This is a genomic window from Kitasatospora sp. NBC_01539, from assembly GCF_045040525.1.
GTDB lineage: Bacteria > Actinomycetota > Actinomycetes > Streptomycetales > Streptomycetaceae > Kitasatospora.
This window is the reverse complement of record NZ_CP109390.1, coordinates 6,746,902-6,803,943: the sequence shown is the minus strand read 5'-3', so window position 1 is coordinate 6,803,943 and position 57,042 is coordinate 6,746,902. Positions and strand designations below refer to the sequence as shown.

At 73.9% G+C, this 57,042-nt stretch carries 48 protein-coding genes and 1 riboswitch (2 of these 49 cut by a window edge); of the genes, 26 read left to right on the top strand and 22 right to left on the bottom strand.

The features are described 5' to 3' along the window. On the bottom strand, window positions 1-1,296 hold the 5' portion of the coding sequence (locus OG335_RS29490; RefSeq protein WP_405014168.1) for a DUF6421 family protein. It extends 102 nt beyond the left edge of the window; the window shows 1,296 of its 1,398 coding nt (coding positions 1-1,296); the start codon lies at window positions 1,294-1,296; its stop codon lies off the left edge, out of view. Window positions 1,297-1,640: 344 nt separating this feature from the next. On the opposite strand from OG335_RS29490, the gene OG335_RS29485 reads away from it, so the two are divergent. Then, on the top strand, window positions 1,641-2,180 hold the full coding sequence (locus tag OG335_RS29485; RefSeq protein ID WP_405014167.1) for a DUF5134 domain-containing protein: 540 nt from the start codon (window positions 1,641-1,643) through the stop codon (window positions 2,178-2,180). A 125-nt stretch (window positions 2,181-2,305) separates the two neighbouring features. Beyond that, window positions 2,306-3,256 (top strand): M56 family metallopeptidase, encoded by a 951-nt coding sequence (locus tag OG335_RS29480; protein ID WP_405014166.1) that lies wholly within the window; start codon window positions 2,306-2,308, stop codon window positions 3,254-3,256. 152 nt (window positions 3,257-3,408) lie between these two features. Here OG335_RS29480 and OG335_RS29475 read toward each other — a convergent pair whose 3' ends face one another. Further along, complete coding sequence (locus OG335_RS29475) at window positions 3,409-3,807, bottom strand: MarR family winged helix-turn-helix transcriptional regulator (RefSeq protein ID WP_405014165.1); 399 nt, start codon at window positions 3,805-3,807, stop codon at window positions 3,409-3,411. An 87-nt stretch (window positions 3,808-3,894) separates the two neighbouring features. Between OG335_RS29475 and OG335_RS29470 the strand changes: the two genes are divergently transcribed. Together OG335_RS29470 and OG335_RS29465 are read left to right on the top strand one after the other, a co-directional pair. Then, the gene (locus tag OG335_RS29470) at window positions 3,895-5,382 is read left to right on the top strand and encodes an MFS transporter (RefSeq protein WP_405014164.1); all 1,488 of its coding nucleotides are present in this window, start codon (window positions 3,895-3,897) and stop codon (window positions 5,380-5,382) included. A gap of 191 nt (window positions 5,383-5,573) precedes the next feature. Then, window positions 5,574-6,179 carry a TetR/AcrR family transcriptional regulator gene (locus tag OG335_RS29465; protein WP_405014163.1) on the top strand — a complete coding sequence of 202 codons (606 nt, stop codon included), beginning with the start codon at window positions 5,574-5,576 and terminating at the stop codon, window positions 6,177-6,179. A gap of 214 nt (window positions 6,180-6,393) precedes the next feature. Here OG335_RS29465 and OG335_RS29460 read toward each other — a convergent pair whose 3' ends face one another. Beyond that, complete coding sequence (locus OG335_RS29460) at window positions 6,394-7,260, bottom strand: helix-turn-helix domain-containing protein (RefSeq protein ID WP_405014162.1); 867 nt, start codon at window positions 7,258-7,260, stop codon at window positions 6,394-6,396. Between the two features lie 419 nt (window positions 7,261-7,679). On the opposite strand from OG335_RS29460, the gene OG335_RS29455 reads away from it, so the two are divergent. Then, window positions 7,680-8,210 (top strand): ATP-binding protein, encoded by a 531-nt coding sequence (locus tag OG335_RS29455; RefSeq protein WP_405014161.1) that lies wholly within the window; start codon window positions 7,680-7,682, stop codon window positions 8,208-8,210. A 445-nt stretch (window positions 8,211-8,655) separates the two neighbouring features. Here OG335_RS29455 and OG335_RS29450 read toward each other — a convergent pair whose 3' ends face one another. Continuing rightward, a complete protein-coding gene (locus OG335_RS29450) occupies window positions 8,656-8,892 on the bottom strand; it encodes a DUF397 domain-containing protein (RefSeq protein ID WP_405014160.1) in 237 nt (78 codons plus the stop codon). A gap of 385 nt (window positions 8,893-9,277) precedes the next feature. Here OG335_RS29450 and OG335_RS29445 point away from each other — a divergent pair, with 385 nt between their 5' ends. Next, window positions 9,278-10,156 carry a hypothetical protein gene (locus OG335_RS29445; RefSeq protein ID WP_405014159.1) on the top strand — a complete coding sequence of 293 codons (879 nt, stop codon included), beginning with the start codon at window positions 9,278-9,280 and terminating at the stop codon, window positions 10,154-10,156. A 308-nt stretch (window positions 10,157-10,464) separates the two neighbouring features. On the opposite strand, the gene OG335_RS29440 is transcribed toward OG335_RS29445, so the two are convergent. After that, window positions 10,465-12,600 carry a hypothetical protein gene (locus OG335_RS29440; RefSeq protein ID WP_405014158.1) on the bottom strand — a complete coding sequence of 712 codons (2,136 nt, stop codon included), beginning with the start codon at window positions 12,598-12,600 and terminating at the stop codon, window positions 10,465-10,467. Between the two features lie 270 nt (window positions 12,601-12,870). Beyond that, window positions 12,871-13,058: riboswitch (cyclic di-AMP (ydaO/yuaA leader) on the top strand. Between OG335_RS29440 and OG335_RS29435 the strand changes: the two genes are divergently transcribed. Together OG335_RS29435 and OG335_RS29430 are read left to right on the top strand one after the other, a co-directional pair. Further along, a complete protein-coding gene (locus OG335_RS29435; RefSeq protein WP_405014157.1) occupies window positions 13,043-14,227 on the top strand; it encodes a transglycosylase family protein in 1,185 nt (394 codons plus the stop codon). Its footprint overlaps the riboswitch before it by 16 nt. Before the next feature lie 494 nt (window positions 14,228-14,721). Next, window positions 14,722-14,922, top strand: coding sequence for a hypothetical protein (locus OG335_RS29430; RefSeq protein ID WP_405014156.1), 201 nt, complete (start codon window positions 14,722-14,724; stop codon window positions 14,920-14,922). A 167-nt stretch (window positions 14,923-15,089) separates the two neighbouring features. Here the strand turns inward: OG335_RS29430 and OG335_RS29425 are convergent, their stop codons facing one another. From OG335_RS29425 to OG335_RS29395, 7 genes are all read right to left on the bottom strand, one after another. Beyond that, on the bottom strand, window positions 15,090-16,133 hold the full coding sequence (locus OG335_RS29425) for a LacI family DNA-binding transcriptional regulator (RefSeq protein WP_405014155.1): 1,044 nt from the start codon (window positions 16,131-16,133) through the stop codon (window positions 15,090-15,092). 1 nt (window position 16,134) lies between these two features. Further along, complete coding sequence (locus OG335_RS29420) at window positions 16,135-17,856, bottom strand: glycoside hydrolase family 13 protein (RefSeq protein ID WP_405014154.1); 1,722 nt, start codon at window positions 17,854-17,856, stop codon at window positions 16,135-16,137. A gap of 80 nt (window positions 17,857-17,936) precedes the next feature. Continuing rightward, entirely contained in the window at window positions 17,937-18,845 is a 909-nt protein-coding gene (locus OG335_RS29415; RefSeq protein WP_405015571.1) for a sugar ABC transporter permease, read from the bottom strand. A 50-nt stretch (window positions 18,846-18,895) separates the two neighbouring features. Beyond that, window positions 18,896-19,900 carry a carbohydrate ABC transporter permease gene (locus OG335_RS29410; RefSeq protein ID WP_405014153.1) on the bottom strand — a complete coding sequence of 335 codons (1,005 nt, stop codon included), beginning with the start codon at window positions 19,898-19,900 and terminating at the stop codon, window positions 18,896-18,898. 108 nt (window positions 19,901-20,008) lie between these two features. After that, window positions 20,009-21,292, bottom strand: a complete 1,284-nt coding sequence (locus OG335_RS29405; protein ID WP_405014152.1) for an extracellular solute-binding protein — start codon at window positions 21,290-21,292, stop codon at window positions 20,009-20,011. A gap of 369 nt (window positions 21,293-21,661) precedes the next feature. After that, window positions 21,662-22,732, bottom strand: a complete 1,071-nt coding sequence (locus OG335_RS29400) for an aldose epimerase family protein (protein ID WP_405014151.1) — start codon at window positions 22,730-22,732, stop codon at window positions 21,662-21,664. Window positions 22,733-22,957: 225 nt separating this feature from the next. Beyond that, complete coding sequence (locus OG335_RS29395; protein WP_405014150.1) at window positions 22,958-25,915, bottom strand: ATP-binding protein; 2,958 nt, start codon at window positions 25,913-25,915, stop codon at window positions 22,958-22,960. A gap of 298 nt (window positions 25,916-26,213) precedes the next feature. Here OG335_RS29395 and OG335_RS29390 point away from each other — a divergent pair, with 298 nt between their 5' ends. Beyond that, on the top strand, window positions 26,214-27,164 hold the full coding sequence (locus OG335_RS29390) for a terpene cyclase (RefSeq protein ID WP_405014149.1): 951 nt from the start codon (window positions 26,214-26,216) through the stop codon (window positions 27,162-27,164). Between the two features lie 259 nt (window positions 27,165-27,423). Here the strand turns inward: OG335_RS29390 and OG335_RS29385 are convergent, their stop codons facing one another. Then, window positions 27,424-27,852 carry a DUF6325 family protein gene (locus tag OG335_RS29385; protein WP_405014148.1) on the bottom strand — a complete coding sequence of 143 codons (429 nt, stop codon included), beginning with the start codon at window positions 27,850-27,852 and terminating at the stop codon, window positions 27,424-27,426. 183 nt (window positions 27,853-28,035) lie between these two features. Here OG335_RS29385 and OG335_RS29380 point away from each other — a divergent pair, with 183 nt between their 5' ends. The 5 genes from OG335_RS29380 (at window position 28,036) to OG335_RS29360 (ending at window position 33,180) form a co-directional block, all read left to right on the top strand. Next, the gene (locus OG335_RS29380) at window positions 28,036-28,359 is read left to right on the top strand and encodes a nuclear transport factor 2 family protein (RefSeq protein ID WP_405014147.1); all 324 of its coding nucleotides are present in this window, start codon (window positions 28,036-28,038) and stop codon (window positions 28,357-28,359) included. A gap of 168 nt (window positions 28,360-28,527) precedes the next feature. Continuing rightward, the gene (locus OG335_RS29375) at window positions 28,528-29,541 is read left to right on the top strand and encodes a LacI family DNA-binding transcriptional regulator (protein WP_405014146.1); all 1,014 of its coding nucleotides are present in this window, start codon (window positions 28,528-28,530) and stop codon (window positions 29,539-29,541) included. Between the two features lie 187 nt (window positions 29,542-29,728). Further along, complete coding sequence (locus OG335_RS29370; protein ID WP_405014145.1) at window positions 29,729-31,750, top strand: TIM-barrel domain-containing protein; 2,022 nt, start codon at window positions 29,729-29,731, stop codon at window positions 31,748-31,750. 37 nt (window positions 31,751-31,787) lie between these two features. Then, window positions 31,788-32,138: a DNA-binding response regulator gene (locus OG335_RS29365; RefSeq protein WP_405014144.1), complete on the top strand. Its 351-nt coding sequence runs from the start codon at window positions 31,788-31,790 to the stop codon at window positions 32,136-32,138. A gap of 64 nt (window positions 32,139-32,202) precedes the next feature. Beyond that, window positions 32,203-33,180 carry an acetylxylan esterase gene (locus OG335_RS29360; protein WP_405014143.1) on the top strand — a complete coding sequence of 326 codons (978 nt, stop codon included), beginning with the start codon at window positions 32,203-32,205 and terminating at the stop codon, window positions 33,178-33,180. A 45-nt stretch (window positions 33,181-33,225) separates the two neighbouring features. On the opposite strand, the gene OG335_RS29355 is transcribed toward OG335_RS29360, so the two are convergent. Beyond that, entirely contained in the window at window positions 33,226-34,449 is a 1,224-nt protein-coding gene (locus OG335_RS29355) for a serine hydrolase domain-containing protein (RefSeq protein ID WP_405014142.1), read from the bottom strand. A 91-nt stretch (window positions 34,450-34,540) separates the two neighbouring features. On the opposite strand from OG335_RS29355, the gene OG335_RS29350 reads away from it, so the two are divergent. Next, window positions 34,541-35,053, top strand: a complete 513-nt coding sequence (locus tag OG335_RS29350; protein WP_405014141.1) for an NUDIX hydrolase — start codon at window positions 34,541-34,543, stop codon at window positions 35,051-35,053. Here OG335_RS29350 and OG335_RS29345 read toward each other — a convergent pair. Beyond that, the gene (locus OG335_RS29345; RefSeq protein ID WP_405014140.1) at window positions 35,026-35,652 is read right to left on the bottom strand and encodes a cytochrome b/b6 domain-containing protein; all 627 of its coding nucleotides are present in this window, start codon (window positions 35,650-35,652) and stop codon (window positions 35,026-35,028) included. The two genes, OG335_RS29350 and OG335_RS29345, sit on opposite strands and share 28 nt — an antisense overlap. Beyond that, on the bottom strand, window positions 35,636-36,289 hold the full coding sequence (locus OG335_RS29340; protein ID WP_405015570.1) for a molybdopterin-dependent oxidoreductase: 654 nt from the start codon (window positions 36,287-36,289) through the stop codon (window positions 35,636-35,638). Before OG335_RS29340 ends, OG335_RS29345 begins: the two co-directional genes overlap by 17 nt. A 285-nt stretch (window positions 36,290-36,574) precedes the next feature. Between OG335_RS29340 and OG335_RS29335 the strand changes: the two genes are divergently transcribed. The 3 genes from OG335_RS29335 (at window position 36,575) to OG335_RS29325 (ending at window position 42,038) form a co-directional block, all read left to right on the top strand. Then, entirely contained in the window at window positions 36,575-37,369 is a 795-nt protein-coding gene (locus tag OG335_RS29335; RefSeq protein ID WP_405014139.1) for a TetR/AcrR family transcriptional regulator, read from the top strand. A 105-nt stretch (window positions 37,370-37,474) separates the two neighbouring features. Continuing rightward, complete coding sequence (locus tag OG335_RS29330; protein WP_405014138.1) at window positions 37,475-39,418, top strand: hypothetical protein; 1,944 nt, start codon at window positions 37,475-37,477, stop codon at window positions 39,416-39,418. A 364-nt stretch (window positions 39,419-39,782) separates the two neighbouring features. Continuing rightward, window positions 39,783-42,038: a glycosyl hydrolase family 18 protein gene (locus OG335_RS29325; protein WP_405014137.1), complete on the top strand. Its 2,256-nt coding sequence runs from the start codon at window positions 39,783-39,785 to the stop codon at window positions 42,036-42,038. Between the two features lie 102 nt (window positions 42,039-42,140). On the opposite strand, the gene OG335_RS29320 is transcribed toward OG335_RS29325, so the two are convergent. From OG335_RS29320 to OG335_RS29305, 4 genes are all read right to left on the bottom strand, one after another. After that, window positions 42,141-42,830, bottom strand: a complete 690-nt coding sequence (locus OG335_RS29320) for a spermidine synthase (RefSeq protein WP_405014136.1) — start codon at window positions 42,828-42,830, stop codon at window positions 42,141-42,143. A 296-nt stretch (window positions 42,831-43,126) separates the two neighbouring features. Beyond that, the gene (locus OG335_RS29315; protein WP_405014135.1) at window positions 43,127-43,399 is read right to left on the bottom strand and encodes a LapA family protein; all 273 of its coding nucleotides are present in this window, start codon (window positions 43,397-43,399) and stop codon (window positions 43,127-43,129) included. A gap of 183 nt (window positions 43,400-43,582) precedes the next feature. Then, the gene (locus OG335_RS29310) at window positions 43,583-45,373 is read right to left on the bottom strand and encodes an ABC transporter ATP-binding protein (RefSeq protein ID WP_405014134.1); all 1,791 of its coding nucleotides are present in this window, start codon (window positions 45,371-45,373) and stop codon (window positions 43,583-43,585) included. After that, window positions 45,352-47,178 carry an ABC transporter transmembrane domain-containing protein gene (locus tag OG335_RS29305; RefSeq protein ID WP_405014133.1) on the bottom strand — a complete coding sequence of 609 codons (1,827 nt, stop codon included), beginning with the start codon at window positions 47,176-47,178 and terminating at the stop codon, window positions 45,352-45,354. The genes OG335_RS29310 and OG335_RS29305 overlap by 22 nt, the downstream gene beginning before the upstream one ends. A 461-nt stretch (window positions 47,179-47,639) precedes the next feature. On the opposite strand from OG335_RS29305, the gene OG335_RS29300 reads away from it, so the two are divergent. Then, window positions 47,640-48,494 (top strand): aldo/keto reductase, encoded by an 855-nt coding sequence (locus OG335_RS29300; RefSeq protein ID WP_405014132.1) that lies wholly within the window; start codon window positions 47,640-47,642, stop codon window positions 48,492-48,494. 103 nt (window positions 48,495-48,597) lie between these two features. On the opposite strand, the gene OG335_RS29295 is transcribed toward OG335_RS29300, so the two are convergent. Beyond that, entirely contained in the window at window positions 48,598-49,476 is an 879-nt protein-coding gene (locus OG335_RS29295) for a MarR family winged helix-turn-helix transcriptional regulator (RefSeq protein WP_405014131.1), read from the bottom strand. Window positions 49,477-49,935: 459 nt separating this feature from the next. On the opposite strand from OG335_RS29295, the gene fabG reads away from it, so the two are divergent. The 4 genes from fabG (at window position 49,936) to OG335_RS29275 (ending at window position 52,376) form a co-directional block, all read left to right on the top strand. After that, window positions 49,936-50,703, top strand: a complete 768-nt coding sequence (gene fabG / locus OG335_RS29290) for a 3-oxoacyl-ACP reductase FabG (protein ID WP_405014130.1) — start codon at window positions 49,936-49,938, stop codon at window positions 50,701-50,703. A gap of 218 nt (window positions 50,704-50,921) precedes the next feature. Further along, a complete protein-coding gene (locus OG335_RS29285; protein WP_030272071.1) occupies window positions 50,922-51,113 on the top strand; it encodes a hypothetical protein in 192 nt (63 codons plus the stop codon). 100 nt (window positions 51,114-51,213) lie between these two features. Further along, entirely contained in the window at window positions 51,214-51,966 is a 753-nt protein-coding gene (locus tag OG335_RS29280; RefSeq protein WP_405014129.1) for a phosphatase PAP2 family protein, read from the top strand. A gap of 143 nt (window positions 51,967-52,109) precedes the next feature. Further along, window positions 52,110-52,376: a DUF6343 family protein gene (locus OG335_RS29275; RefSeq protein WP_405014128.1), complete on the top strand. Its 267-nt coding sequence runs from the start codon at window positions 52,110-52,112 to the stop codon at window positions 52,374-52,376. Between the two features lie 61 nt (window positions 52,377-52,437). Here the strand turns inward: OG335_RS29275 and OG335_RS29270 are convergent, their stop codons facing one another. After that, window positions 52,438-54,036, bottom strand: coding sequence for an aldehyde dehydrogenase (NADP(+)) (locus tag OG335_RS29270; RefSeq protein ID WP_405015569.1), 1,599 nt, complete (start codon window positions 54,034-54,036; stop codon window positions 52,438-52,440). Between the two features lie 84 nt (window positions 54,037-54,120). Here OG335_RS29270 and OG335_RS29265 point away from each other — a divergent pair, with 84 nt between their 5' ends. The 3 genes from OG335_RS29265 to OG335_RS29255 all read left to right on the top strand — a co-directional run. Further along, on the top strand, window positions 54,121-54,903 hold the full coding sequence (locus OG335_RS29265) for an IclR family transcriptional regulator (RefSeq protein ID WP_405015568.1): 783 nt from the start codon (window positions 54,121-54,123) through the stop codon (window positions 54,901-54,903). Window positions 54,904-55,131: 228 nt separating this feature from the next. Continuing rightward, complete coding sequence (locus tag OG335_RS29260; RefSeq protein ID WP_405014127.1) at window positions 55,132-56,253, top strand: pectinesterase family protein; 1,122 nt, start codon at window positions 55,132-55,134, stop codon at window positions 56,251-56,253. Window positions 56,254-56,265: 12 nt separating this feature from the next. Continuing rightward, window positions 56,266-57,042 carry the 5' portion of a rhamnogalacturonan acetylesterase gene (locus tag OG335_RS29255; protein WP_405014126.1) on the top strand. 57 nt of this gene lie beyond the right edge of the window, so the window shows 777 of its 834 coding nt (coding positions 1-777); the start codon lies at window positions 56,266-56,268; its stop codon lies beyond the right edge, outside the window.

The window sequence follows — 57,042 nt, the reverse complement described above, 5'->3', positions numbered from 1 at the left end:
GAACTCGTCCGCCATGACGGCGTCGCACAGCGCCTTGTTGAGGGCCTTGCCGTCGGTGATGCCGAGCGGCAGCGCGTCGGGGCCCTTGGCCCAGGTGGAGGCCGGGTGCGGGGTCAGGTAGCGGGAGACCAGCTCGTACGCGGCGATCCAGTGGGCGGTCTTGGGCCGGTCGATGCCGTCGCGGTAGAGGGTCTCGATCTCGGCGCAGAGCGCGTTGGTGACGTCGGCGACGCGGGCCCAGTCGATGGAGAGCCGGTTGTCGCGCCAGCGCAGGGCGTCGTGCTTGTGGAGGTAGGCGAAGAGGAGCTGGCCGCCCATGCCGTCGTAGTTGCGGACGCGGTCGCCGCTGACCGGGAAGCGGAACAGCCGGTCGAAGAGGATCGCGTACTGGACGTCGCGGCCCTGGGCGTAGCCCTCGGCCTCCAGTTTCACGGCCTCCTTGAAGGCGGTGAGGTCGCAGCGCAGCTCCTCCAGGCCGTACATCCAGAACGGGCTGCGCTGCTTGATCATGAAGGGGTCGAACGGCAGGTCCCCGTGGCTGTGGGTGCGGTCGTGGACGAGGTCCCAGAGGACGAACGTCTGCTGGGCGCGCTCCTGGTCCTCCAGGAGGCCGGTGGCGTCCGCGGGGATCTCCAGGCCCAGGAGGTCGACGGCGGTGGTGGTGACGGCGCGGAAGCGGGCGGCCTCGCGGTCGCAGAAGATGCCGCCCCAGGTGAAACGTTCCGGCGCCTCGCGCACGGCCACGGTCTCGGGGAACAGCACCGCGGAGTTGGTGTCGTAGCCGGCGGTGAAGTCGGTGAAGGTGATCGGCACGAACATGGGGTTGTCGAAGCGCTCGCGCTCCAGTTCGGCCAGCCACTCCGGCCAGACGACCTTCAGCAGCACCGCTTCGAGGTTGCGGTTCGGGTTGCCGTTCTGGGTGTACATCGGGAAGACGACGAGGTGGTCGAGGCCGTCCTCGCGCTGCCCGGCGGGCTGGAAGGCGAGCAGCGAGTCGAGGAAGTCGGGTGCGCGGTAGCCGGTGTCGGCCCACTTGCGCAGGTCTTCGCGGACGGCGGCGAGGTAGGGCTCGTCGTGCGGGAAGAGCGGGGCGAGTTCCTCGACGGCGGTGAGCACGGTGGTCAGCAGCGGGTCGACGGTGTGGCGCTGCACGGCGGCGAGGTCGATCGAGCCGTCCTTGGACTGCAGGGGGCGCAGGGCCTCCACGGCGTCCTTGAGGCGCAGCCAGGCGGGGTGCCCGACCGGAGAGGCGGAAGCATCGCCAGCCACGGCGAGCGTCGGCGAAAGATTCTGCATCTGAGACTCACTTCGACAGGAGGTATTACGACAGATACACCATAGATACGAAAGGTTCTTCTGTTCAAGGGGGGTCTTCCGGACAATCCTGCGGCCGACCGGGCCTCCGGCGCGAAATCCGGTGCGGTGGCGGCCGGTCGGGCACTGCGGCCAGCATCCGGCGCTCCCGGCGGACCCGCCACCGGGGAGCCCCGCCCCGCGCCCGGGGCGCCCGACCCGGACCGCCGACCGGCGTCCACTCCCGTACGCCCCCCTGCGCGCCCTGCTGCCCCAGGCGGCGATCGGTGACCGTGGACGTACTGTCCGTTCCCATCGCCGGGAGGGGTGCCGTGCACGGTCCGGCCGTGGTCACCTGGTTGCTGGCAGGGCTGGCCGCCGGCGCAGCGGGGCTGTGCCTCCTGCGGCTGCGCAGCCCGGACTGCCGCGGCGCCCACCGGCGCGGCGAGGCCGCCGAGGCCGCGATGGCCGCGGGGACAGCCGGCATGGCCGTGCTGCCCGGGGTGGTCTGGGGGTGGGTCTTCACGATGCTGGCGGGCTGGCTCCTGCTGGGCGCGGTCGGCGAACGGTCCGGTCTCGCGCACCGCCTGCACCACGGGGTCGGGTCGCTCGCGATGGCGTACATGGCCCTGGCGATGGCGCCGGGCCACGGGCATCTGCACGCGGGTGCCCCGATGGGCCTGCCGGCGGTGACGGGCGGGCTCCTCCTCTACTTCGGCGGGTACACGCTGTGGGCCGGCAGCCGCCTGCTGGCCGAGCCGGGCACCGCCGCGCACACCACCGCGACGGCGCACGCCGCGATGTGGGGGCGTGCAGGAGGCGGGACGCTCCAGGCGTGCCGGGCGGCGATGGGCATCGCGATGTTCGCCATGCTGCTGACTCTCTGACACCCGCGCTTCGGCGGGGTGTCGTTGGTCACTGGCACCGGCGAGGCGTTCCACCCCGGCCCCCGGGCACATAGGTTGGTGCCGCGCACTGTCGCGCACCGATCCCTCCTCGGGGGAGCACTGCTATGACGGCCCTGCTGAGCCTGCTGCTGCTCGGACTCCTGCTCGCCACCCTCGCTCCCGGCCGGCTGGCCAGGGCCCGCTGGCCCGAGCGTGAACCCGTGCTGGCGCTGCTCGCGTGGCAGTCCCTGGTGATCGCGGTGCTGCTCTGTTGCGTGTTCGGCCTTCTCCTGGCCTGCGCGGCGGCGCTGCCGGCCCTGCGGAACCTGGTGTTCGACGGCGCCCCGACCGGCGTCGAGGAGGCGTACGGACTGGCCGGATCCGAGGGCTGGGGCCGCCTCGTGGCGACCCTCCTGGCACTGGGCGGGGTGCAGACCGCGGTCGCGCTGGCCCGCGAGATACGGGCCGCCCGTGCTCTGCGTGGCGCACGGCACGCCCAACTCGACGACCGTGCACCCCGGTTGCCGTCCGAGCTGACTCCGGACAAGCACTCGGGCGAGCGGCTGGTCGTCCTGGAGAGCATCCGCGCCGAAGCCTGGTCGCTGCCCGGACCGGAGGCCCGGCTCGTGGTCACCACCGGCGCGATCCAGCAGTTGGGCGACCGTGGACTGGCCGCCGTCCTGAGCCACGAGCGCAGCCACGTACGGGCCCGGCACCACTGGCTGGCCCAGTGCGCCGAGGCGCTGGCGACCGGGTTTCCCGGCGTCGGGGTGTTCAGCGCGTTCCGGGACCAGGTCGGGGAACTCGTCGAGCTGGCGGCGGACGACCGCGCGGCCCGGCGCCACGGGCGGGTCACCACGGCGCTCGCCCTCGTCGAGATCAACACCGGGCGCGGGGTCTTCGGCGCCTGCCTGCCGCAGCACGCGGCGCAGGCGCCGCGCCGGGTAGACCGGCTGCTGCTCGGGGAACCCCGGCTGCCGGTGCACCACCGGTTGCGGCTGACACTGGCGGCACTGGCGGCGCCGGGCGCGGCCGTACTGCTGCTGCTCGCCCCCGGGCTGGGCACCCTCGTGTGAGCACCGGCTCCTGACCGGCGCGCGGTCCGCCGTTTCTCGGCGGGACGGCCGGGCGGACTGCCGAACGGACCGGCTGACAGGCCGCGGTGAGGCCGGCTGACAGGCCGCGTCCGCGGTGAGGCCGGCCGCGTGTGCGGCCGGGCCGGCGCAGGTCAGCCGAGTGTGCGGGCGAGGACCTCGCGGTGCACCGGCTGCGCCTCCAGGTAGCGGGCGCGGCCGTCGTCGGTGAGCGCGACGAAGATGCCGCGGCGGTCGAGCTCGCACATCGCGCGGGCGACCAGGCCGTCCTTCTCCAGTCGGCCGATCAGCCTGGAGAGCGCGCTCTGGCTGAGGTGCACGGTCTGGGCGATGTCCTGCACCCGGAGCTTGCCCGGGCCCGCGGCCTTCTCGTCCTCCCAGAGACGCTCCAGCACCTCGAACTCGCTCATGCCCAGCCCGTACCGGTCTCCGAGAGCGCGGTCCAGCGCGCAGGAGACGGCGGCGTGCCGTGCGAGCACGTCACGCCACTCGAAGACGAGCTCGGCGTCAGGGGCGATGTCCGGTTCAGCCACCGCTCCAGGCTAGCACGTGCCGACACATTTAATGCGGCGGCATTAAATTCTCTTGCATTGGATGCATGCGCATGTAGTCTCTTCCCCATGACGCCCGCATCTGACGATCCGTCGACGACCGAGACCTGGAGCCCCCGCCTGTGGGGCACCCTCGTCGTCCTCTGCGCCGCCCTCTTCCTCGACGCCCTCGACGTCTCGATGGTCGGTGTCGCCCTCCCCTCCATCGGCACCGACCTCCACCTCTCCACCTCCGCCCTGCAATGGGTGGTCAGCGGCTACGTCCTCGGGTACGGCGGTCTCCTGCTCCTCGGCGGCCGGGCCGCGGACCTGCTCGGCCGGCGCCGGGTCTTCCTCATAGCGCTCGGCGTCTTCGCCGCCGCCTCCCTCCTCGGCGGGCTCGTCGACGACGGCGGCCTGCTGATCGCCGCCCGGTTCCTGAAGGGGATCAGCGCGGCCTTCACGGCACCGGCCGGCCTGTCGATCATCACGACCACCTTCGCCGAGGGCCCCGCCCGCAACCGGGCCCTGTCCATCTACACCACCTGCGGTGCCAGCGGCTTCTCCCTGGGCCTGGTGCTGAGCGGCCTGCTCACCTCGGCGGGTTGGCGCTGGACCTTCCTCATGCCCGTCCCGGTCGCACTGCTCGCCCTGGTCGCGGCGTTCCGCCTGCTGCCCCGCCAGCCCGTGGCGGCCCGCGACGGCGCGGGGTACGACGTGGCCGGCGCGATCACCGGCACCGGTTCCCTGCTCCTGCTCGTCTTCACCGTGACGGAGGCCCAGAGCGCCGGCTGGGCGAGCGCCCGCACCCTCGGGTCGCTCGCGGCCGTCGCCGTCCTCATGACGCTCTTCCTGGTCGTCGAGTCCCGCACGGCCCACCCGCTGGTCCGGCTCGGCATCTTCCGCAACGGAGGGGTCGCACGGGCCAACATCGCCGCGGTCGCCGTCTTCGGCTCCTACGCGGGCTTCCAGTTCATCGCCACCCTCTACCTGCAGCGCCTGCTCGGCTGGTCCGCACTGGAGATGGCGCTCGCGTTCCTGCCGGCCGGCGCCCTGGTGGCCCTGTCCGCCACGAAGATGGGTGCGGTCGTCGACCGCTTCGGCACCGCCCGGCTGATGCCGCTCGGCGTCCTGGCGCTGACCGGTGGCTACGCGCTCTTCCTCCGGCTCGACGAGCACTCCGGACTGGTCGGCCTGGTCCTGCCCAGCATGGTGCTGCTCGGCATCGGCTTCGCCCTGGCCTTCCCGTCCGTCAACATCGCCGCCACCAACGGCGTCTCCGACGACGAACAGGGCCTGGCCTCGGGCCTCGTGAACACCGCGTTCCAGGTCGGCAGCGCCCTCGTCCTCGCCGCCGCGACCGCGGTGATCACCGCGGGGAGCGGCGGAGGCCAGAGTCCCCAGGCGCAGCTGGACGGCTACCGGCCGGCCCTGCTGCTGGTGACCGGGGTCGCACTGGTGGGGCTGGTGGTCACGGCAGTGGGCTGGGTCCTGGAGACCCGCCGCGACCGCTCCGCCGAACCCGCGGAGGAGGCCGCCGGGACGAACCGGCCGGACAAGGTGCTCGTGGACAGCTGAGCCACGGCACGGAAGGCCGGCTCCACCAAACCCCCGTGTTGGTGGAGCCGGCGTTCTCCGCACGCTGCGGGCGGGACCGAACCTGGCGGGACGGCCTCGTCACGGACGGCCCGGCCAGTATATTGGCCATGAGCCAGTCAACGTACGGAGCAGACACGATGGCACCTCGCGGGGAATCGGTCAATGAGGAGTTGCGCAGGCGATCCCGCCGCCGCATCATGCGCGCCACCGTCGAACTGGTCGACCAGCACGGATACGCCCGCACGACACTGGGCGACATCGCCGAAAGGGCAGGGTTGGCACGCGGTCTGGTGTCGTACTACTTCGACGGCAAACGGCTCCTCATGCAGTCGGCGACACACCGGCTCATGCACCTGGAACTCGCCGCGGCCCTGGATTCACTGCCCGCGGATTCCTCGGCCGAGGCCCGGCTCGCCCGCGCGATCGACGCCGTGCTCGGTGTGGCCCTCGGCCACCCCCGGGTGATGCGCTCGCACCTCGCGCTCATCCTCGACCCGGACGTCGGCGCCTTCGTGCAGGACCCGGAGCAGCAGCAGCTCGGCGCGATCCTGCGCGGGCTGCTGGAGGACTGGGGCGCCCGGGATCCGGTCGCCGAGCACGCGCTCCTGCGGAGCGCACTGATGGGCGGCTGCATCGGTGTCCTGCTGCCGGGCGCGACGACACCGCTCGCGCCGATCCGGGCCGACCTGTTCTCCCGGTACGACCTGGCGTGGGAGCTCGGGGTGCCACCCCAGCCGGAGGCCCCGTCGAGGGCACAGCCCTCCGCCCGCACCTGACGAAGACCACCACCGCCCACCACCGCCCACCACCGCCCACCCCCGGCCGGGCGCACCCGGGCCGACCGCACCCCGGAAGGGCGTGCGGGCGTGCGGCGTCGAAGCACACGGCACCGAAGCACACGACATCCAGGCGCGCGGGGCGTCGGAGCAGGATGCACCGGCGGCGGTCCCGCGCGGGACCGCCGGCCTCCTACCGTGGGCCCGAGCGGGCTCAGCGCTCCTTGAGGAGACCGGCGAGCAGGTCCACGGTCTGATCGGGCGTCAGGCTGTCGACGCAGAGACGCTCCATGACCTGGATGTAGGCGTCGACGTCGTCGCGCTTGTCGAGGTAGAGCGCGCTGGTGAGCTGCTCCAGGTAGACGACGTCGGCGAGGTCCTGCTCGGGGAAGCGCAGGATGGAGAAGGCTCCGCTCTCGCCCGCGTGGGCGCCGAAGCGGAACGGCATGACCTGGACGACGACGTTCGGACGCTGCGCCATGTCGATGAGGTGCTGCACCTGGGAGCGCATCACGGCGGGTCCGCCGACGGGCCGGCGCAGCGCAGCCTCGTCGATGACGGCCCAGAGCCGCGGGCTCTGACCTTCCGTCAGCAGCGTCTGGCGGCGCATCCGCAGGCTGACCCGGCGCTCCAGCTCCTCGGGGCTCACGGCGGGCCGGCTCTGGGCGAAGACGGCGCGCGCGTAGTCCTCCGCCTGCAGCAGGCCCGGGATGAACTGCACCTCGTAGGTGCGGATCAGCGCGGCGGCCTCCTCCAGTCCGACGTACGTCTGGAACCAGTTCGGCAGGACGTCGTTGAAGCTGTGCCACCAGCCGGACTTGTTGGCCTCGCGGACGAGGCCGAGCAGTGCCTCGCGCTCCACCGCGTCGTCGACGCCGTAGAGACTGAGGAGGTCCGCGACGTCACGCTCCTTGAAGGAGACGCGGCCGAGCTCCATGCGGCTGATCTTCGACTCCGAGGCGCGGATCGTGTAGCCCGCGTCCTCGCGCGTGATGCCGCGCCCCTCGCGCAGGCGGCGCAGCTGTGAGCCGAGGAGGATACGGCGCACCATCGAGCCCCCGCCGGGCTGAACTGTGGTCATGCGGTCGGAAACCTCCACCTTGGGTCAAACAGCGCACAGTCTGCCATCAGTTGGGAGCGCTCGGTGCCCGTAGTGACACGACGATCTCCTACTTCTGCATCACATCCTTCATCTTGCACGTGCATCCGGCGCTTGCATATGCCAAACATGCGAGTGCACGTGAATCGACTCTTGCATCTGCAGTGAGCGCAGAGGACCATGGTGCACGTGCACCTGCACGCACCTGACAACTCCGCGGGCTCCGCGTCGACCGAACGCGCGACATCGCACACCCTCCCGGCCGCACCCCCGTGCGGCCGGGAGTTCGTGTGCGGGTCCGGGTTTCCGGACGGGCGGGCGAGCGGCCGAGCGAGTCGGAGGTGACCGGCATGACCCGCGTGGGTCCAGCCGTGTCCGCCCCCTTATGGGAGGAGCTCTTCATGAGCACCGGTACGGCCATAGCCGCCGACCCGTACGTGGTCAGCTGTACCCTCGCCCCCCGGTTCGAGGCCGTGAGATCGGCCCGGGAGTTCGCCCGGACCACGCTCCGCGGCTGGGGACTCGACTCGCTCTTCGACGATGTCGCACTGGTCGCATCGGAGTTGGTGACGAACGCCTTGCGCCATGCGATGGGCGCGACCCCGGACGGCAGGTCGGCCGAGCGCGGCGCACCGAGCCAGGTGCCCACCCAGCCGGGGCGGCTGCAGGCCGCCGACGCGAGAGTCCCGATCAGGATCAGCCTGGTGCACCGGTCACCGCAGGTGGTGTGCGCGGTGAGCGATCCCAGCGCACAGGGCCCGGTCGCCCGGGAGGCCGACTTCGTGGCGGAGTCCGGCCGCGGGCTGCACCTGGTCGACTCCTTCACGAGCTCCTGGGGCTGGCACCCGCTGGCAGGAGCGGGGAAGGTCGTGTGGGCGCTGTTCGACGCGCCGCCGGAGTCGGCCGCGGGCCGGCACCGCCGCTCGCTCTGACCCGCCCGAGCGCGGAACCCCGGAGCGCGGAACAGCCGAGCGCAGGACAGCCAGGCACAGGACAGCCAGGCACTGGACGGCGGAACGGCAGAGCGGCACAGCAGCACAGCAACAGGGCCGTCGGCCCGCGCGGAGCACCTGCACCCGGACGCCGGTCGACCGGCGCGCAGCACCGCGCACCGTACAAAGGACAGCGGAACAGAGGACGACGGGCTCCGGGCACACCCGGCCGGACTCCGCACGGAGCGCGGAACACGGCCGAGGCCGGGGTCGGGGCATGGGAGGCGGGGCGCGGCCCGGCCTCCGGGCGGCCGCCCCACCGCGCGGGGGTGAGGTCGAAGGCGGAACAGCCGCCCGGGCGCCCCACCGGGAGGACCCGGCCAATGGCAGGGCCGTCGCGGCGGCGGCCACGACGGTCCCGGCGGAGCGGTGGATCGACGGCCGGTCAGACCGCCAGGTGGTCGAACTCCCCGTCCTTCGCCCCGAGGAGCAGGGCGGCTATCTCCGCACGGGTGTAGATGAGGGCGGGCCCGTCGGGGTAGCGCGAGTTCCGCATGGCGACATCACCACCCGGGAGGGCGGCGAACTCGACACAGTTGCCCTGCGAGTTGCTGTGCAGGCTCTTCTGCCAGACCACACCGTCGAGGTCCGCAGCCGCCATGCCGTTGTACGTGTCACTCATCGTCTTCTCCCCAGAGCCTGGCGTTCGCCTCACTTGACGTGATGATAGCCCGGCTGCACGTGCATCAGCACGGGACATTGCGCGTGCATCTGACTCATCAGTAGCACCGAACGCCCAACGGGCCCACCAGGCAAAACCGGACGACGGTGCACGAATCACCCGGTAAACGATCACCCTGGGTACGGAGGGGCCAGCGGCCTGTTGATCTTCCGGCCGGCCTCCCGGACTCACGCGCAGTCACATCGGGCCGTGTGAGCCGCATCACGCCGCCGCCTGGCGGCTCCTGACGAGGTTTGACCGTTTTTGTCCACCTTGTGCAATCACCACCAAGCCCTCACGGGAGTCGACTGCAGCCGGAGCGTCGGCATGTCCTACGATCTCCGCCATGAGCACCGCAGCCATCCCGGGCGCGCCACTGCCCGTCCGTACCCCAGGCTCCCGTGCGCGGGGGCGCCACCGTCGTCCCGAGCGCCCCGAGATCCCGACCGGTTCGCCGGCCCTCCTGCTGGCCGTGCCGGCCGTGGCCGGCCCCGAGGCCCGCCCGATCGTCGACGAGCTGCTGTCCATCGTGCGCAGCGAGCAGCCCGGCATCGAGATCGCCGCCGGATACGTCGCCACCGAGGCCGACGACGCCCCGACCGTGGCCGGCCTCCTCGCCATCGCGGCCGGCAACAACGCGCCGCCGCCGGTCATCGTGCCGCTGGTCCCCGGACCGCACGGCTTCCTGACGGAGCTGCACGAGCTGGCCGCCGCCACGGGCGCCTCCGTGACCGATCCGCTCGGCCCGCACCCGCTGCTGGCCGAGGCCGTCCACGTACGCCTCTCCGAGGCCAACCTGGCCCGCGCCGACCGCGCCCGGCTCTTCGCCATCGCCACGGCCGCGGACGGCGTCGTGCTGACCGTCACCGGCGGCGAGGACGCCGCTGCCGCCGCCGGGATCACCGGCGTGCTCCTCGCGGCACGGCTCGCCGTGCCCGTGGTGGCCGCCGCCCTCGACGTGCCGGGCTCGGTGGCCGCCGCGGTCGAGCACCTCCGGGCGACCGGTTCCGAGCGACCGGCGCTGGCCCCGCTCGTGATCGGCCCGGAGGCCGACGCCGAGCTGCTCGCCACCGCGGCCGAGGAGACCGGCTGCCCGAGCGCCGCGCCGCTGGGCGCCTACCCGACCGTCGGTCAGCTGATCGCCTCCACCTACCTCGCCGTGCTGCCCGCCCCGGTGTACGCCGAGGAGCAGGACGAGGCCGAGGAGCCCGCCGCCGAGCACTGAGAGAGCCGCCGGGCGACCGGCGACGCCGACCCCCGGGCCGGCATTCGACGAACGACGAGGGGCCCCGGCCGATGCCGGGGCCCCTCGGGCGTTCCCCGACCGCCCCCGCGTGAACGCCCCGCATGAACACCCCACGAAGACCCCGCCACCGCACCCACGGCACCGCGCCCCGCACGAACGCCCCACAACGGCCGCCGGCCGGGCTCCCCCGCCGGACACCCGCCCGGACACGCCGGACACCGCGGCAGTCGACGCCAGGCCCTTGTCAGGCCCCTGCCAGGCCATCCCCGGCCGCAGCCGGGCCGGGGTCAGGCCGGCAGCCGGGAGGTCGGCGCCGCGACGTCCTTGAGCCGGATCGCAGGCACCGCGACGGCCCGTGGCTGACCGTCGACGTCGACCGGTGCCGTCGCGGCGTTCCACGGCCCTGCGGCGGCGCCCGCGGCCGGCTTGGTCAGCCGGACCGCCTGCCGCTCCCCCGCCCTGCGCAGCACGATCCTGGTGGGCGGCGGCGAGTCCGGGTCGAGCCAGACCTCGGTCCCGCCGGGCTTGCCGTCGAAGCTGCAGTCGAGCACCGCGATGTCGTCCGGCTGTCCGTCCGCGGTGGCGCGGAAGGCGATGCCGACCTTGCGATAGCCCGTCAGCCGGCACCGCCCGATCGTCACCGTCGTACCGGCGAGCTGGTGCTTGGCGGTGACGATCGCGTGGTCGGACTGCCCGGCGGCGTCGACGAGCAGGCCGTCGAAAACGGTGCCGGCGTCGCGTCCGAGTGCGTGCACGGTGACGCCCGCGGCGGCGTTGCCGTACAGCACGCCGGACGTGTAGTCGAAGTCGTTGAGGTAGGCGCCGTGCTCGATGCCCGATCCGCCGTTGTGGTACGCCACGAACTGCGTGACGGTGTGGTGGTGCCGGGCGTTCAGCCAGACGAAGATGCCGTTCTGCAGGTTGTTGTGGGCCAGGCAGCGTTCGAAGGTCCACACGCCTTCGCTGGTCTCCGGCCACTCGAAGCCGGACGCCCCCTCGGCGCCCTGCACGCCGACCGCCACGCAGTCGCGGGCGATGCCGCCCGTGCCGGCGCCCAGGGCGAAGCCGGTCAGCCGGTAGCCGCGCGGGGCGGGTTCGTAGACGGTGCGCGAGGCCACGCAGGACTCGTAGACGATGTCGTCGGACGGTGTCTGCGGGGTGCGGGTGTCCGTCGGCCCGTCCCACCAGTAGGCGTCCTCCCACGTGTCGTGGCTGATGCAGCTGCGGAAGGTGATGCCGTGGCTGGCGTGCGGCACGAAGGCGTGGCTGCCCGTGTCGCGGACGACGACGCCCTCGACGACGGTGCCGCGCGAGGAGTCGGCGAGCATGTGGAAGTGCAGGCCGTAGCGCCCGAGCACGGGCTCGGTGACGGGCGCGCCGTTCCAGCGCTCCTTGCCGGCGCGGCGCGGGCCGAGCCAGCGCAGTGCGGCGTGCCGGATCTCGGCCTGCCGGGAACTCGTGAGGTGGACGTGCGCGCGGCCCTTGGCGGTGCCCTCGATCCGTACGCTGCGCGTCAGGTTGAGCACCTCGGCGCCCGCCGTCACGCCACCGCCCACGGCGACCCGGGGATGGGCGTGCGCCAGCGGTTCCGCGAGGGTGACGGTGCGGCCGTCGACCCGTCGGATCGTGCACAGATCGTACCGGGTGGAGAAGCCGTCCTCGGACGGGGGGCCCGTCGGGGCGACGGCCAGCTCGTCGCCCGCGCGCCATCCGGCGGGCACGGCCGCGAGCTCCAGGGCGGTGTCGCCGGCCTTCAGCGGACGGGCGGCGCGCACCCACGCGGTCTTGGCGGCACCGTCCAGGCGCAGGCGTCCGGCGCCGGTGACCCAGAGGCCGGTGTCCGCGCCGACCACCCCCATCCCGCCCCCGACGAAGGTTCGTTCACCGACCGACGGGAAGCGCAGGGTGTGCACCGCCCCGTCGTCCGGCACCAGGGCGAGGGTGCCGCGGACCTCGACGTTGCCGGCGGACGCCAGCGTCACGCTGCTGCCGGGCGCGAAGACCAGCGAGCCGCCCGGCTCGACGAGCAGCGAGGCCACGGCGGCGTCGGTGTCGAGCAGCACGCGGTCGGCGATGCGCACCGCCGTCCGCGGGCCCGGCACGGCACCGCCCCAGCCGCCCGCGTCGGACCACCGGCGGCCCGTCAGGTCGAGCGGGGAGGGCGTCGGGCTCTCCGGGGGCGGCGCACTGTGCGAATGCCCGGCCACGGCCGCCTGGGTGGCACCGGAGGGGGTCACCGCGCGGGCCACCGGCCCGGCCCCGCCGGCCGCCGGGCGGCGCAGCAGCGCGCCGCCGCCGACGGCCGCCGCGACGACGGAGACCGCCGTCCAGCCGAGCATCCGCCGGCGGCCGACCCGGGGGCCGGCCCGGCGGTGGGAGGCGGGCCGTCCCGGTGCCGCCGGCATGCGCTCGTCGTGTTCCATGATCGGTGAAACCCCTCCCCGGGCCGCCGCCCGGGGCCCCGACGCCTGAAGCATAAACAAGCCCGTTTCGACCCAAGGGGTTTGCGCGAAAGCGGCCGAAGGCGACCGGAATGGCGCCGGATAATCGATCATGAATTCATACAAGATCAACTGTGATCGGCATCACACATGTTTGCAGTTTGAACTTATCTCTGCCTAATGTCCTCCCACGTTCGTGGTCACACGGACCCAGTTGGCCCGAACGCCGAGTCCTGCCGGCGGTCCGACTGGCAAAGCGAAACGCACTTCGGCAGGGGCGGGGGAACCAGGTAAGTCGCCAGGGAACGGTCCAGCGCCGTTCCCCGGCTTGGGGTGAAGCCGCACGCGCAGAAACGTCCATTCGACGTGCCCGCACGTGCGGCCGGGCAACTCCAGCCCGAATCCGACAGCTCACCTCGCAGGCGTGGGAGAGGAACGCTCCTTCATGCTGTCCATCAACTCCAAGCGCAGCCGCCGCATCCTCGCCACCACCGGCGTCGTCGGCATCGGCCTCTCGATCCCGTGCCTCACCGCCGGCACCGCCTCCGCCGCCTCGGTCGCCACCTGGGACAAGGTCGCCCAGTGCGAGTCCTCCGGCGACTGGCACATCAACACCGGCAACGGCTTCTACGGCGGCCTGCAGTTCACCAACAGCACCTGGGCCGAGTTCGGCGGCACGTCGTACGCGTCCCGCGCCGACCTCGCCACCAAGGACCAGCAGATCGCCACGGCCGAGAAGGTGCTGGCCGTCCAGGGCCCCGGCGCCTGGCCCGTCTGCTCCGTCCAGGCCGGTCTGACCAAGGGCGGCCCCGCGCCCGAGATCAGCACCGGTGGCTCCGCCACCACCGCGCCGAGCACCCCGGCGGCCACCCCCAGCACCCCGAGCACCCCGGCCGCCACGACCCCGAGCACCGGCACCGGGTCGACCGCCTCCGGCACCTCGCAGGGCGGCACGTCCTGGCAGGGCAAGCAGTCCTGGGGCCACCGCACCGGCGCCACCTACACCGTGAAGGCCGGCGACTGGCTCTCCACCATCGCCGACCACAACCACGTGCAGGGCGGCTGGCAGAAGCTCTACGAGATCAACAAGTCGGTCCTGACCCAGGGCCCGCACTCGATCTACCCGGGCCAGAAGCTGTCGCTGGGCGCCTCCGCCTCCGCGCAGACCTCGACCCCCGCGAAGACCGCGACCACCACCACGGCCACCACCGCCGCCGCGACCACGGCCGCCCCGGCCCAGGCCGCCACCGGCTCCAAGGCCGCCGCGGTCGACTTCGCCCTCTCCAAGGTCGGCCAGGCCTACATCTACGGCGGCACCGGCAACGGCGGCTGGGACTGCTCCGGCCTGACCCAGGCCGCGTACAAGGCCGCCGGCATCGCGATCCCGCGCGTCGCCGCCGACCAGGCCGACTTCTCCACCCGCGTCTCGCTGGACAACCTGCAGCCGGGCGACCTGCTGTTCTGGTCCAACAACGGCGCCAACTCCGGTGTCTACCACGTCGGCATGTACGTCGGCGACGGCAAGTACGTCGAGGCGGCCAACCCGAGCGCGGGCGTCCGCACCCAGACCGTCGCCAACTGGGCGCCGGACTTCGCCGGCCGGATCTGACCTCACGGCAGACCGTCGGTTCCCGACCGCCGTCCGGTCGGCCCGCCCCTTGCACAGGGGGGCGGGCCGGCGGACGGCCTCGGCGTGCCGACGGACCGCCCGGCGGATCCGCCGGGCCCGGTCCGTCCGGCACGCCCGGGTGCGGCCCGGGCGGGTGGGCAGGGAGGCCCGCCCGCCCGGGCCGCACACCGAGCACCCGCTGCACCGACCTCCGACGTCCGACCTTCGCCGTCCGACCTCCGGACTCCGACAGAACTCGCGACTCCGCTCCCCGGAGCCCTCAAGACCGACCGGCGATAGGGAACGTGGGTCAAGGAGCGGTGCTGGGGTGCGTGCATCGCAAGGCGGAGGAGAGAGCGGCGGAGGAGAGAGCGGCAGCGGAGCTGCGGCGACCGACGACAACGCGGCGAAGCGCGTGCCCCGGTGCCGCGACGCCACGGGCCCTACTGCCGGTCGGTCTAAGCTGCTGCTCCCCGGAGTTGAGGAGCACCGCCATGGCGAAGGTCACCGTCACCCTGGACGCCGATCTGGCGATCGAGGTGATGCTGCTGTCCGGCTCCGGCAACCCGCAGGACGCCGTCGAGCTGATCGTCCGTGACTACCTGGCGCGCGGACGGCGCACCGAGGCCCGTACCGGGGACCCCGCCGACGCGCACCGCACCGCCCGGCCGCAGCGGGGGCCGGAGGAGGGCTGAGCGGGGCCCGTGCGGCCCGCACGGGCCCCGCGGGGCCCCCGCACCACGTACGGCAACGCCGACGGCCCCGGAGAGCGGTCTCTCCGGGGCCGTCGGCGTTGCCGTACGTGGTGTGCGGTGCGTGGTGCGGCGTGCGTGGTGCGGCGTACCTGGTGTGCGGTACGGAGTCAGCGGCCGCCGGCCGCGGTGGAGCCGCGCATGACGAGCTCCGGCTGGAACATGAACTCGGCGCGCTGCGGCGGGTTTCCGCCGACCTCCTCCAGGAGGGCGTCGACCGCGGCGGTGGCCATGGCCTCCACGGGCTGCCGGATCGTCGTCAGCGGCGGCTCGGTGAACGCTATGAGCGGCGAGTCGTCGAACCCGACGACCGAGACGTCCTGCGGCACGGAGAGTCCGCGCTGCCGGGCGGCCCGGATCGCACCGAGCGCCATCATGTCGCTTCCGCAGACGATGGCGGTGCAGCCCTTGTCGAGGAGCGCGCCGGCCGCGGCGTGTCCGCCCTCCACGCTGAACAGCGTGTGGTGGACGAAGCTCTCGGCCTCCTCGGGCGTGCGTCCGAGGAGTTCCCGGACGGCCGCGGTGAAGCCCTCGATCTTGCGGAGCACGGGCACGTACCGCTTCTGCCCGACCGCGAGGCCGATGGTGGTGTGGCCGAGCTCCACCAGGTGCTGGACGGCCATCCACATGGCGGCCCGGTCGTCCGGCGAGATGAAGGGTGCGGCGATGCGTTCGCTGTACCCGTTGATCATCACGAACGGCACCTGCCGGCCGATGAGCTTGTTGTAGCGGTCGTGGTCGGCGGTCGTGTCGGCGTGCAGGCCGGACACGAAGACGATGCCGGCCACGCCGCGTTCGACCAGCATCTCCACGAGTTCGTCCTCGGTGGAGCCGCCGGGCGTCTGGGTGCACAGGACCGGCGTGAAGCCGTGCCGGCTGAGCACCTGCTCGATCACCTGCGCCAGGGCAGGGAAGATCGGGTTGCTGAGCTCCGGGGTGATCAGGCCGATCAGCCCGGCGCTGCGCTGCCGCAGGCGGGTGGGCCGCTCGTACCCGAGCACGTCGAGGGCGGCCAGAACGGTCTGGCGCGTGGAGGCGGAGACCCCCGCCTTACCGTTGAGTACACGGCTGACGGTGGCTTCGCTGACCCCCGCCTGCGCCGCGATGTCCGAGAGTCGCGCTGTAGTCACGATCCCAGAGCCTATTGCAACCATGTCAGACCGCCCACCATGCGGTGCTGTCGGCGGCCAGAAGAATCTCGCCGTCCTCGCGGCCGGCCTCGGCGGAGGCCAGCAGCAGACGGCCCGGGGACGGGATGCGGACCGGCTCGCCGGTGGTGTTCGCGGTGCACACGAACGAGCCCTCGGCGCTGTCGCGACGGAAGGCGAGGACGCCCTCCGGGGCCTCCAACCAGGTCACTTCGGTGCCGGCGCCGAGCGCGGGCTGGGCGCGCCGCACGGTCAGCGCGGAGCGGTAGAGCTCCAGGGTGGAGGTGGGGTCGCCGGTCTGCGCCTCGACGCTGAGCTGCGCCCACTCGGCGGGCTGCGGCAGCCAGGACGGCCCGCCGGGGGTGGGACCGAAGCCGTACGGGGCCTCGGTGCCCGACCACGGGATCGGCACGCGGCAGCCGTCGCGGAAGCCGTCCTGGCCGGCCGCCCGGAAGTACGACGGGTCCTGGCGGACCTCGTCGGGCAGGTCGGTGACGTCCGGCAGGCCGAGCTCCTCGCCCTGGTAGATGTACGCGGAGCCGGGCAGCGCGAGCATCAGCAGGCTGGCGGCCCGGGCGCGGCGCAGGCCGAGCTCCCGGTCGCCGGCGGTGCGGATCTGGGTGCCCAGGCCCGGCTCGTTGGCGAAGCGGGTGGCGTGCCGGGTGACGTCGTGGTTGGAGAGCACCCAGGTGGTGGGGGCGCCGACCGGGCGCATCGAGTCGAGCGAGAGGTCGATGACCTCGCGCAGCGCGGCGGAGTCCCAGGAGGTGCCGAGGTACTGGAAGTTGAACGCCTGGTGCAGCTCGTCGGGGCGGACGTAGTTGGCGGTGCGCTGCACGGTGGGCGTCCAGGCCTCGGCGACGCCGATCCGGTCGCCCGGGTACTCGTCGAGGATCCGGCGCCACTCGCGGTAGATCGCGTGCACGCCGTCCTGGTCGAAGAACGGCATGACGTCGTTGCCGAGCAGCTTGAGCTGGTCGCCGCCGGTGACCAGGTCGGGCAGGCCGGGGGCCTTGACCATGCCGTGGGCGACGTCGATGCGGAAGCCGTCGACACCCATGTCGAGCCAGAACCGCAGGATGGAGCGGAACTCGTCGGCGACGGCCCGGTTCTCCCAGTTGAAGTCGGGCTGCTCGGGGGCGAAGAGGTGCAGGTACCAGTCGCCGGGGGTGCCGTCCGGGTCGGTGGTGCGGGTCCAGGCCGGGCCGCCGAAGATGGACTCCCAGTTGTTCGGGGGGAGTTCGCCGTTCTCGCCCTGGCCGGGACGGAAGTGGTACCGCTCGCGCAGCGGCGAGGAGGGGCCCTCGCGCAGCGCCCGCTGGAACCACTCGTGCTGGTCGGACGAGTGGTTGGGCACCAGGTCGACGATGATCCGCAGGCCCAGGGCGTGGGCGTCGCGGATCAGGCCGTCGGCGTCCATCAGGGTGCCGAACATCGGGTCGACGGCGCGGTAGTCGGCGACGTCGTAGCCCGCGTCGGCCTGCGGGGAGGCGTAGAACGGCGACAGCCAGACCGCGTCGACGCCGAGGTCGCGCAGGTAGGGCAGGCGGGCCCGGACGCCCGGGAGGTCGCCCATGCCGTCGCCGTTCGCGTCGGCGAAACTCCGCGGGTACACCTGGTAGATGACCGCGTCCCGCCACCAGCCTCTGGACGCGCCCGCACTCGCTGCGATCGGCTCGGCGGCGGGGACGGGGGCGGGCCGGGAGGCGTCGGCCAGGTTCTGGGTCATTGGACAGTCATCCCTTGGGGATTCGCGGCGAACAGTGCGTGATGTGACGGTACGTCGGAAGCGTGCGGCGCGTCAGCGCGTCACGACTTCGCGGCTCCGGCGGTCAGGCCGGTGACCAGGTGACGCTGCACGAGGTAGAAGACCAGTGCGGCGGGCAGCGCGATGAGCACCGAGGTGGTGGCCATGAGCTGCCACTGGTGGTCGTGCTCGCTGATGAACGACTGGAGGCCGACGGCGAGCGTGTACTTGTCGGAGCTCAGCATGAACGTCGAGGCGTAGGCCACCTCGGCCCAGGCGGTGAGGAAGGAGTAGAACGCGGCGACCGCCAGGCCCGGGCGGGCGAGCGGCAGGATCAGCCGCCAGAAGGTGCCGATCGGCGAGAGGCCGTCGACGCGGCCGGCCTCGTCGATCTCCTGCGGGATGGTGTCGAAGTAGCCCTTCAGCAGCCAGGCGCAGTACGGCACGGTGGTGCCCGAGTAGACCAGGATCAGGCCGACGTAGCTGTCCAGCAGCTGGAGGCTGGAGAGGATGTAGTACATCGGCACGATGAGGACGGCGATCGGGAACATCTGGGTGACGAGCAGCACCCACATCAGCTGCTTGTAGCCCGCGAAGCGCATCCGGGAGACCGCGTACCCGGTGGAGGCCGCGACGATGACGCCGAAGACGGTGGTGCCGGCGGCGATGATGACCGAGTTGCCGAACCAGGTGAAGAAGTCGGTGTTGTTGAGGACCTTGCCGTAGTTCGCCAGGGTCGCCTTGCCGAAGATGTCGCCCGGGTGCAGGTAGTCCATGTCGTCGGGCCCGAGCGAGATGTAGGCGATGTAGACGACGGGGAACAGCGCGATCAGGCTGGCGCCGATCAGCGCGGCGTGGCTGAGCACGGTGGCGAGCGGGCTGCGCTCCTCGCGGCCGCGCACCTTGGCGGGCCTGGCGGCGCGGGCGGCGGCGGGGGCTTCGGCGGTGGGACGTTCGGTGGTGACGGTCATCGGGGTACCTGCCTCGTCGAGGTCGCTGGGCTGCTGGGCGCTGGCGGCGGTCATCCGTTCGCCTGCTCGTTGCGGGCCAGCCAGCGGCGGTAGAAGCTGGTGAAGACGATCAGGATCGACAGCAGGATCACGCCGTACGTGGCGGACTGCGCGTAGTCGCGCGGCATCTGGCCGAAGCCGAGGCGGTAGGCCCAGGTGACCAGGATCTGGGCGTCGGGTGCGCCGTTGCCGCCGAACAGCAGGAAGATGACGGCGAACTGGTTGAACGTCCAGATCACGCCGAGCAGGACGACCGTGCTGCTGACGGAGCGCAGGCCGGGCAGGGTGATGTGGCGGAAGCGCTGCCAGGGGCTGGCGCCGTCCATCTCGGCGGCCTCGTAGAGCTCGGCCGGGATGGACTGCAGGCCGCCGAGCAGGGAGACCATCATGAACGGCACGCCGACCCAGGTGTTGACCGTGATCGCGGCGGCCTTCTGCGCGAGCGGCTCGGAGAGCCAGCCCGGCTCGGGCAGGCCGAGGGTGCCCAGCACGGCGTTGATCGCGCCGCCGTCGGCCAGCATGAGGCGCCAGGAGAAGACGGTGACGAAGGTCGGCACGGCCCAGGGCAGGATGAGCAGCATGCGGTAGAAGCCGCGGCCCTTGAGCTTCTGGTTGAGCAGCATCGCGAGGGCGAGGCCGATCGTGTAGTGCAGGACGACGCAGATGACCGTCCAGGCGATCGTCCACACGAAGTGCGACCAGAAGCGGTCGTACGATCCGGGGCCCCACAGCACGTCGGCGTAGTTGTGCAGGCCGACGAAGGTGAAGCTGTCCGGGATGTGGTTGACGCCGATCTGGCGGCCGGTGTTGAGGCTGGTGGCGTCGGTGAGCGTCAGGTAGAGGCCGCGCACGAGCGGGTAGCCGACCAGCAACCCGAGCACGATCACGACCGGCGCGACCATCGCGTACGCGTACCAGTACTTGCTGTACGAGATCCTGATGCGCTGCACGAGGCCGGGACGCGGTTCGCGCCCGCGGCTGCTCTGACCGGGAGCGCCCTGCACGGCGACTGCCATTGTTGACACCTTTTCGGGAGGTCCGCCGCCTCGCGCCGGCGACTGGTGTTCGTTCGGGGGTGGCCGACGGCCGCCCGGCCCACGAGGTGGACCGGGCGGCCGGGGGTCCTACTTGGCGAAGGTCGGGAGGAGCTTCGCGTAGTCGACGGAGGTGGCGTCGAGGCCGGCCTTGGTGTCGGCCTGGCCCTGGACGATCTTGCCCAGGTTGGTGCCGATCGAGCCGAAGAGCGAGCTGTACTCGGGCAGCTCGGGCCGCGGCTGGGCGGAGGCCAGGATCGCCTGGTAGCCGGCGATGCCCAGGTTGCCCTTGACCTCGGCGGTGTAGGCGTCGCTGCGGGTCGGCAGGGTGGAGTTCTTCAGCGCGAGCTCGGTCTGGCTCTCCGCGGAGGTCAGGAACGCGGCGAGCTTCTCGGCAGCGGCCTTGTGGGCGGCGTCGGAGCCGGCGTAGACCGAGACGTTGTGGCCGCCGGTCGGGGCGCCGGCCTTGCCGGTGGAGCCGGCCGGGACGGCGGCGATGCCCAGGTTGGCCTTGTCGCTGAAGGCCGAGCCCTTGTAGATGTTGGTGATCTCCCAGGGGCCCTGGATGATCATGGCGACCTTGCCGGTGTTGAAGGCGTCCATCATGTGGGCGTACGAGTCGGTGGTGACGTCGGCCTTGACGGTGCCCGGCGCGGTGAAGACCGACTTGTAGGTCTCGATGGCCTTGACGGCCTCGGGCGAGTTCACCGTGATCTTCTTCGCGGTGGCGTCGACCATGTTGGTGCCCTCGCCGTACAGGAACGGCATGGCGTAGTAGCCGTCACCGGCGCGCATGAAGAAGCCGTCCACGCCGGCCTTCTCCTTGAGCAGCGCGGCGTCGGTCTTCAGCTCGTCCCACGTGGTGGGGGCGGCGGTGATGCCGGCCTTGGCGAAGAGCGCCTTGTTGTAGAGCAGGCCGAGGGTGTCGGTGACCAGCGGGGCGCCGTAGGTCTTGCCCTCGTACTTCGCCTGCTGGATCAGGCTCGGCTGGAACGCCGAGGCGTCCGGCAGGGCCGGGGTGCCGTCGAGCGGCTCCAGGAAGCCGGCCTTGGCGAACGCGGAGGTCCAGCCGACCTCGGCGCGGAAGACGTCCGGCGCGCCCTTGGCGCCCATCGCGGTCTGCAGCTTGTTCTGCGCCTGGTCGAACGCCACGTTGACGAAGTTGACCTTGACGTCCGGGTTCGCGGCCTCGAACTTCTTGACCAGAGCCTGGTAGGTCGGCGCCTCGTTGGTGGCGTTGGAGGTGTCCCAGTAGGTGATGCTGACCGGACCGCCGCTGCCCTTGGCGTCCGAGCCGGAGCCGCTGCTGCCGCAGGCTGCAAGAGAAACCGCAAGGGCCGCAACGAGTGCGGAGGCCGCAATGCCACGCCGCATGTGAACTCCTAGGAAGGTGGGGGTGCCCGAATTGGTGGAGGACGGCGCATAATGGCTGTCCCGTGCCGACTGCGCCGTCGCGGCCGTCGGGCTTGTGGAGGAACGTAACAGCGGCGAAAGCAACCTGAAAGACCTTGCAGCAACTTTCTGCAAGGCTCGTTCATATCGTTACATCCGCGTGTCCTGCGGGTTGCCGGGCAGCGGAGCAGGGGCGCGGGCCCGGTCCGCGTCATCGCCGCAGCTCCACCCGTGACCTGCCGCGGACATGCAGAACGGCCCGCGCGGCCGGGGTCCTCCCCGGCGGCACGGGCCGTCGTTTCACTGCTTTGCGGCAAGCCCCGTCAGGGCCGCCCCCTCAGGGCCACCCGGTCAGACGGCGCCGAGGCGCAGCACCGTGGTCGAGCGGAACTTCTCCCCCGGGCGCAGCACCGTCGACGGGTACGCCGGGTGGTGCGGGGAGTCGGGGTGGTGCTGGGTCTCCAGCGCGACGCCCGCGTACGGGCCGTACGCGACGCCGCGGGCGCCGGTGACGGCGCCGTGGAAGCCGTTGGCGGTGTAGACCTGCACGCCGGGCTCGGTGGTCAGGACCTCCAGGGTGCGGCCGCTCGACGGGTCCTCCAGGAACGCGGCGCGGGCCGGGCCGCCGTCCGCCGGGCGCTCGCGCAGCACCCAGTTGTGGTCGAAGCCGTTGGCCGCGGCGACCTGCGGGTGCGGGTCGTCGATGCCCGGGCCGAGCGGCCGGGCGGTGGTGAAGTCGAAGGGCGTGCCGGCCACCGGCTCGTACGGGCCGAGCGGGATCTGCCGGGCGTCGACGGGCGTGTAGTGGTCGGCGTCGACCGTCAGCAGGTGGTCCCGGACGTCGCCGCTGCCCTCACCCGCGAGGTTGAAGTAGGCGTGGTTGGTGAGGTTGACGACGGTGGGCCTGCTGGTCACCGCGTGGTAGTCGATGGTGACGGCGTCCGCGGAGAGCGTGTACTCGACGCTGACGTCGAGGGCGCCGGGGAAGCCCTGGTCGCCGTCGGGGCTGTGGAGCTTCAGCCGGACGCCGCCGGGGATCTCCTCGGCCGTCCAGATCCGGTGCGCGAAGCCGTCCGGGCCGCCGTGCAGGGTGACGCCGTTGCCGGTCGGGGCGATCGGGTGGTCCTCGCCGTCGAGGGTGATCCGGCAGTCCGCGATGCGGTTGGCGTAGCGGCCGACGGTCGTGCCGTAGTGCCGCGCCGCGCCGAGGATCAGCGGCAGCTCGTCGGTGGAGAGCAGGATCTGACCGGGGGTGCCGTCCCGGTCGGGTGCGACCAGGGTGTGCAGGGTCGCGCCGAGCGTGAGCACGCTGGCCTCCAGCGGGCCGTTGCGCAGCGTCCACCGCTCGATCGCCGCTCCCGCTCCGCTGGGCTCGAAGAGCTCCCGCCGTACTTCGGTGGTGGTCTCTGCCGACCCCGCCATGCCCTGCTCCTCACCTGGGCGGCCGAGCCGCCTCACGTCCGCTGACCGTCGATGCGGGCGATCTTGCCGCCCCGGGAGCAGCCTAGCCGGACGCCGCCCCGCCCGGCGGCGGACGGCCTGGCGCGCCCAGGTCGGTCGGCGCGCCGGGGCGAAGGACCGTCAGTGGACGTGCGGCCCGCGCGGGGGCGTACGCCGGGGCGCGTGCGCCGCGACCTCGACGGACCGTCAGCTCTGCGGGTCCTCCGGGTCCTCGGCGCGGCCGAGGGCGGCCGCCAGCCCTTCGGGTCCGGTGCCCGCCTTGCGGTGCACGGCGGCCAGCCGGCGGTGCACCAGGCTCAGCGGCAGCCGGAGGTCGTCGGCGATCCGCTGCGGCGGCAGCCCGCGGACGGCGAGTTCGGCGACCTCCCACTCGTGCTGGCTGAGGGCGTCCTTGGAGAGCGTCCGCAGCCGGTTGGGGCGCAGTCCGGAGGCGGCGAGTTCGCGGCGGGCGCGGGCGACGAGGCCGTCGGCGCCGCACTGCTGGCCCAGTTCCATGCCCTGGTAGAGGTACTCGGCGGCGTCGACCAGCCGGCCGCTGCGGCGCAGCGCGGCACCGAGGTCGATGAGGGCGTGGGCGTGCTCGTAGCCGGCCGGGGACTGGCCGAGCACGGAGACGGCCTCGCTGAGGAGGTCCACGGCGACGTGGCCCTCGGAGACGGCGGCCTGCAGTCGCAGGGCGGTGCCGATCGCGGAGGCGGAGCCGAAGGTGCGGGCGCGGTCGACGGCGTCCTGGGCGACCTTGCGGGCGCCGCCCGGGTCGTCCGGGGCGAGGGCGAGCGCGAGGTGGCCGGCCCAGGGCGCCCAGACGGTGTTGTGCCGCTCGCGGTCCTCCAGCTGTCGGCCGGCGTTCGTGAGTGCGTCGACGGCGCCGGGCAGGTCGCCGCGGGCGAGCAGCAGCTTGCCGTAGAGGGTGGGTGCGTCGGGCAGCACCATGGCGGTCGCGTGGTACGGCGGGGCGAAGCGGTAGTGCTGGGCGAGGTCCCAGGCCTCCTGGACGCGGCCGCGGGCGAGCAGGGTGTCGGCGAGGACGCCGACGATGTCCCACTGCAGCGGGAGGTCGGGGGCGATCCGTTCGGAGATCCGCAGGCCGCGGCGGAGGAAGTCCTCGGCCTCCAGGAGGAAGCCGCGGCGGAAGCGTACGAGGCCCATGAGGAAGTAGGCGAAGCCGCGGTGGGCGCCGCTCCAGCCGGCGACCTCGAACTCCATGATGGCGTCGGAGAAGAGCTTCTCGGCGCGGGCGAGTTCGTCGGTGTAGGTGAGGGTGAGGCCGATGAGGGCGGGGAGTTCGAAGCCCCAGGTGGTGCCCGTCCAGCCGAGGCCGCCGGGCAGCCGGCCGCCGTCGAGGGCCCGGTCGGCGTGCTCGACGGCCTGTGCGGCGGACTCGCCGCGCAGGGTGAGGTCCCAGGCGCGCATGGCCTGGACGGCGCGTGCGGCGCTGTCGTGGCCGGCGAGGGAGGACTCCGCGAGTTCCTTGAGGCGGCGGGAGCGGCCGGGGCCGTCCTCCTCGTCGCGCTGGAAGGCGGCCCACATGAAGTGGGTGGCCTGGAGGCGGAGCCGGCCGGGTCCGGGCGGGGTGCGCTCGGCCTCCTCCTGGCAGATCCGGGCGGCCCGGGTGAGTTCGCCGTTGTGGGCGAGCGCCTCGGAGAGCCGGAAGGTGGCGTCGATCCGCAGGGCGGGGCCGAGGCCGTGCTCCATCTCCAGGGCGAGGGTGAGCTGGTTGACGGTGGAGGCGGGGTCGGTGAGCAGGGCGGAGCAGCCGAGCTCGTAGATCACCTCGGCGCGGATGTCGTCGTCCGGCGGCTCGTTGAGGGCGCGCTCCAGGCAGCGTTTGGCGGCGTCGGGGGCGCCGATGGCGAGGTGTTCCTGGGCTGCCTTGCGCAGCTTGCGCACGATGGCGTAGTCGCCCTCGGCGTGGACCTCCAGGAGGTGCCGGGAGGCGGTGAGCAGGGAGCCTCCGGCGTTCTCGATGGCGGCGGCCGCGATGCCGTGCATGGCGGTCTTGGTGCCGGGCGGCATGGTCAGGTAGATGGAGGTGCCGATGAGGGGGTGGACGAATTCGAGCCGTCCGTTGGGTGCGGCGGTGAGGACGCGCTGGCGGCGGAGCTGCCGCACGGACTCCTCGGCCTGTTCGGGGCCCTGGGCGGAGATGGTGGCGGCCAGGCTCTGCCGGATGTCGGTGCCGAGCAGGGCGGCGGCCCAGGCGAACCGCAGGGTGGTCGGGCCGAGCTTGTCCAGCCAGTGCTGGAGGGTCTCGCCGCGGGCGGCGGCGGCGAGGTCGTGCAGGCGGCGGGCGTTCTCCTCGCTCGGTTCGAGGCCCTGGTCGCGGACCTCGCGCAGGAGCGCCACGATCTCGTACGGGGTGCCGCCGGTGACGGCCCAGACCTGGCGGCAGAAGGAGTCCTCGGCGTCGCTGCCGAGTTCGGCGCGGACGAGGTCGGCGACGGTGTCGGGGGTGAGGCGGCGCAGTTCGTGGCGGTGCTGCGCGATGGACTCGATCTGGTGCCGCAGGCCGTGCGCCGTGTGGTCGAACTCGTCGCGGTAGGCGAGGACGAGCAGCACGGGGAGCTCGCGGGAGCGGACGGCGAAGGAGGCGAGCCAGTTGAGCGACTCCATGTCGGCCCAGTGGAGGTCGTCGACGACCATGACGAGCGGGGCGCGGCGCGGGGCGAGCTGGGTGAAGACGAAGTCGAGGCCGTCGCGGACGCCCTGGGGGTCGAGGGGTTCGAGCTCGTCGGAGGGCGGGACGAGGCCGATGGCGGGGCCGACGATGCCGTACCAACTGCCGAAGACCTCCTCCTTCTCGTCCTCGGAGAGCGAGCCGAGGACCGGCTGGAGGAGCTGGCGCAGGACGCGGAAGGGTTCGTTGCGCTGGCGTTCGCCGCCGCGGGCGAAGAGCACGGTGCATTCGGGCTGCAGCTTGGCCATGCGGCGCACGCGGTGCAGGATCGAGGTCTTGCCCATGCCGCCGTGGCCGGAGTAGAGGAGGACCTCGCCGATCTCGGTGCCGCCGGCGGCGAACTTGCGGCAGAGGCCGATCACGGCCTGCTCGGCGGCGTACACCTCCGCGTCGCGCTCGCGCAGCGTCTCCTCGGTCGGCGGGCCGCTCTGTTCCTGCCCGCCCTGTCCGTGCTGGTCTGCCGACACCGCCGCGCCCTCCGCCTCTTCCGTTCCGTGGTCCGTTCCCGACCCTAGCGCCGTGTGCGCGCCGGTGGGCGGCATTCGCGCAGGCCGGAGCGGGAACGGAGGGTTGAGCGCGGGTGCCCAGGGCAAATGCCCTGGTGCGCCCGACATCTGATGATCCGATCGGGTAATCTGCCCGCCCGGGCGGCACATGTGATCTTCGACAAACCCCGAGCAGTCATCAACAGTCATCAGCAGTCATCGAGGTACCGCACACGCACACGCTCAGCACCGAAACGACAGCCACAGTGCCGGGAGCACGATGTCCGACGACACCTCACTCACCCTTCCCTTCCCACTCCGCCGCAGCCGACACCACGCCCACGCCGCCGACCGCCACCGCACCTGGCTGGACCGCCACCGCGAGCTCGCGGACGTCACCGACGAGGCCGCCTACGGGCACTGGGAGGTGGCCGAACTCGCCGCACTGGGCTACCCCGCCGCCGGACCCGACGAACTCGCCCTGGCCGCCGACCTGCTGGGCTTCTACTTCCTCTTCGACGACCAGTTCGACACCGCGCTCGGACGCCGCCCGACCGAGGTCGCCCGGATCTGCGACCGGCTCACCGACATCCTGCACGGCGCCCTCCCCGACGCCTCGTCGGCCGTCGAACGGGCCTTCGCCGACCTGTGGCGGCGCTCCACCGCCGGCATGCCCGGCCGCTGGAGGGCGCGCGCCGCCACGAACTGGGAGTGGTACTTCGCCAGCCACCCCGCCGAGGCCGCGGGCCGCCTGGCCGGCCGGATCCCCGACCGCGAGGGCTACCTGATCCTCCGCCGCGGGACGGCCGCCATGGAGACCATCTTCGACATGGTCGAACGCCTCGGCGGCTTCACCGTGCCACCGAGCACCTACCACCACCCCGTGCTCCGCCAGATCCGGCAACTCGCCGCAGACATACCGTCGTTCAGCAACGACGTCCGCTCCTACCCGCTGGAGGCGCCGCGCGGCGACGTGTACAACCTGGTGATGATCGTGCAGCGCGAACGCGACTGCCCCCCGGAGGAGGCCTGCGCGATCGTGCTCACCGAGGCGCAGCACATGGTCGACCGGTACACCCGCCTGCTGACCGAACTCCCCTGCGCCTACCGCGAGCTGGAACTCGACGAGGAGCAGAGCCGGACGGCGCAGCAGTACGCCGACGGCATCACCGCCTGGCTGACGGGCTACCTCTACTGGGAGCGGCGCACCGGCCGGTACCGCGCCGGGTGAGACCGCCCGGACGGGTGCCGCGAACGGGGCACTCCGGGCGGGGTGCTCCGCGTGACCGGCGGTACACCCACCGTAGCGGACCGTGCGCGCCGGGACCAGAGCCCCGGGCGCCCCGGGGCGGGAATTCCTGGCGGGCGCGCACCGAAGCGGGCGCGCCCGCCCGCGCACCCTCCCGCTGCGGCACACCCTCCCGCCGCGGCGGCACCCGCCGTGGCGGCGGGGGCGTCACCGGCGCGGGCGGTTCCGGCCGGCCCGGCGGTCAGCGCTCCGCGCGGCTGCGGGCCTCCGCGGCGCGGACGGCGGCCTCGATGCGCTCCTCCGGGATCCGCACGCCGGAGGCGATCCGGCCGCCGACCGCGGCGAGGGCCTCCGCGGCGGTCCGCGCCCACAGGTGCTCGATCAGGACGAGCACGCCGACGGTGCCCGGCTCCAGCAGCCCGGCCGCCTCCTGCGCGTCCTCGGGTCCGATGAGCGGCAGCCCGTGGCCGCCGGCCGCGACCGTCCCGCGGAGGTGTTCCACCTCGCCGACCTCCGCGTAGCCGATCCCGCCGTCGGCGTGCCGCGACACGACGAGCGAGTCGATCACCCGGATGTCGCCGGCGGTCCGCAGCGTGCCGAGCGCCCGGGCCTCCTCGGCGGTGATGACCTCGTGCGGGAACGTCAGGACGATCAGTTCGGCCGGCCCCATCCAGGGCTCCCTTCCGTCGGCGGTTGCCCGCGGCTGCCCCCGGAAGCGGATCAAAGCACAGGTCACGCCCCTCCCCGGGGAGGCGGGGCGCGGACGGCGCACGGCCGCTGGCGGGCGGGCCGACCCCGTGGTCTCTGGAAAGCACGGCACCGTGCCGCCCCTGGACCGAAGGAGCCTCCCGTCATGACCATTCCCGCCGCCAAGCTCTCCCATCCCGCCGTCCGCGCTCTGGTCACCGCCATCAACGGCGGCGACCCGACGGCGTTCTTCGCCGTGCTGACGCCGGACGCGACGATGTCGGACGACGGTGCGGACCGCCCGCTGGCCGCCTGGGCGGACCGTGAGATCTTCTCCTCGCGCGGCCGCATGGAGGTGCAGGCCGAGAAGCAGGGGGGCCTGGCCCTGGTCGCCACCTACCGGAACGACACCTGGGGCGAGATGAGGACCGCCTGGCGGTTCACCGTCGACGGTGAGCGCATCAGCCGCTTCGAGACCGGGCAGGCCTGACCCCGAAAACCCGTGCGAACCGGTTGGTGAAGCGCTTCGACACCAGGTCTGGACACAGCCCATCTGCCTCTCTAAGCTCTCCCGGCAGGACAGCATCGAGCCGCACAGCAGACATCGTCGAAGCGCTTCACCACCGGCGCCCGGCCGTGTCGCGAGATGGAGCACCAGATGGTCACGCTCGCCCAGGTCGCCCGGCACGCCGGGGTGTCCCCGAGCACGGTCTCGTACGTCATCAGCGGCAAGCGGTCCATCTCGCAGGACACCCGGCTGCGGGTGGAGCGCAGTATCGCCGAGCTCGGCTACCACCCGCACGCGGGAGCCCGGGCCCTGGCCAGCAACCGGTCCAACGTGATCGCCCTGATGATCCCGCTGCGCACCGACATGTTCGTGCCGGTGATGATGGAGATCGCGATCGCCATCACCACCACCGCCCGGCGCTACGCCCACGACGTGCTGCTGCTCACCAGCGAGGAGGGGCCGTCGGCGGTGAAGCGGATCGCCGCCAGCGGACTCGCCGACGCGATGATCCTCATGGACGTCGAGCTCGACGACGAACGCATCCCGCTGCTGCGGCAGACCGGCGCGGCCGCCGCACTCATCGGCCTGCCCGCCGACCCGGCCGGGCTCACCTGCGTCGACCTCGACTTCGAGGCCACCGGCGCACTCGCCGCCGACCACCTCGCCGACCTCGGGCACCGTGAGATCGCGCTGATCGGCGCCGCCGAGTCGGTGTACCGCCGGCACACCGGATTCGCCGAACGCACCCTCGCCGGATTCCGGCAGCAGGCCGCCGCTCGCGGCGTCAGCCACCTGCACCGGCCCTGCGGCGCCGGCCACCAGGCCGCCAGCGGCACCCTCTCCCGCATCCTCCAGGAGCGGCCGAACACCACCGGCTTCGTCGTGCAGAACGAGGCCGCCCTGCCCCACCTGCTCAGCCAGCTCCGCCAGTCCGGGCGGGCCGTGCCGGAGGACGTCTCCGTCGTCGCGATCTGTCCGGACGAGGTCGCCCTGCACTCCGCCCCGCAGCTCACCTCCGTCTCCATCCCCGCCCAGGAGATGGGCCGCCGGGCCGTGGAACTCCTCATGGCGCAGGCCGCGGGGGAGGACACCTCCGGGCTCACCCTGCTCAGCCCCACCCTCACCATGAGGGAGAGCAGCGGCCCCGCGCCGCACCGTGCCTGACGCATCGTCGGCCACTCCACCCCACTCCACGAAGCACGAAGACCGCACCACCGGGCTGCTCGCGCGCATCGCCGATCCCCGGGACACCGGGCCCCACCACGCCCGGCCCCCACCGATCCCGCCCGCCGGCGGACCACCCGCCGCCGGCGTGCCCCGCGCTGCCCGCGCGCAACCCCAGGAGCCGTCCGTGAACCACCCTTCGCCCATTGCCCCGCCGGAGAAGCCCGAGGGCCCCGGTGTGCTCCGCGAGAGCGGCGGTGCCCTGGAGTGGCACGGCCATCTGGAGAGCCTGCGGCTGGAGCCCTGGGGCCCGGACGCCGTACGGGTCCGGGCCGTGCGCGGCGGACGCCTGCACCACGACCTGCCCGGCGCACTCGCCGGCGAGGCGCCCGCCTCCCCGCAGGCCGTGGTGAAGAACGAGGGCACCGTCGGGCGCATCGTCAACGGCGCGATCACCGCCGAGATCACCGACCGCGGCATCGTCCGGTTCCTGCGCGCCGACGGCAGCGAGCTCCTCTCCGAGCAGCCCGCGCACTTCTGGTGGCCCGGCGCCCGGCTCTACACCCCCACCGGCAACGGCTACCACCGCCTGGAGCAGCGCTTCGCCGCCTACGACGGCGAGAGGATCTACGGCCTCGGACAGCACCAGCACGGCCTGCTCGACCAGAAGGGCGCCACGATCGACCTCGTGCAGCGCAATGCCGAGGTCACTATCCCCGTGCTGCTCTCCGACCGCGGCTACCTGCTGCTGTGGAACAACCCGGCGATCGGCCGCGTCGAGCTCGCCGTCAACGGCACCCGCTGGGTGGCCGACAGCGCCCGGCAGTTCGACTACTGGATCACCGCCGGCACGCCCGCCGAGACGCTGTCGCGCTACGCCGACGTCACCGGCCACTCCCCCGAACTCCCCGAGTGGGCCACCGGGTTCTGGCAGTGCAAGCTGCGCTACCGCACCCAGGACGAGCTGATGGCCGTCGCCCGCGAGCACAAGCGCCGCGGCCTGCCGCTCTCCGTCATCGTCAACGACTTCTTCCACTGGACCCACCTCGGCGAGTGGAAGCTCGACCCCGCCGAGTGGCCCGACCCGGCCGCGATGGTCCGCGAGCTGGACGAGCTCGGCGTGCGCCTGATGGTCTCCGTCTGGCCGTCCGTCAGCCCCCTCAGCGAGAACCACGCCGAGCTGGAGCGCCGCGGCCTGCTCATCGGCACCGAGTACGGGCCGATGGCGCACGCCGAATGGCCCGACAAGGGCGTCGACTCCACCGTGCAGGTCGCGTTCTACGACGCCACCAACCCCGAGGCCCGCGACTTCCTGTGGGAGCGGATCTCCGAGAACTACCTCGCCCACGGCATCAAGGTCTGGTGGCTGGACGCCTGCGAGCCGGAGATCAACCCCGGCCACCAGGCCAACCTCCGCTACCACGCCGGCCCCGGCCTGGAGGTCGGCAACCTCTACCCGCGCGAGAACGCCCGCACCTTCCACGAGGGCATGCTCGCCGCCGGCGAGACCGAGGTCGTCACCCTCAACCGCTCCTCCTGGGCCGGTGCGCAGCGCTACGGCGCCGCCCTGTGGTCCGGCGACATCGGCACCGACTTCGCCACCCTGCGCGACCAGATCAAGGCCGGCCTCAACGTCATGGTCTCCGGCATCCCGTGGTGGACGACCGACATCGGCGGCTTCCACGGCGGCAACCCCGACGACCCGGCCTACCGCGAGGTCATCGTCCGCTGGTTCCAGTACGGCGCGTTCTGCCCGCTGTTCCGCCTGCACGGCTACCGCGAGCCGTGGATGCCGCTCGGCCCCGAGATGACCGGCGGCCCCAACGAGGTCTGGTCGTACGGCGAGGAGGCGTACGAGATCTTCAGCCACTACCTGCACCTGCGCGAGCGGCTCCGCCCGTACCTGCAGGAGCAGATGCGGCACACCGCGGAGACCGGCGTGCCGCCGATGCGGCCGCTGTTCGTGGAGTTCCCGGACGACCCGGCCGCCTGGGAGGTGCAGGACGAGTTCCTGCTCGGTCCCGACCTGCTGGTCGCCCCGGTCACCGAGGCGGGGGCCCGCTCGCGCACCGTCCACCTGCCGGCCGGCGCCGAATGGCGCTGCGCCTGGACGGGTGAGGTGCACCCCGGCGGCACCACCGTGACCGCCGACGCCCCCATCGACCGGATCCCGCTCTACCTGCGCGACGGCGCCCGGCTGCCGATCTGACCCGGGCATCCCACCCCCTCGTGGCAAGGAGGCCACCATGCACGCGACCACCACCCTGCACGCGCCCACCGCCCTGAACCGTGCCCGCACCCGGCCGGCCGTACGGCCCGCCCCGCAGGCGGCGCTGCCCGCGGCGGCGGCGCCGCACGCCCGGCCCCAGCCCGCGCCGCAGCCGCAGACCCGGCGCCCCGCCACCGGCCTGCTCGCACCGGAGGAGCACCAGCTGCTGCTCCTCCTCGCCGAGGGGCTGCCGCTGGACGCCGTGGCCCGCCGGCTGTCGACGTCCAGCCGCACCCTGCGGCGGCGCATCCGCGTCCTGTGCGACCGCATCGGGGTGCGGACCCCGCTGCAGGCCGCGGTCTGGGCCGCCCGCCGCGGCCTGATCTGACCCGCCGAGTCCCGCCACCCGCCCCGCCCCGCCGGACCGCCCGCCGACCGACCGAGGAGACGCCGTGCCGCTGACCGACCTGCCCCACGAGGAGCTGCTCCGCTACCGCCCCGAGGCGGCCGGACCCGCCGACCTCGACGCCTTCTGGGACGGCACGCTCGCCGGTGCGCGGGCGCACGGCGACGGCGGGGCCCGCGTCACCCCCGTCGCCGGCAGCCTGCTGCGCAGCGTCGACGTGTACGACGTGCGCTTCCCCGGCTTCGGCGGGGAGCCGGTGGCGGCCTGGCTGCTGGTGCCGCGGGGAGCGGAGGGGCGGCGGCCGGCCGTCGTCGAGTACCTCGGCTACAGCCAGGGCCGCGGGCTGCCGGTGGAACGGCTGCTCTTCGCCTCCGCGGGCTACGTCTCCCTGGTCGTGGACAGCCGCGGCCAGGGCCACGACACCCCGGACCCGCACGCGGGCGGCCCCCAGTGGGTCGGCGGGTTCATGACCCGGGGCGTGGAGTCGCCGGAGGGCTACTACTACCGGCGGCTGTACACCGACGCCGTGCGGGCCGTCGACTTCGTCCGCGGCCTGCCGCAGGTCGACCCGGACCGCGTGGTGGTGGCGGGCGGCAGCCAGGGCGGCGCGCTCGCGCTGGCGGCGGCGGCGCTCGCCGGCGGGCTCGTCGCGGCCGCCCTGGTCGACGTGCCGTTCCTGCAGCACATCCGGCGGGCGGTGGAGATCTCCTCCGACGGACCGTACCGGGAGGTCGCCGAGTACCTGCGCCTCCACAGCCGCGGCAGCGTCGAGCAGACGTTCGCCACGCTCGCGTACGCCGACGGCATGCACCTGGCCCCCCGGGCGACCGCGCCCGCGCTCTTCAGCGCGGCGCTGATGGACCCGGTCTGCCCGCCGTCCACGGTCTTCGCCTCGTACCACCGGTACGGCGGGAAGGCCGACATGGAGGTGTGGCCGTTCGGCGACCACGCCGGCGGGCGGTCCTCGCAGCAGCAGCGGCAGCTGGAGTGGCTGCGCGACCACGGCCTGGGGGTGGCGGACTGACGGGCGCGCACCACCCGGGGCGCGGCCGGCGGGCCGGCCGGGGCGTCAGCCGAGGCAGGCGCGGACGGCGGCCATCAGCGTCCGCGAGCGGATGTCGCCCGTCACACCGGGCTGCATGCCGTTGGTGACGTAGCCGAAGCCGATGCCGAGCTCCGGGTCGGCGAAGCCCAGCGAACCGCCGCGCCCCGGGTGGCCGAAGCTCGCCGGCGAGGCCATCGGCGAGGTGCCGCCGTGCCGGAAGAAGCCGTGGCCGAAGGTCGTGTTGACGATCAACACCTTGTCCGGGCCGCTGACCGCGGGGCCCATCGCCTCCTTCAGCACGTCCTGGCCGAACAGCGCGGGCAGCCGCTCCCCCGGCGCGCCGCCGTGCCGGTCGGCGGCGCCGATCAGCGCCGCGTAGAACCGCGCGACCGAGCGGGCCGTGCCGATGCCGCCCGCGCCCGGCACCTCGGCGGCCTGCACCGCCGGGTCGTTCAGGTCGACGGTCGCGCGGACGGCGCCGAACGCCCGCCCGGTCAGCGAGGTCGGGTCCTGGTAGGCGCGGACCACGGCGGCCTTCGGCCGCACCCGCAGGCCGTTCGGGCCCGTCTGCGCGGCCGGCGGCGCGGGCAGGTCGACCAGCCTCCCGACCCGGGGCGCGGCGCCCGCGGGCAGGCCGATCCACAGGTCGAGGCCGAGCGGCCGGGTGATCTCCTCGGCCAGGTAGTGGCCGATGCTGCGCCCGCTCACCCGCCGGACGACCTCGCCGACCAGCCAGCCGAACGTGTACGGGTGGTAGCCGTGCGCGGTGCCCGGCTCCCAGGCGGGGGCCTGCGCGGCGACGGCCGCCGCCGCGGGCTCCCAGGTGAGCAGGTCCTCCAGGCGCAGCGGCACGTCGAGCACGGGCAGCCCGGCCTGGTGCGAGAGCAGCCAGCGGACCGGGATCCGCCCCTTGCCGGCGGCGGCGAACTCCGGCCAGTACGAGGCGACGGGCGCGTCCAGGTCGAGGGCCCCGCGCTGCACGAGGTGCAGCGCGGTGGCGGCGGTGAGGCCCTTGGTGACGGAGCGCAGCACCTGGGCGGTGTCGGCCGTCCACGGCACGGCGGGGGCGGGCCTGCCGCCCACCTCGGGGCGGGCGTCGCCGGCCCACAGGTCGACCACCTTGCGGCCGTCGGCGTACAGCGCGAACGCCGCGCCGAGCTCGCCGTACTCGCGGAAGTTGCGGGCGAAGGCCTCCCGGACGGGCTCGAAGCCCTCCGCCGTCTCGCCCCAGATCTCGACCGCTGTCACGTGCCCGCCCTGCCTTCGCCTCGCCGGTACCCCCCGGTCGAACGATAGTCCGGCAGCCCCGGCGGCGCCGACCCCGGTAGCGTGCTGCACCATGACGAACCCCGCCGAAGAAGTGCTGGACGTGGTCGACGCGCAGGACCGGGTGGTCGGCACCGCCACCCGCGCCGAGGTCTACCGCGACGGCCTCGTCCACCGCTGCGTGTTCATCCTCGTCCGCGACCCGCAGGACCGGATCTTCGTGCACCGCCGCACCGACACCAAGCTCTTCGCCCCCGGCGCGTACGACTGCTTCGTCGGCGGCGTGGTCGGCGCGGGCGAGACGTACGCGCAGGCGGCCGTCCGCGAGGCCGAGGAGGAGCTCGGCGTGCAGGGGGTGCGGCCGGTGCCGCTGTTCAAGTACCTCTACGCGGAGAACGGCCTGTCGTGGTGGTGCGACGTCTACGAGGCCCGTTGGGACGGCCCGGTGCAGCCGCAGGTCGAGGAGGTCGCCTGGCACGGCTGGCTGACCGCGCAGGAGCTCGACGAGCGGCTGGCCGTGTGGGAGTTCGTGTCGGACGGCCGCGAGGCCTACCGCCGCTACCTGGAGCTCCGCCGGTCGTCCTGAGGATCCCACTCGGGGTGCTCGCGGACGGCCCACAGCGGGTCGACGGACCCGGTGCGCATGCCGCGCCGGGCCTCCGGGTCGCGCACCGCCATCCAGACGTGGCCGCCCACCGCGACCGCCACGGCCACCGCCAGCCAGTCGTGGACGAAGGTCGCGCCGGTGCGCCACACCAGCGGCGCGAGGTGGGTGAACCACATCAGCAGCCCGGTGCCGAGCATGACGAGCACCGCACCGGCGATCCACGACGCGTACAGCTTCTGACCGGCGTTGAACTTGCCCGCCGGGCGGTCCCAGGAGCGGCGGCGCACCGCGCGAAGCCACTGCCGGTCGCTCGCGGTGAAGCGGTTGAGCCGCCCCAGGTCGGCGCGCAGCGCCCGGGAGGCGAGGCCGAGCAGCAGCGGCACCGGCAGCATCAGGCCGCACCACTCGTGCACCACGACGACCAGCCGCCGCCGGCCGACCAGTTCGGAGACCGGCGGGTAGTAGAGCACCAGCGCGGTCGCCAGGCAGACCAGCATCAGGCCGGCCGTGGTGCGGTGCACCCACCGCTCGGCGCGGGCGAAGCGGCGGACCCTGCCGCCGTCAGCCGGTGGGGGCATCGTCGCGTCCGTTGGAGCGGCCGACCCAGGCGTCGACGTCATAGCCGTAGTTCTCCCAGTAGCCGGGCCGGACGGTGGGGGTGACGGTGATGCCGGAGAGCCACTTCGCCGACTTGTAGAAGTACATCGGCGCGACGTACAGCCGCACCGGGCCGCCGTGCGCGTGGGTCACCGGCCGGTCCTGCATCTTCACGGCGACCAGGACGTCGTCGCGGCGGGCCTGGTCGAGGGTGAGGCTCTCGGAGTACTCCCCGTCGAAGCAGGTGAAGCGGACGGCCGTGGCGCCGTCCCGTACCCCGGCGAGCTCCAGCAGCCGGCTGAGCCGCACCCCCTCGAAGGGCGTGGCCGGCACCCGCCAGCCGGTGACGCACTGCACGTCGTGCACGATCCGGGTCTGCTCCATCGCCATCAGGTCGGCGAGGCGGTAGGAGGCGGGGCGCTCGACGAGGCCGTCCACCGTCAGCGCGTAGTCGGAGGCGTCGCGGTTCGGCACGGAGGACACCACCGAGTAGTACCGGAAGCCCCCGCCGCCGGGCAGCACACCACTCAGACCGGTCGGGTCGCGGCTGGTCACCGCCTCGACCGCGCGTTGCAGCGAGGGCCCGGCGGCGACGCCGGCCGCGCCGAGGCCCAGCATGCCGAGCACCACGCGGCGCCCGACCGGCGTACCCGTTCCGGAGGATTCGTTCACACCACGATTCGACCACCGTCGCCCGCCCGTGACCAGGGGCGGAGGGTGTCCGTCAGACTTTCGTCAGGTCCTCGGCCGGCCGCGGGGGCGCTTCGGGCCGCTTCCGGGCCGGGCGGACGGGCGGACGGGCGGACGGGCGGACGGGCGGACGGGCGGACGGGCGGGCGGACGGGCGGACGGGCGGACGGGCGGACGATCATGCCGGGGGCCGGGCCTCGGTAGGGTGGCGCCATGGTTTCCCGTACGCCCCCGGCGGCGCCCAGCTCGGAGGAACGGCCCGCCCGCGCCGAGAAGGCCCCGCGCCGCCGCCTCAGCGTCGACGAGCGGCGGGAGCAGCTGATCACGGTGGCCCTGGACCTCTTCAGCCGCCATCCCCCGGAGGACGTGTCGATCGACGACATCGCGGCCGCCGCCGGCGCCTCCCGCCCGCTGGTGTACCACTACTTCCCCGGCAAGCAGGCGATCTACGAGGAGTCGCTGCGCCGGGCGGGCCGCGAGCTCGCCGCCCGCTTCGAGGAGCCCCCCGAGGGCCCGCTCTCCGAACGCCTCCTGCGGGTCATGGACCGCTACCTCGACTTCGTGGAGAGCCACGGCCCCGGCTTCGCGGCCCTGCTGCGCGGCGGCTCGGTGACGTCCGGGCCGGGTACCAGCGCGGTGATCGACGAGGTGCGGCGCGCCGCACAGGAGCAGATCCTGCTGCACCTCGCGCCGGCCGAGCCCAGCCCGGGCGTCCGCCGCACCGTCCGGGCGTGGATCGCCAACGCCGAGATCAGCTCCCTCGACTGGCTCGGCGAACGCGCCGTACCCCGCGAAACCCTGCAGCTGCAGCTGGTGCAGGAGCTGGTCGCCGCACTCGCCCTGACGGCGGCCCGCGAACCGGCGCTCGCCGCGGAGTTCGCGACGTTCCTCGCCGAGGAGCACGCGGACGGGCCGGCCGCCGGCCTGGCCCGCGACCTGCTGGGCCTGCTCGCCGTCGACGGCATGGCCGGGGCCCTGGGCCGCCTCGCCGGCGACGACGCCTCCTGACGGCACCTCCCCCACCGGCCCGGTGCCGCCCGCACGGGCCGTGCCGTCCACCGGGTCTGATAGAAAGTGGACAGATTTTCCACCGAGAGCGAGGGGGCTCGGCGCATGACCCTGGACGGCTTCGCGGGCGCGGAGCGGATCGCGGCCACACTCGACGTACTGGCCGAGACTCTGCTGGACGAACGGTCCACGCACTACCCGCTGGACACGCTGGCGGCCTTCCGCCGTGACGCCCACCCCTCCGCCGACGGGCTGTTCGGCCTGCGCCTCGGCGCCGCCGGGACGGGCCTGCTGACGGTACGCGGGCTCGGCACCGTCGTCTCCGCCGGCCCGGCCCGGCGACCCGGCCCGGCGACCGGTGCGGTCGCCGCCCTGGCCGCCCGCTACGGCGCCGGCCACGTGCGGGGCGTCCCCGTCGGCGGCGGCGCCCCGGTCACCGCGGACGCCTTCCGGCTGCCCGCGGTGCCGCAGGCCGGCGACGCCGCGCAGCGTCCGCCCTTCGCGCGGCCGCTGGCCGCGCTCGCCTCCGAGCGCCCCACCCGCGGACCGGAGGAACTGTCCACCGGCTCCGGCGTGGAGGTGCGCCTGGTCGTACCGTCCGTCTTCCATCCGCTGACCGCGCACGGCGACGACGCGGCCGTGGCCGGCCACCTCGCCGAGGTCGCCGAGGAGCTCTTCGCGGGCAGCGGCCCCGCCGCCCGCCGCGAGTGGTCGGTGATCGCGGCGTCGCTCGCCGCCGGGGCCGCCGAGGCGGGTGTCGTGTTCGCCGGCCTCGCCGCGCTGCGCGCCGCCGACCGCCGCACCCGCGCCTCGCTGACCGTCGCCCTGCACCCCGTGCACGGCCCCGCCGACGAGACCGCCCACCGGCTCGCCGACGCCCGCCCGCACGCCGAGGTGTGGACGGTGCTGCTGCCCGCCGGACCGGCCGCCCTGCTGGTCGAACCGCGCAGCACCGCCGTGCCGGCCCCGCTCGGCGCGGACGGCGCGCAGCAGTGGGTCGCCGGTTCCGTGGTCGAGGCCTTCGTGCCGCTCCCGGACGGTGCCACCACGCTCACCCTCCAGCTCGGCACGGTGCAGGCGGAGGACTGGGAGCTCTACACCGAGGTGTTCGCGCAGGTGCTGCTGAGCGTCCAGCTCGGCTGGGACGGCGTCGCCGGCACTCGGCCCGCCGCACCGGCCCAGGTGCAGGCGCCCGCCCCCGTGCCCGCCCCCGTGCCCCCGCCGCAGCCCGTCGCGGAGCAGCCGTACGCCCCGGCGCAGGCCGCCCCGGCGATGCCCCCGATGCCGCCCGCACCGCCCGTCGCGCCCGCACCGCCGGCCGTACCCGCCGTGCCCGCACCCGCCGTGCCGGTACCGGCCGTACCACCCGTGCCGGTGGCCGCCGTCGCGGAGCCCGCGCCGGAGAGGCCCAAGGGCACGCCGGTCCGCGTCCCGCCGCCAGACTTCAACCCCTTCGCCCCGCCCGCCCCCGCCCCTGCCGCACCCGCGGCGGAGGAGCAGGGTGCGGCGCCCGGGGCCGGCAAGGGCACGCCGGTGCGCGTACCCCCGCCGGACTTCAACCCCTTCGCCCCGCCCGCCCCGACCGGCGGCGCAGCGGCCCCGGCGGCGCCCGCACCCGTGCCGGTGGCGGCGGCTCCCGCCCCGGCCACGGCCGACCCGTTCGGCACGGTGGTCGCCAACGCGCCGCTCGACCCGTTCGGCACCGTGACCACCGCCCCGGCGGCAGCGGCGCCGACGCCTCGGCCTGTGGCCGCACCCGTCCCGGTGGCGGCGGCTCCTGCGCCGGCCGGGCCCGGCAAGGGCACGCCGGTGCGCGTACCCCCGCCGGACTTCAACCCCTTCGCCCCGCCCGCCCCCACCCCTGCCGCACCCGCGGCGGAGGAGGCGGAGGAGCAGGGTGCGGCGCCCGGCAAGGGCACGCCGGTCCGCGTACCCCCGCCGGACTTCAACCCCTTCGCACCGCCCGCCCCGACGTCGGCCGCGCCTGCCGCACCCGCCGCGGAGCAGGCCGCACCGGAGGCGCCCCCGGCGTACCACCCCTTCGGCTGAGGCCGACGGAGCACGCCCCGGCGACGGCCGGGCGGGACGAGTGCCCTGCGCACCGTCCCGCCCGGCCGTCGGCCGTTCCGGGCACCACCGCCACCCGCCGCCGCCTCGTCCGCGGCTGCCGAGGTCCGATCGGTGTCGACGATCCGTCACGTCTCCGTCACTGCGCGATGGTCCAGACCTATTGCCCTTCCGTCCGGAGGTCCCTACGCTCCCGGACAGGACCTCCGCGGCAACCCGACGGCCCCGGGGACCCGGCTCCGCCGCGCCGTCGCGGTCGGAGCCCTGCACCTGGCACCTTCCCCACAGGTCGCGGAGCCCTGGTCCGGTGACGGTCCGGCGTGCTCCCGGACAGGAGCTCACACCCATGCGCAGACGTCGGTTCCGCCTCCCGCTGCTCGCCGCGGGAACCCTGCTCGCACCGTTCCTCGCGGTCGCGCTCCCCGCCACCGCGGCCCACGCCGCCGGTGCGACCGCCACCTTCACCAAGGACCAGGACTGGGGCACCGGTTACGGTGGCAGCTACACCATCACCAACGGCAGCACGGCCCCGATCAACGGCTGGACGCTCGAGTTCGACCTGCCCACCGGCAACACCGTGGGCTCGCTGTGGAACGCGACCTACACCACCGCCGCCTCGCACGTCACCGTGAAGAACCCGAGCTGGCAGCCGGTCATCGCCGTCGGCGCCTCGTACAACTTCGGCTTCAACATCGCCTACTCGGGCGCGTACGCGCCGCTCGCCAACTGCAAGCTCAACGGCAGCCCGTGCAGCGGCGGCGGCGGGGGCGACACCACCGCACCCACCGCACCCGGCGGCCTGACGGGCGCGCTCAGCGGCACCAACGGTGCGGCGCTCACCTGGACGGCCTCCAGCGACAACGTCGGCGTGGCCGGCTACGACGTGCTGGAGGGCACCACCAAGCGGGCCACCGTGACCGGCGCCTCGGCCACCGTCACCGGTCTCGCGGCGGGCGCGCACAGCTTCACCGTCGTCGCCTTCGACGCCGCGGGCAACCGCTCGACCCCGGCAGGTCCGGTCACCGTGACCGTGCCGACCGGCACCGACACCCAGGCGCCGACCGCTCCCGGCACGCCCCTCGCCACGGGCGCCACGTCGAGCTCGGTCTCGCTCACCTGGGGAGCGGCCACGGACAACGTCGGGGTGACCGCCTACGACGTGTACAACGGCGGCACGATCGCCACCACCGTGAGCGGCACCTCGGCCACCGTCGGCGGCCTCGCCGCCGACACCGCCTACACCTTCACGGTGAAGGCCAGGGACGCCGCCGGCAACACCTCCCCGGCCTCCAACGCGGTCGCCGCCCGCACCCAGAAGGGCGGCGGGGGCAGCGCCGGCCTGAAGATCGGCTACTTCACGCAGTGGTCGATCTACTCGCGCGGCTACAGCGTGAAGCAGCTGGAGACCTCCGGCAGCGCCGCGAAGCTCACCACGCTGAACTACGCGTTCGCCAACATCCACCCGACGACCAAGCAGTGCTTCCTCACCAACAAGGCGGCCGGCAACGACTCCGACCCGAACGCCGGTGACGGCGCGGGCGACGCCTGGGCCGACTTCGGCAAGGGCTGGGACGCGGGCACCTCCGTGGCCGGCACCACCGACACCTGGGACCAGCCGCTGGCCGGCAACTTCAACCAGCTCAAGCAGCTGAAGGCCAAGCACCCTGACCTGAAGATCCAGATCTCGCTCGGCGGCTGGTCGTACAGCAAGTGGTTCTCCGACGCGGCCTCCACCGACGCCTCCCGCAAGGCGCTGGTGAGCTCCTGCATCGACATGTACATCAAGGGCAACCTGCCGGTCGTCGACGGCCGCGGCGGCGCAGGCTCGGCCGCCGGCATCTTCGACGGCATCGACCTCGACTGGGAGTGGCCCAACTCCGACGGGCACCTCGGCAACGTCTTCAAGCCCGCCGACAAGGCCAACTACACGCTGCTGGCACAGGAGTTCCGCCGCCAGCTGGACGCGCTCGGCACCACCAACGGCAAGCACTACACGCTGAGCGCCTTCCTGCCGGCCGACCCGGCGAAGATCTCGGCGGGCATCGACATCCCCGGCCTGTTCGGCGCCTTCGACTTCGCCACCATCCAGGGCTACGACTACCACGGCGCGTGGGAGCCGACCACCAACCAGCAGTCCGCGCTGACCCTCCCGGCCGGTGACCCCAGTGCCGCCGACCGCCGGTTCAGCTCCGAGATCGCCATCAACGCCTACGTCGGCGGCGGCGCCCCGAAGAGCAAGCTGACCCTCGGCATCCCGTTCTACGGACGCGGCTGGCAGGGCGTGCCGCGCGGCACCACCAACGGCCTGTTCCAGACCTCCACCGGCGCCGCACCCGGCACCTACGAGGCCGGGTACGAGGACTACCACAAGCTCAAGGAGATGGCCGCGAGCGGCGGTTACACCGTCTACCGCGACCCGGTGGCCGGTCACGCGTACATCTACAACGGGAACGTCCTCTACACCTACGACGACCCCACGGAGATCGCCCGCAAGACCGCGTGGATCAAGGCACAGGGGCTGGCGGGGGCCATGATCTGGTCCTTCGACGGCGACACCGCCGGCGGCGAACTCATGACCGCGGTGGACAACGGCCTGAAGTAGCAAGCCCGTTCACCGGCGTCACAGCCGGTGTCGCGGTCGGCGAAACGGTCGGCGAAACGGCCTGCGCCACAACTGGTGTCACGGCCGGTGTCACGGCCGGTCTCACACGCGGCGTGCCAGATGCACCGCATCGGGCACGCCGCGTGCGACCGCCACCTCCAGGGTGTGCACGTCGGCGAAGCCCGCCGCCCGCAGCGCGTCCTCGAAGGCCGCGGACGGCTTCGCGCTCCACACCGCCAGCACCCCGCCGGGGTTGAGCCGCCGGCGGGCGGCGGCCAGCCCCGCCGGGCCGTACAGGCCGTCGTTGGCCTCGTCCACCGTCCAGTCCGGCCCGTTGTCGATGTCGAGGCAGAGCGCGTCGTACGACGGGCCCGCCCCCGCCAGGTGGGCGACCAGGTCGGCGTGCAGCACCACCACCCGCGGATCGTCCAGCGCCCCGGCGGAGTACGCGGCGAGCGGCCCGGTCCGGTGCCAGTCGATCACCGCGCCCTCCCGCTCCACGACCGCGACGGCACCCCAGCGCGGTTCGGCCGCCGCGTACGCGAGCGAGAAGCCCACCCCCAGGCCGCCGATGAGCACCGCGGGCCGCGGGACGTCCAGCCGGTCCAGGGCCGCCTGCACGAGGAGCCGCTCGGAACGGCCGTCCGCGGTGTCCATCAGGAAGCAGCCGTTGGCGATGATCTCCAGGTGCCCGCCGCGGCGCCGCAGCACCACCTCACCGTACGGGCCCTCGCGCCGGTCCAGCGTGACGGGGGCGTTGTCGGCTGCATCCCTGACGGGCAGCTGGGTCATCGGACGGCACCTCGCGGAAGTTCAGGTCGTGTCCAGCCGACCTTAACCGGCCGCGACGCACCGGGGCACTCCGAATACCCGGCGTGGCACCGACTGCCCTCCCGGCAGCGCCCCTTGACGCCCCGACAGGTCGGGGCGCAGCCCCCGCGCCGGGCTGCACGGCGGCACGGCCGACGGTGAGGTCGGTGTCCGGAGCACGTGCAGGTCGCCGCAGTACTCGTCGACGCCGTAGTGCTCGCTGACGCCGCAGTGCTCGCTGACGCCGCGGAGTTCGACGAGCGGCGGGGCGGCGGGGCTCATCGGTCCCGGCGGCCCTTGAGCAGCCAGCCGAGCACCCCGCCGGCCAGCAGGGTGGCCAGCAGGGCGATCCACAGCGGGGCCGTCACGGTGAACACCCAGAACTGGATCTTCACCTTGTCGAGGTTGGCGAAGAGGAACCAGACCGCGAGCACCACGAGGACGCCGATGGCGATGTAGCGGGTCGGCACGCCCGCGATGTCGCCCCGCAGCCTGCCGTCCTTCGGACCGCCCGTCGTACCGCCGGAGGAACCACCCGATGTCTTGGTCACTCTGCCAGTCTGCGCCGGTACGGCACGGTTTTCCGGTATTGCGCCGCCCGGGTCGGACCGGGCGGCGCAACCCGGCCGTCCGCGTGGCGGGCCGCGGCCCGCCGCACCCCGGCCGTGACGGCCCGGCCGGGGTGCGGCCCGCGCCGGGGTGCGGCCCGCGCCGGGGTGCGGCCCGCGCCGGTCTCAGCGCTCGTCGCGCCACGACCTCCACAGCGCCGCGTAGGCGCCGTCGGCCGCGACCAGCTCGGGGTGGCTGCCGTACTCGCTGATCCGGCCCTGCTCGACGACGGCGATCACGTCCGCGTCGTGCGCGGTGTGCAGGCGGTGGGCGATCGCGATGACCGTCCGCCCGTCCAGCACGCGGGCGAGCGAGCGCTCCAGGTGCCGGGCGGCGCGCGGGTCGAGCAGCGAGGTCGCCTCATCCAGGACGAGGGTGTGCGGGTCGGCCAGGACGAGCCGGGCCAGCGCGAGCTGCTGGGCCTGGGCCGGGGTCAGTGCGGTGCCGCCCGCGCCGACCTCGGTGTCCAGGCCCTCCGGCAGGGCGTCGGCCCACTCCTCGGCGTCGACGGCGGCGAGCGCGGCGCGCAGTTCGGTGTCGTCCGCGTCCGGCCGGGCGAGCCGCAGATTGTCGCGCAGCGTGCCGACGAAGACGTGGTGCTCCTGGTTGACCAGGGCCACCTCGGCGCGGACCCGCTCGGGGGGCATGGCGGCGAGTTCGGCGCCGCCGAGGGTCACCCGGCCGCGGCCCGGGGCGTAGATGCCCGCGAGGAGCCGTCCGAGCGTCGACTTGCCCGCGCCGGACGGGCCGACCAGGGCCACCCGGGTGCCGGGGGCGACGTCGAGGCTGATGCCGTGCAGCACGTCGGCGCCCTCGCGGTAGCCGAAGCGCACCTCCTCGGCGGTGACGCGCCGGCCGTCCGGGTGGAGCGACCCGTCGGTGTCCGGGTCCTCGACCTCGCGCACGCCGACCAGCCGCGCCAGCGAGGCCTGGCCGATCTGCAGCTCGTCGTACCAGCGCAGGATCAGGTCGACGGGGTGCACGAGCGCCTGGGCGTAGAGCACGCCGGCGGTGAGCCGGCCGACGTCGATCCAGCCGTGCACGGCGAAGACGCCGCCGAGGGTGAGGGTGCCGAGCACGGCGAGTGCGTACGTCGCGTCGACCGTGGGGAACCAGACCGAGCGCAGCCAGAGCGTGTAGCGCTCCCACGCCGTCCACTCGCCGATCTTGCGGTCGGTCAGCCGGATCCGGGCGTCCCCGAGGCGGAGCGCCTCGACGGTGCGCCCGGCGTCGACGGTCTCGGCGAGCACGGTGTTGACCGCGGCGTACCCGGCCGACTCGGCCCGGTAGGACTGGGGGGCGCGCCGGAAGTACCAGCGGGAGCCGGCGAGCAGCAGCGGCAGGCCGATCAGGGAGGTGGCGGCGAGCAGCGGCGAGGTGATCAGGAGCGCGCCGAGGACGAGGACGACGGAGACCACGGCGACGGCGAGCTCGGGGACGGCCTCGCGGACGGATTTGGCGAGCCGGTCGATGTCGGTGGTGCCGCGGGAGACGAGGTCGCCGGTGCCTGCGCGTTCGAGGACGCCGGGCGGCAGGGCGACCGAGCGGACGAGGAAGTCCTCGCGGAGGTCGGCGAGGACCTCCTCGCCGAGGATGCTGCCGCGCAGCCGTGACAGCCCCATGAAGACGGACTGCACGACGAGCGCGCCGAGGTACCAGGTGACGGCGCCGGGGATGCGGTCGGCGGCGGTGCCGTCGGCGAGCGAGTCCACGAGGGAGCCGAGCACCCACGGGCCGACGAGGCCGGCCACGGTGGCCACGGAGTGCAGGGCGACGACGGTGGTGAAGCCGAGCCGGTGGCGGCGGCCGAGCAGCCGCACGTAGGCGCGGACGGTGGCCGGGCCGGCCACCGGGAGCATGGTGGCCGGTCCCTGCTCCTGGGTGCTGGGGGGCTTCAGCCCTCCTGGGATGCGCATACCGCCTCCTCGGGGGTGCGGCCGGTCGCCGGGGCGCCGGGGGTGGGGGTGGGGTCGTCCTCGCGGGTGACGACGGCGCGGTACCGCGGTTCGTCGGCCATCAGGTCGCGGTGGGTGCCGTCGGCGACGACCCGGCCGTCCTGGATCAGCACGACGGTGTCGGCCTGGTCGAGCAGCAGCGGGCTGGTCGCGAGGACGACGGTGGTGCGTCCGCCGCGCAGTTTGCGCAGGCCGGCGGCGATCCTGGACTCGGTGTGCGCGTCGACGGCGCTGGTGGGTTCGTCCATGACGAGCACCGGCGGGTCGGCCACGAGGGCGCGGGCCAGGGCGAGCCGCTGGCGCTGGCCGCCGGAGAGGGAGCGCCCGCGTTCGGTGATGCGGGCGCGCATGGGGTCGCCGTCGCACTCGGGCGAGCCGTCGACGAGGGCGTCGAGGACGTCCTCCGCGCGGGCGGCGGCGAGGGCGTCGGCGAGGTCGACGCGGCCGGCGCCGGGTACGTCGAGGAGTTCGGCGAGCGTGCCGGAGAGCAGCACGGGCTCCTTGTCGTGGACGAGGACGGCGGTGCGGGCGTCGGCCAGCGGGACGCGGTCGAGCGGGGTGCCGCCGAGCCGGACGGACGGCGTGGGCTGCTCGCCGTCGGCCCGTGGCACGTGGCCGCCGAGGCGGGCGGCGAGCGTGCCGGCGAAGTCCGGGTCGCCGCAGACGACGGCGGTGAGCCGCCCGGCGCGGGCGGTCAGCCCGGTCAGCGGGTCGTGGAGGTCGGACCGCTCGGGGCGGGTGAGGGCGGCGTCGGCGGCGGCGGTGTCCGCGGTACGCCGGAGCGCGAGGACGCGGGTGGCCCGGCCGGCGGAGACCCGGGCGACGGACCAGGCGTGGGCGGCCTCGCCGAGGATGCGCAGCGGCGCGGCGAGGAAGGCGGTCGCTCCGTACACGGCGACGAGTTCGCCGATGGCGAGCTGTCCGGTGGCGGCGAGGTGGGCGCCGTACCAGGTGACGCCGACGACGAAGAGGCCGGGCAGGAGGACCTGCTGGGCCTGCATGAGGGACCAGATGCGGGCGGCGCGGACGGCGGCGCCGCGCACCTTCTGGGAGGCGGCGCGGTAGCGGTCGAGGAAGAGCTTCTCGCCGCCGATGCCACGCAGGACGCGCAGGCCGGCGACGGTGTCGGCGGCGAGTTCGGTGGCCTTGCCTCCGAGGGCGCGCTGCTCGGCGTAGCGGCGTTCGAAGGGGCCGAGCAGCGGCCAGACGGACGCGGCGAGGACGGGGACGCCGAGCAGGACGGCGCTGCCGAGGAGGGGCTGCCGGACGAGTACGACGAGGCTGACGCCGAGCCAGACGATGACGGCGGCCCGGACGCGGGCGGTGAGCTCCACGTACCAGCCGATCTTCTCGACGTCGCCGCTGCTGACGGCGACGATCTCGCCGGTGGCGATGCGGCTGGAGAGGCCGGCGCCGAGGCGGGAGGCCTGCCGGGCGACGAGCTGGCGGACGTGGGCGGCGCAGGTGATCCAGTTCCAGACGGCCTGGCGGTGCAGGAGCACGGTGCCGGTGGCCTGGACGGCGGCGAGGAGGACGGCGAGGGCCGCGGCCCGCAGGATCGCGTCGGTGTCGCCGTCGACGGCGCCCTGGATGCCGAGGCCGAGGGCGAGCGGCAGGGCGGCCTGGCAGCCCATCTCCAGGACGCCCCAGCAGGTGGCGAGCACCTGGCCGCGTCGCTGGGAGCGGGAGAGCCAGCGCAGGAAGCCCAGCGGGGTGGTGAGGTCGGGACTGCCGGGGTCGTGCAGCGGCAGGGGTGTGAGCGGCATGACGCTCCGTTACGGGTGGTACGGGACAGGGGGCGCGCGGGCCCGGGTCGCGGGCGCGGCTTGGGGCCCGGCGGCGGGTGCTGCGGCCTGGGCGGGGAGGAGGCGGGACGGCGGGGGGACCGCTCGGGGGAGGCGGGGCGCCCGGCCGCTCGGAGGCGGAGTTCAGGACATCATGGTCACCGAGCGTGCCCGCTCGGCAGCGGCCCGCGCAACAGGTTTTCCGCCCGGCCCGAGGGGTTCCGGCCACGGTGCGGTGCGGTGCGGTGCGTGCGGCGCGGCGCGTGCGGGCGGCGCTGCGCGTGCGGGGTGAAGGCGTGGAGCGCGCCCGGTGAATACGGGGTGGGGGGCCGGGGCGGGTTCACCGGTCCGGAAGGATTTCCCTCCGTCCGGGAATGATCCTCCGGTGTCGGAAGTTGGGCGCTTGCGGAAGCCGTCGGACGACCAGGAGGGCACCCCTTCCCGTGAGCACCATTCCCACTGTCACGCTCAACAACGGCGCGGTGATCCCGCAGCTCGGGTTCGGCGTCTGGCAGGTCCCGGACGCGGAGGCGGCGCCGGCCGTCGGCGCGGCGATCGAGGCGGGTTACCGCTCGATCGACACCGCGTCCGTCTACGAGAACGAGACCGGCACGGGCACGGCGATCGCCGAGTCGGGCGTCGCCCGCGAGGAGCTGTTCGTCACCACCAAGCTGTGGAACTCGGGCACCGTGGACTGGTCCGGCCGCCGGGGCCGGGACGCCGTGCTCCGCGCGTTCGACGAATCGCTGGCCAAGCTGGGCCTGGACCACGTCGACCTGTACCTCATCCACTGGCCGCGGCCGGTGCACGGCACGTTCGGCAACGTGTGGAAGGCGTTCGAGGAGCTGGCCGCGGACGGCCGCGCCCGCTCGGTCGGCGTCTCGAACTTCGGCCCGCAGCAGCTGGAGGTGCTGCTGCAGGAGAGCGCGGTGGTGCCGGTGCTCAACCAGGTCGAGCTGCACCCGTACTTCCCGCAGCGCGAGCTGCGGGCCTTCCACGACGAGCACGGCATCGCGACCGAGGCGTGGAGCCCGCTCGGCCAGGGCGGGGCGCTGCTGGGCGAGCCGGCGCTGGCACGGATCGCGGAGAAGCACGGCCGCACGGCGGCCCAGGTGGTGCTGCGCTGGCACCTGCAGAGCAACGTGATCGCGATCCCGAAGTCGGTGACGCCGTCGCGGATCAAGGAGAACATCGACGTGGCCGGCTTCGAGCTGGACGCCGACGACCTCGCGGCGATCGACGGGATCGCGAACGGCGGCCGGATCGGCCCGGACCCGCAGTCCTTCGACTGGAACTGACCGCGCGGTGCCGCGGTGCGTCCGCGGCACGACCGAGGGCCGCCACCCCGCACAGGTGACGGCCCTCGGGCAGGGACCGGGCGAGCCCGTCCGTGCCGAATCGTTACGCCTCGTCGGCCAGTCGTGCCGTCTTGGCGAGCAGCACCAGGGCGGCCTGGTGCTCGTGCGGCTCCAGCGGCCCGAGCAGCAGTTCCTGCACCTCCCGCACTCCGGAGGCGGAGCGGTGGAGCAGCTCCTGTCCGGCGGGCGAGAGCGAGAGCAGGTTGCGGCGCCCGTCGGACGGGTCGCGGCGGCGCAGGACGAGACCGCGCCGGACGAGCCGGCTGACCATCTCGGCCATGGTGGCCTTGTCGAGCGAGGCGAGCTCGCCGACCGTTCGCTGGTCCGCACCCGGCTCCGATTCGAGCGCGTCCAGCACCGCATACTGGGGCGCGGTCAGCTCGACGCCGACCTTCTCGGACCAGAGCTTGGTGTGCACCTGCTGTGCCACCCTGATGAGGTAGCCGATCGCGCGCTGCGCGTCCAGCAGCGGTCGGGCGTCGGTCAGTGCCGCGACCGCAGCCGGCTCCAGGCGGGCTATCCTGGCCATGACCCGGACGATTTCGATCTGTTCGTCGGGTGTGAGCGGCTCGAAGAGCGTCCGCTGGACGCGGACGACCCCTCCGGTCGCCTCACGGACCGCCTGGGCCCCGTTCTGCGACAGGGCCAGCAGCTTGCGCCGGCCGTCCGCCGGATCGCGGCGGCGCAGCACCAGGCCGCGCCGTACCAGTCGGGCCACCATCTCGGCCATCGTCGCCTTGTCCAGCGACGCCCGTTCGCCGACGGTGCGCTGGTCGGCACCGGGCTCCAGGGCGAGCGCGAGGAGCACGGCGAACTGCGGAGCCGTGAGGTCGGCTCCGACGTGCTCGGACCACAAGCGGGTGTGCACCTGCTGGGCCACGCGGATGAGGTGTCCGGGCGACTGCTGCAGTCGTCCGGCCACGCGGGTTGTCGGGATCTCCCCCAGCACCATGAAATCCGTCCCGGTGTCACGCTCGGTGTGTGTGGGACACCCGAGCGGGGCAGTAACGGCGAGTAAGCGACCTGCTGTGTGGGAGGGCGCGCCAGCCGTGCAGCCGGTGGCTGCTGGCGCACACTATACAAACGGTCGAGCCGCCCTGGCAGGCAGGGGCTGATAGTAGTCGCATGTTCGGCAAAGTTGGCATATTTCCGCCATCTGTCGGGCCCACGACAGGACGTGTTTCGCCCGTCCGGCCGCACCGCCGCCTTCACCCTGCGTCACCTGCGACTCTTCACCCTGGCCCGGAAGGCTACCCGCCGGTAGGGTGTTTGCCCAGCACGCTGTGTACCACCTTTCACCCCGGGCCCGCTCCGGGGAGCTCTCGGGTCGGCACCGCTCTCGGGGCCGCCCGTCCACCCTCCGAGAGAGACGAGTACGAGCATGACCGAGCAGTCCAGCACCGTCCGGGTCGCGATCGTCACGGGCGCCGCCCGCGGCATCGGCGCGGCGACCGCGCTCCGGCTGGCGGCGGACGGCTACGCCGTCGCGGTCGTCGACCTGGAGGAGTCGGCCGGCAAGCAGACCGTGGACGCGATCGTCGCCGCGGGCGGCCGGGCGCTCGCCGTCGGCGCCGACGTCTCCGACGCCGGCCAGGTGCAGGCCGCCGTCGACCGGATCGCCGCCGAACTCGGCACCCCCGTGGTGCTCGTGAACAACGCCGGGGTGCTCCGCGACAACCTGCTGTTCAAGATGTCGGAGTCCGACTGGGACACCGTCATGAACGTCCACCTCAAGGGCGCGTTCCTGATGACCCGTGCGGTGCAGAAGCACATGGTGGACGCCGGGTTCGGACGGATCGTCAACCTCTCCTCCTCGTCCGCGCAGGGCAACCGCGGCCAGGCCAACTACTCGGCCGCCAAGGCCGGTCTGCAGGGCTTCACCAAGACCCTGGCGATCGAGCTCGGCAAGTTCGGCATCACGGCCAACGCCGTCGCGCCGGGCTTCATCGCCACCGACATGACGGCCGCCACCGCGGCCCGCGTCGGCATGGAGTTCGAGGCGTTCAAGCAGGCCGCCGCCACCCAGATCCCGGTCAACCGGGTCGGCACGCCGGACGACATCGCCCACACCATCTCCTTCTTCGCCAGCGAGGGCGCCGGCTTCGTCTCCGGCCAGGTCGTGTACGTCGCCGGTGGGCCGCTGGACTGACCTGCCGGCCGGCGGGGTCTTCACCGGCCGGGCGCAGGCCCTCCACCGGTCCGATCCGGTACCCGCCCGGGAGTCGCCCGGGAGTCGCAGTGCGATCAGCCCCTCCGAGGGTCCACACTCGGTAGCAGACGTCCGCCGCCCCTCGGCGGGGCGGCGGAGACGGAACCGGTCGGGTCCGTTCACGGCCCGGGCCGGTACTCGCACACCCGGAGGTCTACATGTCCGAGTCCACTGACAGCCGATCGATGCCCACCCCGGACCATCTGCTGCACACCGGGGCCGAACACCCCGTCGACCCCGAGGACCTCGTGATGGCCTCCGGCCGCACGCCCACCCCGGAGCTGATCGAGAAGGCCCGGCAGGACCTCCAGAAGTACGGACGGGTCGCCGTGGAGCGCCTGCTCCCCTGAGCACGGGCCGTGCCGCCCGAGGGGCCCCGCGACAGCGCGGGGCCCCTCGGCGTTCCACCGCCCGGCCGGAGCAGCGGGGACCTGCGGGTAGGGTCGTGGGGTGCGTGCCTCCACCCGACCCTCCCCCGGCCTGCGGGCCGAGCCCGTTCTCCCGGCCGCTCCGCGGCGCCCGGCGGACCGGCTCCGTCTGCTGCTCGTCGGCGTGACCGCCCTGGTCTACGCCGTGGTGATCGTCGGGGTGCTGGCCGACACCGCGCTGGTGCGGCTCGACTGGTCGCTCGAACTGCTGAAGCCGTACAAGCGCTGGCCGGAGGTGCGGCCGCTGCTCGACGTGTGGATCGTCGCGGGGCAGCGCGGGCCGTCGGCGGTCGCGGCGTGCCTGTGGCTGGGCTGGCGCTCGTACCGGACGCGCACCGTGCGGCCGCTGGTGGTGATGGGTGCCGCGCTGCTGCTGCTCAACATCACGGTCGGCGGCGTCAAGATCCTCACCGGTCGGCTGGGCCCGCACTACGCCCACTACATCGACGCCCCCGAGCTCTTCGCGGGCGGCACGATCTTCCCGTCCGGGCACACCGCGAACGCCGTGGTGACCTGGGGCGTGCTGGCGTACCTCGCGGTGCGGTGGCGGCGCACCGGGGCGGCGCTGGCCGCACTGACCGCGGCCTCGATCGGCCTGACCACCGTCTACCTGGGCACCCACTGGATCTCCGACGTGGTCGCCGGGTGGGCCGCCGGCCTGCTGGTGCTGCTCGCCCTGCCCTGGACGGAGCCGCTGGTGGACGCCGTGGACCGGTGGGTCACCGCGCTCTACCACGGACCCGCACGGTCGCGCGGCGGCGTCTCCGCGTCGTAGGCGCGGGCCGACCGGCCCGCCGGCCCGTCGGCCCGTCGGCCTCGATCCGGCCGGTGCGATCGCCGCGACCACGGCCGCCGTCCCGGGCCTAGGCTGGAGGCCTGGAACGTGAGGCGGGGCCGGAGGTGAGTGGTGTGCGGACGGTGAGAACACCCCGGTACTGGCGCAGCGGCACCGAGCCGGCCACCGCGCGCAGCGACCTGAAGCTGAGGTTCCTGCTGTCGGTGCTGTTCCTGCCGGTGTTCGCGCTGATGACGGCGGGCTTCGCGGTCTGGGCCGCCCGGAGCAGCAGCACGGACGTGCCGAGCGGCGGCACGCTGGTGGTCTTCGCGGTGTGCTGCGGCGTGCTGACGCTGCTGGCCGCGGCCGATCTGTGGGTGGTGGTCCGCCGGCGCCGGACGGAGCTCTGAGCGGAGTGGGTGGTGGTCCGCCGGCGGAGCCGTACGGCCGGCCCCGCCGGCGGTCCGGCCGTCAGCCCTCGCGCCGCCCGTCGACCTGGCGCGGCACGCCGAGCGGGTTGGCGTCGTGGAGTTCGGGCGGCAGCAGCGCCTCGGGGGCGTTCTGGTAGCTGACCGGGCGCAGCCAGCGTTCGATGGCGGTGGCGCCGACCGAGGTCGAGGTGGAGGTGGTCGCCGGGTAGGGGCCGCCGTGCTGCATGGCGGGGGCGACGGTGACGCCGGTGGGCCAGCCGTCGACGACGAGCCGGCCGGCCAGCGGTACGAGGCGCTGGAGGAGGGCGGCGGTCTCGGGGCCGCGTTCGTCGGCGGCGAGCTGGACGGTGGCGGTGAGGTTGCCGTCGAGCCGGGCGAGGACGTCCTCCAGCTCGGCCGCGTCGCGGTAGCGGACGAGGACGGTGACGGGGCCGAAGCACTCCTCCAGCAGCAGCTCGGTGAGCCGGTCGGCGGGGACGGCGAGGATGCCGGGCCGGACGGCGAGCGGCGCCTGCTCGGTGGGCTCCGCGCCGGCGGCGAGCAGCACCTCGACGCCGGGCCGGGCGGCGCGCTCGCGGACGCCGTCGAGGAAGGCGGTGCGCATGCGGGGGTCGAGCAGGGCGCCGGCGGGGGCCTGGGCGGCCGTGTCGACGAGGGCCTTCTCGACGGCGCCGTCGCCCGCCGGGACGAGGACCAGTCCGGGCTTCACGCAGAACTGGCCGTTCCCGAGGGTGAAGGACGCGGCCAGGCCGGCGCCGATCTCCTCGGCGCGGGTGGCGGCGGCGCGTTCGGTGACCACGACGGGGTTGAGGCTGCCGAGCTCGCCGTGGAACGGGATCGGGCGGGGCCGGGCGGCGGCGATGTCGTACAGTGCGCGGCCGCCGCGGACGGAGCCGGTGAAGCCGGCGGCGGCGGTGAGCGGGTGCCGGACGAGGGCGGGGCCGGCGCCGAAGCCGTGCACGACGGCGAGGACGTCGGCGGGCAGCCCGACGGAGACGGCGGCCTCGCGGACGAGCCGGGCGGCGAGCTCGCTGGTGGCGGGGTGGTCGGGGTGGGCCTTGACGACGACGGGGCAGCCCGCGGCGAGCGCGCTGGCGGTGTCGCCGCCGGCGACGGAGAAGGCCAGCGGGAAGTTGCTGGCCGCGAAGACGGCGACGACGCCGAGCGGGAGCTTCATCCGGCGCAGGTCGGGGCGGCCGAGGGCGGGGTCGGCGTGGTCGATGATGACGCCGAGGTGGGCGCCGTCGGCGATCTGGTCGGCGAAGGCGCGGAGCTGGTAGGTGGTGCGGGCGAGTTCGCCGGTGAGCCGGGCGGGGCCGAGGGCGGTCTCGGCGTCGGCGGTGGCGGTGATCTCGTCGGCGGCGGCGTCGAGCCGGTCGGCGGCGGCGCGCAGGAGGGCGATCCGGCGGGCTCGGTCGGCGAGGGCGGGGGCTGCCGCGGCGGCGGCCCGTACGACGGCATCGACCTCGGCGGAGCCCGCCTCGGTGGCGACCTGACCGCGGTCCTCACCGGTCCGTGGGTCGACGGAGAGGACGGGCGAGGGCTGGACGTCGTCGGTGTGCACGCGGGCCTCCTCTGTGCGGTGCGGGTCCGGTAGCGTCCGCTCCGCGAGGGTGCGACGCGGGTTCTGTCCCCACATCACGCATCTGTTCAGTATGCTGAACGTCATACGACTATTTGAACTCGCGGGACGATACGCCGCGTGACGGAAGGGGTCAAGGCCATGCCCTCGCCGAACGACGCCGCCAACGGCGGCGGTGCCCAGGTCAAGTCCGCGGTCCGCACCGTGGAGTTGCTGGAGTACTTCGCCGGGAACACCGGCATGCACAGCCTCGCGGAGGTGCAGGAGCAGACCGGCTATCCCAAATCCAGCCTGTACATGCTGCTGCGCACCCTCGTCGAACTGGGCTGGGTGGAGACCGACGCCACCGGCACCCGCTACGGCATCGGCGTGCGCGCCCTGCTCGTGGGCAGCTCCTACATCGACGGCGACGAAGCCGTCGCCGCGGCACGGCCCACGCTGGACCGCATCGCCGACGACACCGGCGAGACCATCCACCTCGCCCGGCTGGACGGCACCAGCGTGGTGTACCTGGCGACCCGCCAGTCGCAGCACAGCCTGCGGCCCTTCACCCGGATCGGCCGGCGGCTGCCGGCGTACTGCACCTCGCACGGCAAGGCCCTGCTGGCCACGCACACCGACGAGCAGATCCGCCGGCTGCTGCCGGAGAAGCTGGAGCCGCTGACCGAGCACTCGCACACCGACCGCGAGCAGCTCATCGAGGAGCTGCACCGGATCCGCGAGCTGGGCTACGCGGTCGACCGCGAGGAGAACACGCTGGGCGTCCGGTGCTTCGGCGTGGCGGTCCCGTACCGCCACCCGGCCCGTGACGCGATCAGCGTCTCGGTGCCGGTGGCCCGGCTGACGCCCGGGCGGGAGCAGATGATCCGCGACGCCCTGATGGACGCACGGGACCGCCTCACGCTGGCCACCCGGCACCTCTGAGCCCCGGCCGGCACCCCCTCGGGCCCGCCTGCGCGCCCCGCACCTCCCCGGTGCGGGGCGCGTTCGCGTGCGCCCGCAGGGGGCATTGACAGCACACGGGCAGCCTCCTAGTGTCCCGGCCATGGATGCGACCACCGTTCATGTATTTGAATGCTGAGGTGTGTGTCGCCCTCTCCGGGCCCCGGCACGCCCCCACAGCGCCGGGGCCCCCGGCCATCGGAGCCCGCCATGCCCACCCGCCGAACCGTCCTGCTCGCCTCCGCCGGATCCCTGATCGGCGCCGGCGCCACCGCCTCCCCCGCCGCCGCCCGGCCCGCCCGCACCGCCTGGGGCTGCTACGGCTCGCCCGCCGACCGCCTCGACTCCCGCACCCTCTACGTGGACCCGGCCGGCACCGGCGACTTCGCCACCGTGCAGGACGCCGTCTCCGCCACCCCCACCGGCACCACCGCGGCGACCGGGTGGACGCTCGTGCTCGCCCCCGGCACCTACCGCGAGACGGTCACGGTGCCGTCCTCCCGGCCCTTCCTCACCCTGCTCGGCGGCAGCCGCCGCGCCCGCGACACGGTCGTCGTGTACGACAACGCGGCCGGCACCGCCAAGCCCGGAGGCGGCACGTACGGCACCACGGGCAGCGCCAGCGTCACCCTGCAGGCCGAGGGGTTCACCGCCCGCGACGTCACCTTCGCCAACGACTGGCTGCGCGCCGACCATCCCGGGGTCACCGGCACGCAGGCCGTCGCCGTCAAGGTCACCGGCGACCGCTCGGCCTTCCACCACTGCCGCTTCCTCGGCCACCAGGACACGCTGTACGCGGACACCGCCTCGCTCGCCACCACCGCCCGGCAGTACTTCGAGCACTGCTACGTCGAGGGCGACGTCGACTTCGTCTTCGGCCGTGCGACCGCGGTGTTCGAGCACTGCGTGCTGCGCACCCTGGACCGCCCCGACACCGCCTTCACCCCGCAGGGGTTCGTCTTCGCGCCCAGCACCGCCCGGGCCACCGCGCACGGCTTCCTCGCCGTCCGCTGCACCGTCGAGAGCACCGCACCAGACGGCGCGTACTGCCTCGCCCGCCCGTGGGTGCCGAGCAGTGACCCGACGGCCTGGCCGATGCTGACCGTCCGCCAGTCGTACCTCGGCGCGGGGATCGACGCCGTCGCGCCGTACACCGACATGGCCGCGGCCCACCCGTGGCAGCAGCAGCGCTTCGCCGAGTTCGCCGACGAGGGCCCCGGCGCCGTGATCACCGTGCCCGCCAACCGCCCCCAGCTGACCCGCACCCAGGCCGCCCTGCACACCCGGGAGAGCTACCTCCTCGGTGCGGACGCCTGGCAGCCCTGGCGCTAGGAGAGACCGACCATGACCGAACTGACCCGCCGCACCCTCGCCCGGGCCGCCGCGGCCGCCCCGCTGCTGGCCGCCGCCGCGGTCGCCGCAGGGGCCGGACCGGCCGCCGCCGCACCGCGCCGCCGCACCACCGTCTTCGTCGCCGGCGACTCCACCGCCTCCGTCTACCCGGAGAGCGCGGCGCCGCGGGCCGGCTGGGGGCAGGCGCTGCCGGTGTTCGCCACGCCGCGCCTGGCCGTCGACGACCGGGCGCTCTCCGGGGCGAGTTCGAAGTCGTTCGCCGACCTCGGCCTGCTCGACGGCATCCTCGTCGACCTGCGGCCCGGCGACAGGCTCCTGATCTCCTTCGGGCACAACGACGAGAAGACCTCCGACCCGGACCGCGGCACCGACCCGGCCACCACGTACCCGCAGTACCTGCGGCGCTACCTGGACGGCGCCCGGCAGCGCGGCGCCCTCCCCGTGCTCGTGACCTCCGTGGAACGGCGCCGCTTCGACGCGGACGGCAACGCCCTCGCCTCGCACGGCGCCTACCCGCAGGCCGTACGCGACCTGGCCGCGGCGGAGGGGGTACCGCTGATCGACCTCCAGGCGCTGAGCCTGGCGCTCTGGCAGCGCCTGGGACCGGACGGCACCCGGGCGTACTTCCTCTGGCTGGCGGCCGGGGCCGCGCACTACCCGGACGGGGTGGCGGACAACACGCACTTCCAGGCGCACGGCGCGATCGAGGTGGCGCGGCTGGTCGCGGACGAGCTGCACCGGCGGCACCTGGTGCCGCCGGGCTCGCTG

Coding starts and splice junctions, on each gene's coding strand:
- OG335_RS29480 (WP_405014166.1), top strand. CDS start 2,306: ATGACGGCCCTGCTGAGCCTGCTGCTGCTCGGACTCCTGCTCGCCACC.
- OG335_RS29470 (WP_405014164.1), top strand. CDS start 3,895: ATGACGCCCGCATCTGACGATCCGTCGACGACCGAGACCTGGAGCCCC.
- OG335_RS29460 (WP_405014162.1), bottom strand. CDS start 7,260: ATGACCACAGTTCAGCCCGGCGGGGGCTCGATGGTGCGCCGTATCCTC.
- OG335_RS29455 (WP_405014161.1), top strand. CDS start 7,680: ATGAGCACCGGTACGGCCATAGCCGCCGACCCGTACGTGGTCAGCTGT.
- OG335_RS29450 (WP_405014160.1), bottom strand. CDS start 8,892: ATGAGTGACACGTACAACGGCATGGCGGCTGCGGACCTCGACGGTGTG.
- OG335_RS29445 (WP_405014159.1), top strand. CDS start 9,278: ATGAGCACCGCAGCCATCCCGGGCGCGCCACTGCCCGTCCGTACCCCA.
- OG335_RS29440 (WP_405014158.1), bottom strand. CDS start 12,600: ATGGAACACGACGAGCGCATGCCGGCGGCACCGGGACGGCCCGCCTCC.
- OG335_RS29430 (WP_405014156.1), top strand. CDS start 14,722: ATGGCGAAGGTCACCGTCACCCTGGACGCCGATCTGGCGATCGAGGTG.
- OG335_RS29425 (WP_405014155.1), bottom strand. CDS start 16,133: ATGGTTGCAATAGGCTCTGGGATCGTGACTACAGCGCGACTCTCGGAC.
- OG335_RS29420 (WP_405014154.1), bottom strand. CDS start 17,856: ATGACCCAGAACCTGGCCGACGCCTCCCGGCCCGCCCCCGTCCCCGCC.
- OG335_RS29415 (WP_405015571.1), bottom strand. CDS start 18,845: ATGACCGTCACCACCGAACGTCCCACCGCCGAAGCCCCCGCCGCCGCC.
- OG335_RS29410 (WP_405014153.1), bottom strand. CDS start 19,900: ATGGCAGTCGCCGTGCAGGGCGCTCCCGGTCAGAGCAGCCGCGGGCGC.
- OG335_RS29405 (WP_405014152.1), bottom strand. CDS start 21,292: ATGCGGCGTGGCATTGCGGCCTCCGCACTCGTTGCGGCCCTTGCGGTT.
- OG335_RS29400 (WP_405014151.1), bottom strand. CDS start 22,732: ATGGCGGGGTCGGCAGAGACCACCACCGAAGTACGGCGGGAGCTCTTC.
- OG335_RS29390 (WP_405014149.1), top strand. CDS start 26,214: ATGTCCGACGACACCTCACTCACCCTTCCCTTCCCACTCCGCCGCAGC.
- OG335_RS29385 (WP_405014148.1), bottom strand. CDS start 27,852: ATGGGGCCGGCCGAACTGATCGTCCTGACGTTCCCGCACGAGGTCATC.
- OG335_RS29380 (WP_405014147.1), top strand. CDS start 28,036: ATGACCATTCCCGCCGCCAAGCTCTCCCATCCCGCCGTCCGCGCTCTG.
- OG335_RS29375 (WP_405014146.1), top strand. CDS start 28,528: ATGGTCACGCTCGCCCAGGTCGCCCGGCACGCCGGGGTGTCCCCGAGC.
- OG335_RS29365 (WP_405014144.1), top strand. CDS start 31,788: ATGCACGCGACCACCACCCTGCACGCGCCCACCGCCCTGAACCGTGCC.
- OG335_RS29350 (WP_405014141.1), top strand. CDS start 34,541: ATGACGAACCCCGCCGAAGAAGTGCTGGACGTGGTCGACGCGCAGGAC.
- OG335_RS29345 (WP_405014140.1), bottom strand. CDS start 35,652: ATGCCCCCACCGGCTGACGGCGGCAGGGTCCGCCGCTTCGCCCGCGCC.
- OG335_RS29340 (WP_405015570.1), bottom strand. CDS start 36,289: ATGCTGGGCCTCGGCGCGGCCGGCGTCGCCGCCGGGCCCTCGCTGCAA.
- OG335_RS29335 (WP_405014139.1), top strand. CDS start 36,575: ATGGTTTCCCGTACGCCCCCGGCGGCGCCCAGCTCGGAGGAACGGCCC.
- OG335_RS29330 (WP_405014138.1), top strand. CDS start 37,475: ATGACCCTGGACGGCTTCGCGGGCGCGGAGCGGATCGCGGCCACACTC.
- OG335_RS29325 (WP_405014137.1), top strand. CDS start 39,783: ATGCGCAGACGTCGGTTCCGCCTCCCGCTGCTCGCCGCGGGAACCCTG.
- OG335_RS29320 (WP_405014136.1), bottom strand. CDS start 42,830: ATGACCCAGCTGCCCGTCAGGGATGCAGCCGACAACGCCCCCGTCACG.
- OG335_RS29310 (WP_405014134.1), bottom strand. CDS start 45,373: ATGCGCATCCCAGGAGGGCTGAAGCCCCCCAGCACCCAGGAGCAGGGA.
- OG335_RS29305 (WP_405014133.1), bottom strand. CDS start 47,178: ATGCCGCTCACACCCCTGCCGCTGCACGACCCCGGCAGTCCCGACCTC.
- fabG (WP_405014130.1), top strand. CDS start 49,936: ATGACCGAGCAGTCCAGCACCGTCCGGGTCGCGATCGTCACGGGCGCC.
- OG335_RS29285 (WP_030272071.1), top strand. CDS start 50,922: ATGTCCGAGTCCACTGACAGCCGATCGATGCCCACCCCGGACCATCTG.
- OG335_RS29270 (WP_405015569.1), bottom strand. CDS start 54,036: ATGTGGGGACAGAACCCGCGTCGCACCCTCGCGGAGCGGACGCTACCG.
- OG335_RS29265 (WP_405015568.1), top strand. CDS start 54,121: ATGCCCTCGCCGAACGACGCCGCCAACGGCGGCGGTGCCCAGGTCAAG.
- OG335_RS29260 (WP_405014127.1), top strand. CDS start 55,132: ATGCCCACCCGCCGAACCGTCCTGCTCGCCTCCGCCGGATCCCTGATC.